Below are 57,671 nucleotides of genomic sequence, written 5' to 3' on the forward strand. Positions count from 1 at the left end.
CATCGAAGGCCCATCCCAAGGGTAAATACGTTGATTTTCTTGATTTTCATCCTCTTGCTGCGTACCAATCATCGCTTTCGCCGCATATTCCCATTCTGCTTCGGTAGGCAGACGGTATTCCGGTAAGATCAAACCAGATTCCATGTTAGCAATCGGATTCTTGCGATTTCTTGGTTTTCCTTTCGGGAATGCCACATTTTTATTTACGACTGCTGTTCTCCACGCAGCATAATCATTCGCTTGCTTCCAAGTCACACCTACCACAGGGTACATGCGGAAACCTGGGTGGCGGAAATAATGGGTTACATAGGGATCATTGAAGGCTAATTCGTCTAACCAAACCGTGGTATCAGGCAAGGCTGCAGTATACGCATTCAAGGTAGAATCACGCTTGATCGCATCTAAATACTCTAAATAATGCAAGTTGGAGATTTCCGTTTCATCCATGTAAAAGGATTGAATCGTAACGGTACGCTGACGGTTGTCATTGCGCTTCATCACGTCTTCCTCGCCACCACCTAGGGTAACGCGACCTCCTTCAATGAAGACCAAATTAGGTCCCACGATAGGTCCTTTGTAGGATTTATTGACTTGGAATCCCCCTTTTTTGTTGTTGTAGGCCAAACCCGTAACAGTGGATTTCTTACCCACTTTCAGGCTGTTCGGATTACCATTCTTTAGTCCGCTAGGGCAAGAGGTGAGCAAAAACACACAGCTAAGTACTCCTAGGATCAATCTTAATTTCGTACTCATTTATATTCCTTTAATATAGAATCAATTAACAAAGGTATTAATTACCCTAAAATATCCACTAAAATAGTATTTAATTCTTGAATACTACTCACCTTGTCGATTTGGAGAATCATTTTTCCTGCTTTTTCTCTTAATTGGCAAAGACCCTTTTTGTTATTAACGAAGGAAATAACCTTCACAATGAGGTTTTGGTCGAGTGGTCGAGCAGACTCCGATGAAACGAAATGGAACTTTAGATTATTGTTTTTCAAGAGGATTTTTTCAATTCCCAAAACCTGAGCCTTCCATCTGCACTTCACTAATTCAATCATATCTTGAACTTCGTTCGGTAAATCGCCAAAGCGGTCTTTGATCTCTTTAATAAAGCTGGCCAGCGTTTCTTCGTCCTCGATTTCGTCCAGACGAGTGTAAAGGGCGAGACGTTCGGAGATGCTTTGGACATATTCCTCAGGAATCAAAACGCGCAAATCGGTTTCGATTGTACAATCCACTTTGAGCATTTCTGCCACTTGCTCTAAATCGACTTCGAATAGTTTTCGGAACTCGTTTTCCTTCAATTCCTGTACCGCCTCATCCAGGATTTTGTGGTACATATCGTATCCCAAATCATTGATAAAGCCACTTTGCTCGGCACCTAGCAAATTTCCCGCACCCCGAATATCCAAGTCACGCATCGCCACTTTGATTCCATCTCCTAAATCGGAAAATTCCTCTAAGGCACTCAAACGCTTACGTGCATCGCTAGTTAAATTTGCTAAAGATGGCGTAGCTAAATAGCAATAGGCTTTTTTGTTGGATCGGCCTACGCGACCCCGCATTTGGTGGAGGTCTGAAAGTCCGAAATTATTGGCATTTAAAATGAAGATGGTATTCGCATTCGGAATGTCAAGTCCGGATTCGATAATGTTCGTCGCCACGAGTACGTCGTAGTGGCCTTCGATGAAGCCCATCATAATTTTCTCGAGCTGATCGCCTTCCATTTGGCCGTGTGCAACGGCGATTTTAGCATCTGGGACTAAACGCAAAATGCGGTTCGCAATACTTTCCAGTTCTCCAATGCGGTTGTAGACCACGAAGACTTGGCCCCCACGACTAATTTCCTCTCTTACTCCATCGCGCAAAATTTCGTCAGATAAGACGACTAAATTCGTTTCAACCGGCTGGCGATTAGGCGGAGGCGTGGCGATGATACTTAAATCGCGGGCTCCCATCAGAGAGAAATGAAGCGTTCTAGGAATAGGGGTGGCTGTCAAAGTCAACACATCCACATCCACGCGCATTTCTTTAAGGCGGTCTTTTACTTTCACCCCAAACTTCTGCTCTTCATCGATAATCATCAAGCCCAATTGCTTGAAATGCACGTCTTTGTTTACCAAACGGTGCGTTCCAATCAAAATATCGGTTTCTCCGCTCGCCACGCGGGCCAGGGTTTCGTTGATTTGTTTGGTTGATTTGAATCGGTTCACGTATTCCACTTTGCAGGGGAATGCGGCTAAACGATCGTGAAACGTGCGGTAATGTTGCATTGCTAACACAGTGGTGGGCACTAAAACGGCCACTTGCTTCGAATCCGCTACGGCCTTGAAGGCAGCGCGAATGGCGATTTCCGTCTTCCCAAAACCCACATCTCCACAAACCAACCGGTCCATTGGGTGCGGTTTCTCCATATCCGCTTTCACGTCAATGGTCGCTTTCGCTTGATCGGGTGTATCTTCATATAGAAAGGAAGATTCTAATTCGGCTTGTAAATAGGTATCTGGAGAAAAGGCAAAGCCTGGAGCGTTTTTGCGTTTGGCATAAAGGGAAATGAGCTCTTTGGCAATATCTTTTACCTGCTTCTTCACCCGAGATTTCTTGTTATCCCAATCAGGCGAACCTAATTTTGACATCGAGGGAGGGGCTCCTTCTTTTCCTGAGTACTTCGAGATTTTATGCAGTGAATGAATTGAAACCGATAAAACATCGTCGTCACGGTAAATCAAGCGAATCACTTCTTGCTCTCCGTTCGCGGTTTCTACCAAATTTAATCCGGCAAAACGACCAATCCCGTAATCGATGTGCGTGACAAAATCACCCACCTGTAGGGAACGTAATTCTTTTAAGGTCAGGGCCTTGTTCTTCGAGAACTTGTTCTTCTCCTTGTAGCGGTGGTAGCGTTCAAATAGTTGGTGGTCCGGGTAAAAGGCCACCTTAGTTTGTTCGTCCACAAAACCTTCGCGAAGGGAAATCTGCAAGGGTTTGAACTGAATACTCGTGTTGATTTCGTTAAAAATCACCTCGAGGCGTTCTAATTGCCGCGGGGATTCTGAACTGATGATATTGTGAAAACCGTGGGTTTGGTTGTCTAATAAAGTGGTGGCTAGACGCTCGAAGTCCTTTTGGAAAGCACCCGGATTCTTCGAAGGAAACACGATGGTTTCCGAATTCTTCAGGTGCGACCGCTTACCATATTCGATGCAGGCGAAGCCTTGCAAAGACTTTCTACTAGTTTTTGCAGTCTCCCAGCGTTCTTCAGGTTTGTTTAATAGATTGATGTCAGACGAGGAATTGACCTCATAGACCATCGACCCTTTTTCGAAATTTTCCGTTAACACATCGCTCAAGATGCTCAGGTCTTTGATCCAGATTTTCGTGTTTTCAGGCAAGAAAGTGAAGAAGGATTCCCGTGTTTCTTGGATCAGTTTCGTTTGCACATCAGGGATGAGGTGCATGGCCGAAACGGATTGGATGGAAAGCTGAGTTTCTGGGTGGAAGGTTCGAATGCTATCGACCTCATCGCCAAAGAAATCGAGGCGGTAAGGGTATTCCGCCGCATACGAAAAGACGTCTAAGATACCTCCACGTACAGAATATTGTCCCGCTTCGTAGACGAAATCCGTTCGTTCGAAATCGTATTCGTTCAGCGTTTCTGCCACGAAATTGCGATCGATTTTATCTCCTACCCGGATGGATAAGGTGTTTTTGACTAAAGACTTTCGGTTAATCACCTTCTCGGTCATCGCTGCGGGATAGGAAACGATGGCAAGGCTTTGGCCCGAATAATTACTTAATATATTCAGCACTTCCGCCCGTAATAACACGTTCGCGTTGTCCACTTCTTCCCATTCATAGGGCTTCTTGTGAGACATGGGAAAAAGGATCACGGCCGTGTCGCCTAACAAAGCCTGCAAGTCATTATAGACATATTGCGCTTCTTCTTTTTCCTCACAAAGAATTAGGAAGGGTTGCTTTTCTTTCAGCAGCGCTGACATTAAAACCGTGTCGAGTGAGCCGCATAGGCCTTTCAGGTGGAAGGATTCGCCCGGTTTGGACGTAGTTATCTTGTCAGAAATGCTTTGGACAATTCCGTCACTCTGGTAGATACTGAGAAATTCTTTGACGATCATACGTGCAAAAATTCCCTACAAAATTTACGTAGGGCTTGCAAAGGTAGGAAATTTTGTATCTTTGTGCATCTACAAAAAGGGGTGCCTCTAAAAAAGGCTGAGATTATACCCATTGAACCTGATGCGGGTAGTGCCGTCGAAGGGATTTTGTCGAGTTTTTAGCGCTGAAAACTCAGAAAAATCGTCAATGTAAGGGTTAAAAAGTTGAATCATAACAGGATTTGGCTCCTTTACCTGTTGCTAAACTTTCAAAAAAAATGAAAAAGGCAACAACGCTTATTATTACGCTTATTTTGTGTGTGCAAAGTGTATTTGCACAAAAAGTTCAGGGAATCGTTTTCGATCTGGAGACCAAAGCTCCTTTATGGGGTGCTTCCGTTTCTGTGAAAGGAAGTCAGAAAGGAAACGTAACAGATGCTAAAGGGCATTTTAATTTAACCGTCACTAAAGATGCAATCCTTACCGTGCGGTTTGTGGGCTATGATCCAGTAGAAATCACGGCAGATAAAGCCAGTCAAATCGCGCTGAAAAAATCCAATTTCTTGCAAGATGAAGTCGTAGTTCGCGCCACTCGTGCGGATGAAAATTCGGCGATGGCCTATTCGAATGTATCGGCTGCGGAACTAGGAAAAAGTAATCTGGGCCAGGATATGCCACAATTACTCAATTTTACACCATCAGTTGTTACCACTTCCGATGCTGGAGCGGGTATAGGCTATACGGGTATTCGAATTCGTGGTTCCGATGCTACACGGGTGAACGTAACGGTGAATGGTATTCCGATTAATGATTCGGAATCGCAGGGTACATTTTGGGTGAATATGCCGGACTTTGCGAGTTCAGTGAATTCGGTTCAAATCCAGCGTGGAGTGGGAACATCTACGAACGGAGCGGGTGCTTTTGGAGGTTCTGTGAATATGCAGACGAATACGTTTGAGCCTATGGCTTATGGCGAAGTGAATGCGTCTGGCGGATCTTTTGGAACACTAAAAACGACAATTAAAGCAGGTTCAGGTTTGTTAGGAGGAAAATTTACGATTGATGGCCGTTTATCGCGTATCGTTTCGGATGGTTTTATCGACCGGTCTTCTTCTAATTTGCTGTCTGCTTATTTCTCTGCGGGCTATTTTGGTGAAAAAAGTTTTATCCGTTTGAACTACTTTACCGGAAAAGAAAAGACCTATCAATCGTGGTATGGTACTCCCGAAAGTAGGATAAATGGATCCGTTTCTGAGATGCAGGCCTATATTGATCGGAACTATTTAAGTGCAGCAGAGGCAGATAATTTATTGAAAAGTGGTCGAACCTATAATTATTATACCTACGATAATCAGACAGATAATTATGCGCAGGATCACTACCAGTTAATGACGAATCACCGGTTGTCGGAGGTTTGGAACTTAGATTTGAATGCTCATTATACGTATGGTCGTGGGTATTATGAGGAGTTTAAACCTTCCGCAGATTTAACTAATTACGGTTTTTCAGGATTACTGGTTAAAAGTGTCGATGTCATTCGCCGAAAATGGTTAGATAATGATTTCTATGGTTCGACTTTCGCGTTGAATTATACCGGTTCGCAACAAATTAAATTCACTTTTGGTGGTGCTTGGAATCGCTATGTAGGACGTCATTTTGGGGTATTGCAGGATCCTTATCCGGGGAGAGAATGGTACCGTAGCCGTTCGCAAAAAACCGATTTAAACTTGTATGCGAAAGCCAACATTAATTTATCTGCTGCTTGGAATGCCTATGTAGATTTGCAGTACCGTACGGTAGGTTACCGGATGAATGGAACTGCTGATAAGTTTTTGGCCTTGGATGCGGACAATAACTATGCGTTCTTCAATCCTAAATTTGGATTAACACATCAAATTTCAGAACAAGCTAAAGTGTACGCCTCTGTGTCTGCTGGAAGTAAGGAGCCGAGTCGCCAGGATTTTGTGGACAATCCAGGAGCTGCTCCCCGCGCAGAATATTTGCAAGACTATGAGTTAGGGTACCAGCGTTCAGGCACGAAATATGCGTTTCAATTGAATGGCTATTTCATGAACTATCAAGATCAGCTTGTTTTGACGGGAGCGGTCAATTCCACTGGGGATGCCATCCGCAAGAATGTGGATGATAGTTATCGTTTAGGGGTTGAGGCATCCCTGAATTATCAAATCTCCAAGCGCCTGCTTTGGAATGGAAATGTGACGCTAAGCCAAAACCGTATCCGCCATTTCAAAGAGGAAATAGTCGATTATGACACCTATGATATGCCTGTCATACATCACGAAAATACGGACATTGCGTATTCACCCTCTCTAATTGCAGGAAATACGTTGACCTATGTGGTAGGCGCTTTCGAAGCGAGTTTATTGAGCAAATATGTGGGGAAACAATACTTGGATAATACGTCGAATGAGGGGCGTTCTTTAAAAGCTTATACGACTCAAGACATTCGCTTGAAATATACATTGAAGAAAGGTCCATCCTTCACGTTATTGCTGAATAATGTGTTGAACGAATTGTATTCATCGAATGGATACACGTATTCGTACCGATATGCGGGAGCGACGACCACGGAGAATTTCTATTATCCACAAGCTGGATTTAATTTCTTGCTGGGAGCGAGTATTCGATTCTAAATGAAAAAGCCTCAGACCGTAAAATCTGAGGCTTTTTTGTTAGTTCATTAAATCCCATTTCCAACCCCATTTCGCGAGGCGGTAACGGACAGAATACCAAAGTACGCCTAATCCATAGATGGAGCTGCGTTTGAAATTAATCGAAGAGGCTTCGTCAAAATACTTCGTAGGGCAAGTTACTTCACCCACTTCGAATCCTTTCCAGAAAAGCTGTAAGACCATTTGGTTATCGAAGATGAAATCATCGTCGCATTTCGTGAATTTCACGGCCTCCAAAGCTTCTTTCGAAAACGCCCGGTAACCGGTGTGGTATTCAGAAAGCTTTTGGTCGATCATGATATTCTGAAACAAAGTCAACAAGCGATTCGCGATGTATTTGTAAATCGGCATTCCGCCCTTTAGTGCTCCTTTTCCTAAAATGCGTGAAGCAAAAACGACTGGATACAAGCCATTACCTATGATTGAAATCATCGCCTTTAATAACATCGGCGTGTATTGGTAATCTGGGTGCAACATGATGACGATGTCACCCCCCAGCTCCAAAGCCTTCGTGTAGCAGGTCTTCTGATTACCCCCATAGCCTAGGTTTTTGTCGTGTCTGATCACGTGTTGTATACCCACGGATTTCGCCACTTCTACGGTATTGTCCGGGCTATGGTCATCGACTAAAATCACTTCATCCACCCAATCGTGGGGGATTTCGTGGTATGTTTTCTCTAGGGTTAGCGCGGCCTTGTAAGCGGGCATAACGACGATGACCTTTTTACCTTCGTACATAATTATTTCTAAGCTATTTTTGCGACCTTTGTGCGGCCAAAGTGTAAAATTAAATATTTATGAGCGAATCGCTATTTTTTCTTCTTTTTTCGGTAGGTGTAATAGCCGTGATGTTAATCGACCTGGGCGTATTTAAGAAAGATACGGTGGCGGAAGTTACCTTCAAGGAAGCGGGATTCTGGACCGGTATGTGGGTTTTATTAGCTATTGCCTTCTACATTTTCTTAGGCTTTAACGGGGCAATGGTTCATGGGATTTCAGATATGGCGAGTCTGAAAGCAGTGCAACAAGCGTATGCAAGTCACATTGATTTAGGGAGTGGTTCTTATTATGAGGCCTTAGCGGTTTTTCAAAATAATATGTCCTTGGAGTTTATCACAGGCTATTTAGTGGAATATTCTTTGTCTGCGGATAATGTTTTTGTGTTCATTTTGATCTTTAATTCTTTTGGAGTTCAAAAGCGTTACTACAAGAAAATCCTCGTTTGGGGAATCTTGGGAGCGATTATATTACGTCTCGTATTTATCTTTTTAGGTGCGGCCTTGTTGCAGAAATTCGACTGGATTATCTATGTTTTCGGCGCTTTCTTAGTGTACACGGGGGTGAAGATTTTATTTTCGAAACACGAGGAGGAAGAAATTGATACGGCGAATCACCCGGTTGTTCGTTTATTATCTCGCTTTTTCAACGTCTACAAACGGAATGTAATTGGGCGTTTTTTCGTTCGAATGAAGACTGGAAAGGTATTTATTACACCCATTTTCATTGTGGTGGTAGTCATTGCCTTTACTGATATTTTATTTGCGGTAGATTCGATTCCGGCTATTTTTTCCATATCAAAAGATCCCTATATCGTTTTCTTTTCGAACGTTTTCGCCGTAATGGGGCTTCGTTCACTCTTCTTCTTCCTCTCTAGTTTGATGGGCTTGTTCCGTTTCTTGCCTATGGGCTTGGGTGTTTTATTGAGCTTCGTAGGAGGAAAAATGTTAGCGCATTCGAAGCTAGAAGAATGGGGTTTTGGGACACTTTCTTCTTTAGGAGTGATCATCGGAATTTTGACGATCAGTATCTTGTTAAGCGTTTTATTTCCAGAGAAGAAAAAGGCTTAATGCCATTCGTTCACTAGTTTGCGGTATTGCAAAGGCGGCGTATTCATCCAGGCCTTGAACTGCTTATTAAAGTGGGAAATATTGCCAAAACCGCTCTCAAAGCACACCTCAATCATCGGTTTGTTCGTAGTCCGCAACAATGTGCAGGCGTGTTTCACCCGAAACTCTGTCACTAATTCGACAAAAGTCTTGTTGGTTACTTTTTTAAAGTAACGGCAGAAAGCCGTTTCCGTCATATTCGCTAAATGTGCCACCTCGTCTAGATGGACTTCTTGCGTATAATTAGCGATGACATAGGCATACACTCGGTTGATTCGTTCTAAATCCCCTGCTGCAATCGCATAATTCCCTTCTGTGGTATCAATCGCTTGTACATCTGCGGTGGAAATTCCGATGGTATGCAGGATTTGTAAGAAGGCCAAAAGCCGAGGAAACGGTGCCATCTCGCTCAGGGCTAACATTTCGCGGGCGATTTTATCCTGTGTGGGACCCACGATAGAGAAACCGGTTTTTGCTTTCTCGAATAGATTCTTCAAACCTTGACAGGCTTCGTTTGACAAGAATTCTTCGCCCAGAAAATCCTTTCTAAAGTGGATGACTAATGCTTGCGCCCCTTCTGGATCAGGATCTTCTAATAACCAATCTTTGCGGTGGTTTTGCCAGCAATGGGGTAGGTTTTCGCCTAGTAAAACGAGGTCGCCTGGTCTAAAATCAGTGATTTGGTTGCCAATAAAGCGCTTGCCTTCGCCAGCGATAATCAGGGTTAATTCTAATTCAGGATGAAAATGATAGGGTGCGTCAAAACGGGCTTGTTTCACGTGTTTGATTTGAAATCCGGAATGAAGGTGTTCGCGCTGTGCTTTCATTTAATTTTAGCCTATTTGTGAGCTTAGGATCGTAGAATGGTAAAATTGCATCTTTTTTGGCCAAAATAAAGGTAGCCCACCAAAATATTTTCCGAAATCTTTGCAAGAAAAAAAGATGTTAAACCAACCCTTTCCCGTTTCGCCGGAGCAAAGAGCCTATTTTGCCGCTAACGGCCATGCCTATATTCCGGGATTAATCTCAGCAGAAGAATTAAGGCCTTATCGCCAAGCGATTTTGGACTGGGCGGATGAATTTCGTGCCCAGCAAAAACCGATGGAGGAGCGTGATACGTATGGAAAGGCGTTTCTACAAATGATGAACCTTTGGGAAAGCTCGGAAACGGTCAAGGAATTTACCTTAGCGAAACGCTTCGCCTCCGTCGCAGCTCAATTATTAGGAGTTCAACATGTACGTTTGTACCACGATCAAGCCTTGTTCAAAGAACCCGGTGGAGGTCACACCCCTTGGCATCAGGATCAATATTATTGGCCATTGGATACCCCTAAAACGGTGACGATGTGGATGCCTTTGGTGGATATTGAAGAGGGAATGGGCATGCTCACTTTTGCGTCGAAATCTTCCGGTGCTGATCTGCCTAAGCTGGAGATTTCTGATGAATCTGAAGCCTTAATAGGCAACTATGTGGCTAAACAGGGCTATGAAATTGTGGCCCAAAAGTCCATGAAAGCCGGAGATGCCACCTTTCATTTAGGCTGGACCTTGCATAATGCCCCGGGAAATGAATCAACTAAAATGAGAGAAGTAATGACCGTCATCTACATGGACGCGGAGGCTCGGGTGATGGAGCCGCAAAACCAGAACCAAGAGGCAGATCGCCAGCGGTGGTTGCAAGGTTTAGCCCCTGGGTTGCCCGCAGCTTCTGCCCTAAATCCCCTTATCGGAGATTAGGACAGTCGCAAGCGTTTTTCTTAAATAGGGACCATTTTTTCTTGTAAAGCTTAGGTTGACGTTGACTCGCGCAAGAGCCAGCAAGCATCGCAACACAGAAAAGTAGGAGTAGATAACGCATTATTTTAATCGAGCTTTGAAGTAATTAATTGCTAATCCCCAGGCCTCTTCGGTAGCTGCCTTGTCAAAATTAGGATTAGAAGGGTTGGCAAAAGCGTGTTCCGCATCGAAGATTTTTGTTTGAATTCCTTTGCCTGCTGTTTTCATATTGGCTTCAAATTCCTTCACCACCGTCGGGTTGATAAATTGCTCCTTACCTGCAAATAGACCCAAAACATCCGTCTGCAATAATTTCAATTGCTCCACATCCTTCACGGGCATTCCGTAATACATGACACAAGCTTTGGCTTGCTTTCCGGCTAAAATGGAAGCCTTTAAAGATAAAGAACCACCAAAACACCAACCCACTGTCGCAATCTTCGCTTTAGGTCCTACATAGGCGATGGCACCTTTAATGATGGCTTCTAGGCGTGCCGGATTCGCACCTCCCATATATTTCGCCGCATCTTCCCGAGTGGTTGCTACTTTACCGTCGTACATATCGATCGCTAACACATTCACATTGCCTAATGTGCTATAGAAATGTTCTGCTTCTCTTTTAATGTGATCATTTAGGCCCCACCATTCTTGGAAAACGAATAAGGTGATATCAGATGGTTTGTCTGCAGGGATATAAAATCCTTTCGCCATTTGATCATCTGGGGTTTTGAATTCCACCATGACGCCACCAGCTTTACTCACGTGGTGGTAGGCTTTCGGAAGTGCGTGTGATTTAATAAAGGTTTTATTAGAGGCCAAAAGCTGCATTCCGTCTTTCTTAACGAAACAGCAAGAGGTCTGAGAGAAGGCAAAAAAGGAGGCGAAAACAAGCGCCAAGGATGCAATAATTCTTTTCATAGCTTGATTTGATAATTTTTTTTCTAAATGTAGCCGGAAATTTCTGTTTTGCCCTAACTTTGTCCCAAACCTATTTATTTTAAACATGAAAAATTCCTCGTTCGGAATCCTCCGAATCACCCTCATTTTTGCCTTATTGGTTTCAACGTTTGCAGCTTTTGCTCAAACAGCTAATCCCCTATCAGGTAAGAAAATTTTAGTTTTCTCGCTAACGAAAGGCTTCCGCCATTCGTCTATCAAGCCAGGCCAAATCGCCTTATTTAAGATGGCGAAAGAAAAAGGGTTTTCTGTTGATACAACAGAGAACGCTGCGAACTTCACAGAGAAAAATTTGAAGCAATACCGCATCGTTGTGTTTTTAAACACGACTTCTAACGTATTAAACGATGTGCAACAAATTGCATTTGAGCGCTACATTCAAGCAGGTGGGGCCTATTTAGGTATCCATGCGGCAACAGATACCGAATACGATTGGGCTTGGTATACAAAATTAGCCGGTGGCCAATTTGCCTCTCACCCTGGTCGTCCGAACGTCCAAAAAGGGAAGTTTACTGCAGTTGATCGCACACACATTTCGACGGCGCACATGCCTGAGACCTTTGATCGCACAGATGAATTTTATGATACGAAGAACTTCAATAAAGATGTTCACGTGTTAATTACCTTAGATGAGAAATCGTATACAGACGGTAAAATGGGTGATTTCCACCCAATGGCTTGGTACCACGAATACGATGGAGGCCGCGCATTTTATACGAACTGGGGACACACGCACGAGTCATTTGAAGAGCCGATTGTAGTACAACATTTATGGGGTGCCTTACAATGGTTAGCGTCCGGTCCTGCTCAAGATTATACCAAGAAATTACGTTCAGAATTGCCTCCAGAGGAGAATCGTTTCACGAAAGTGGTATTAGATCGCAATTTAGATGAGCCTACGGAATTAGCGGTGACAGATGCAGGGAAAATCTTTTTCGGAGAACGTAAAGGGAAATTAAAAATGTATGACCCTAAAAAAGGGAAGACGAAAGCCGTAGCTGATTTGGACGTATTCTCTAAATTCGAATATGGTTTAATGGGTGTGAATATCGACCCTGATTACAATAAAAACCACTGGATTTATTTATTCTATTCTCCACAAACGGGAAAAGCAGATACGGCACAACACCTTTCACGTTTTACCTATGATGACGTGAAAGATACGTTAATCATGAGTTCAGAAAAGGTACTTTTACGCGTTCCAGTGAAGCGTGACGGATGTTGCCATACGGGTGGTTCTATCGCTTGGGACAAATCAGGTAATTTATTCCTTTCTACAGGAGATGACACGAATCCATTTGACTCAAATGGGTATGGGCCTATGGATAACCGTCCGGGACGTTCGGGCTGGGATGCACGTGCTACTTCTTCTAACACGAATGATTTAAGAGGAAAGATTTTACGTATTAAACCCACTCCAGAAGGAGGTTATACAATCCCAGAGGGTAATTTATTCCCAGCGGGTATCTACCACGCTAAACCAGAAATCTATGTAATGGGTAACCGTAATCCTTACCGTATTTCGGTGGATAAGCGCACCGGTTTCTTGTATTGGGGTGAAGTAGGTCCGGATGCGGGTGAAGATTCGAAGAAATATGGTCCACGTGGACACGATGAAGTGAATCAAGCACGTCAGGCGGGCTATTTCGGTTGGCCATTGTTCGTAGCGGATAACCGTCCGTACAACCAACGTGATTTTGCAAAGGACAGCACTTGGGCTACGTATAATCCCAAAGCGCCTATCAATAACTCTCCTCACAACACAGGATTCTCACATTTGCCAGCGGCTCAAAAAGCGTTTATCTACTACCCATATGTAGATTCACCAGAATTTGGCCCTGTAATTTCTAAAGGTTCTCGTAACGCCATGGCTGGCCCAATCTATTACCGTGAAGATTTCCCAGCAACATCGAAGACGAAATTTCCGGCTTATTATGACGGTAAATTCTTCGCCTACGATTGGTCACGCGATATGATCTACACCGTTTCGATGAATGCGAAAGGAGATTTCGTTCAAATGGAGCGCTTCTTGCCTAACACGACTTTCTCACATCCAATGGATTTAGAGTTTGACAAAAACGGTACGATGTATGGTTTAGAGTATGGCCCAAACTGGTTTGCGGCTAGTGAAGAGGCAGCGCTATACAAGATTGAATACAACGCTGGCAACAGAACGCCTAAAGTGAAGGTGGCTGTAGATAAAGCGGTAGGTGCTTTACCTTTGAAAGCGAAGTTCTCTTCAGCAGGCACCGTTGATTTTGATGGCGATGCGATCAAATATACTTGGAATTTTGGTGATGGTGGTACTAGCACTGCAGCAAATCCACTACACGTTTTCGCGAAAGCAGGCGTTTACAATGTGAGATTGACGGTGAAAGATGCAGCCGGAAATTCAAATTCTGAGGTGATTAAAATCACAGCGGGTAATGAAGTACCAGCGGTAGACGTAGCGATTGAAGGTAACAAATCATTCTATTGGAATGACAAGCCGGTAACTTATAAGGTTTCAGTTCAGGATAAAGAGGATGGAAGCTTAGCGAATAAGAAAATTGCGGAAGACGATGTCATCATGCAAATCGATTATTTAGAAGGATTTGACAAGACGGTTATTGCGCAAGGTCACCAAGCGAATACGTCCTTCTCTACAGGTAAGCGTTTGATCGATTTATCAGATTGCAAGACATGTCATGCGATCGATAAGAAATCGGTAGGACCTTCTTATACAGACGTAAGTAAGAAATACCGTGCGAGCTCACAAAATATTGATGAGTTATCGAAGAAGATCATCTCTGGTGGTGGTGGAGTTTGGGGAGAGAATGCGATGGCAGCTCACCCACAAGTTTCAGTTGCGGATGCACGTGAGATGGTTAAATACATCTTAGGTTTAGCAGACAAGAAAAAAGCATCTAAGCCAGTGGCTGGTCAATATGTACCACAAGACAAAGGAAAGCCAGGAACGTTTATCTTCCGTGCGATGTATACTGACAAAGGAGCGGGTAAAATTGCGCCGGTAACAGGTTCTAAAGTCGTGACTTTACGCGATGCGAAGTTCCCTGCAGTAAGCGCAGATGCAACAGCTAAAACGATGAAGTTCAAAGTAGATGGAATCGGCGAAATCTTAGTAGCAACTGCTTCGGGTGGATATGCTCGTTACGATGCGATCGACTTAACGGGTATCAAGAACCTTTCTGTTATGGCTACTTATATGGCGGGTCAAACAGTAGGAGGTCAATTAGAACTTAGAACAGGTAGTGTAACAGGTCCATTGTTGGGTTCTGTTGAAGTAAACGCAACGAAGGCTTATAACTTCCCAATTAACGCGTCAGGTGTACACGATATCTACTTGGTATTTGTGAATGACAAAGTGAAAGAAGGAGCGCTATATGCGTTGATGAATTTGAACTTCCAGAATTAGTCAGGAAGTATTTAAACGAAAAAAGCCCCGAGCGATCGGGGCTTTTTTTATGCTCTTTCAGATAACTCGAGCCACCTCAGCTCTTTCTCTTCCAGCTTGTTCTTGATGTCCTCGATAGCTTTCGCCCAATCGGTTAACAATTGAAAGTCTTCGGAACCTTGGTTGAGTTTTTCGACGAAGGAATCTTTTTCGATTTCCAAAGCCGCCATTTCTTTTTCTAACTCTTCAAACTCCTTTTGTTCCTTGAAGCTAAGCTTAGGGCCTTTAGGTGCTGCGGCTACAGGAGCTGCTGTCGAAGGGGCCTTTACAGGACTTTGCTTAGCAGCTGGCTCATTTTCTTTGTTTTCTAAGGCCGTGCGGTAATCGGTATAGTTTCCGTTAAAGAAGTTCACTTCACCTTCGCCTTCCACTAGGATTAATTGATCGACTAGATTGTCCATGAAATAACGATCATGGGAAACTAAAAGTAGACAGCCTTGGAATTCGCTAAGGAAGTCTTCTAATAATTGTAAGGTGTCTAAGTCCAAATCATTGGTTGGCTCATCTAGAATCAAGAAATTCGGATTCTTTACCAGCACCCGCATTAATTGAAGGCGCTTCTTTTCGCCACCTGACAGCTTTTCTACCGGAGTATATTGCTGAGCAGTAGGGAAGAGGAATTTGCTCAAGAATTGGCTTGGGCTGAGCGATTCGTTCTTTCCGTAGGGGATTACTTCTGCGATTTCAGTGATCGTGTCGATGACGCGTTGTTCTGGGCGGAAATCGAAAGGGATCTGGGTGTAATAACCCACCACTAGCGTTTCGCCTGGATCGATTGTGCCCGAATCGGGTTGTTCTAATCCAGTTAAAAGTTGTAAGAACGTCGTTTTGCCGGCGCCGTTTTTGCCCACGATACCGATGCGGTCTTTTTTCTTAAAGGTGTAGGTGAAATCGTTGATGATCTTCTTGTCTCCCCAAGCCTTTTTCAGGTGGTTGATTTCGATGATCTTATTGCCAAGACGGGACATTTGGATGTTGAGTTCCAGTTTGCTGTCGTCTAGTTTTTTATTCGCTTTTTCTTCGGTTTCGTAGAAGGCATCGATGCGAGATTGGGATTTAGTTCCACGCGCTTTGGGTTGCTTACGCATCCACTCTAGCTCTTTGCGGTAGAGGTTTTTGGCTTTTGAAACGCTGCTGGCATCGGAGGCTTCGCGCTCGGCTTTTTTCTCTAGGAAATAGGCGTAATTTCCTTCGTAGGTATAGATGGAGCCATCGGCTAATTCCATCATCTTGTTGCAGACCTTGTCTAGGAAATAACGGTCGTGGGACACGACTAAAACCGTGACGTTAGGGCCGGACATAATTCCTTCTAGCCATTCGATGGTTTCGATGTCCAAATGGTTAGTCGGCTCATCCAGAATCATAATATCTGGACTCTCGATAAGTAGTTTAGCGAGGGAAAGACGTTTCTTTTGGCCTCCAGATAAGGTTGAAACCTTTTGGTCGCCATCTGGAATGCCTAAGCGGCTGATGATTTGTTTCGCACGTGCCTCATAATCCCAAGCATTATGGGCTTCCATTAAGGCGAAGGCGTCTTCGAGTTCTTTGGAATCGCCAGAAAGCATCGCTTTCTCGTAGGATTTGATGGCAACTGCGCTGGGTAAGTCGTCTGAGAACAGGTAATTAAGGACTTGTTCGTTTTCGGCGAAAATCGGATTCTGCGGCAGATAACCTACGCGAATTCCTTTGCGAATGGAGATTTTTCCCTCGTCTGGCGTTTGCATCCCCATCAGGGATTCCATCAAGGTGGTTTTACCCGTCCCGTTTTTTCCGATGAGGGCTACTTTTTCGCCTTTTTGGAGGCCAAAAAATAAACCTTTAAACACCCATCTTTCGCCTAGGTTGCGTGATATATTCTCCGCCGATAAATAATTCATTCGTTTGTTGTTGAGAATTCGATTAAGAATTCGATTCCATCTCTTCTTCTCTCATTTTACGCTTCAAGACGCGACCTGAAACGCCGATACTGATTTCGTACAAGCCTAAAAGTGGGAACGCCACTAAAAGCTGAGAAACCACATCCGGAGAAGGAGTGATGATCGCCGCCACGATAAAAATGACAATAAGGGCATGTCTGCGATATTCCCGCATGAAGGACGGGGTTAAAATGCCTACTTGAGATAGCACAAAGGCTATCATCGGTAATTGGAACGTGATTCCACAAGCCAATGTTAACATCGATAACAAGGAAATGTAATCGTTGATGTCAAATTGGTTTTGGATGCTCGGATCTAATTTAAAGTTCGCTAGGAAGTTAATGGCCATAGGTGCCACCACAAAATACCCGAAAGCAACCCCACTAAAAAACAATACAGAAACCCAAAATACCGCCCCACGAGCCGCTTTCAATTCCTTGCTCTTTAGGCCTGGTTTAATGAAGCGCCACAATTCGTGGAACATGTAGGGGAACGCAAATAAAAGACCTACAATGATCGACTGTGTTAGGGCCATCATGAATTGACCTGAAACCTCTCTACTTTGAAGAATAAAATCAGCCTTCTGCATGCATAAACTAGGCATGTTGAAGAGGTCAGCGGCTTGACACAGGATTTGGTTCGTATAAAAATCCGTTTTCGTCGGTCCTAAAATGATCGAACTGAAAATGAATTCACGGAAGAACCAAGCGGCCACTGCGAAGATAAAAAAGGAAGCAACAGATCGCAGAATATGCCATCTTAATTCCTCTAAATGACCTAGGAAGGACATCTCTGTGCCATCCGATGCGTCATCGTCGTCGAAATCGTCAAAATCTTGATCTGTTGCCATGTGTTATTATAGGTATAATGGGAATTGCTTCACCCACTCATTTACTTCTCCTTTGATTGATTTCAATACTGCCTCATTATCGTGGTTCATCAAGGCCTTGTCGACCATCTCCACGATTTGAGCCATATCCGTTTCTTTCAAACCACGCGTCGTCATCGCCGCCGTTCCCACACGCATACCTGAGGTAACGAATGGAGACTTGTCGTCGAATGGAACCATGTTCTTGTTAATCGTGATATCCGCTTGAATCAACGTATTCTCCGCTAATTTACCGCTCAATCCTTTCGGACGTAGGTCAATTAACATCAAGTGATTATCTGTACCGCCTGAGATGATATCGTATCCTTTCGCTAAAAAGGCCTTCGCCATCGCTTGCGCATTCGACTGCACTTGCTTCGCATACGCCTCAAACGTAGGAGTTAATGCCTCGCCAAAAGCAATCGCTTTCGCCGCAATCACGTGCTCTAACGGACCACCTTGCGTTCCAGGGAACACGGCGCCATCTAAACACGCAGACATCATTTTCAATTCACCTTTTAGCGTCTTGAAGCCAAATGGATTCTCAAAATCATTTCCCATCATGATCAAACCACCACGCGGTCCACGAAGCGTTTTGTGCGTCGTAGTCGTGATAATGTGGCAATGTTGAACGGGGTTATTCAATAAACCCTTCGCGATTAACGCAGATGGGTGTGAAATATCAGCTAATAAAATCGCTCCTACTTGGTCAGCGATTGCGCGAAGACGTGCATAATCCCAATCACGAGAATAAGCAGACGCTCCGCAAATGATCAATCTTGGTTTCTCTTTTAATGCAGTTGCTTCTACTTTGTCCCAATCGATCAATCCCGTTTCTTTTTCTACACCGTAGAAGAATGCTTGGAAATATTTACCCGAGAAATTCACCGGAGAACCGTGTGAAAGGTGACCGCCGTGAGACAAGTCAAATCCTAGGATTTTATCGCCTGGGTTTAAGAACGATAAGAATACCGCCGCATTCGCTTGAGCTCCAGAGTGAGGTTGAACGTTTGCCCAAGTCGCTCCGAATAATTTCTTCGCACGCTCAATTGCTAACGTTTCCACTTCATCCACTACTTCACAGCCACCATAATAACGCTTTCCGGGTAGACCTTCCGCGTATTTATTCGTTAAAACACTTCCCTGTGCTTCCATCACCTGTGGCGATGTGAAGTTTTCAGAGGCGATTAATTCAATGCCAAATTCTTGGCGATGTGCCTCCTGGTTAATCAGGTCAAAAATTTCTTTGTCTCGTTGTGTAGGGAAAGTGGATGCCATAAAAAAGAATGGGTTCTGGATTACAATTTGAAAGGTCAAAAGTACGTTTTTTTCTCCGAATTGAAAAACGAAAAGAGCCTATAATAAGACAAATATCACGCATGTTTCTGCGCTTTTTTCTTAATTTTGACATTGCATTTTGAGACAAACATGAAATTAAAATTTATCGCCTTTCTTTTGTTCGCTTTCTTGGCTATTCCAGCCCTTGCTCAGAAGATTACCCCCGCTAAATGGTCTTGGTCCATCAAGCCCGCAAACCCGAAAGTGGGGGAGCAGGCAGAAGTTATTTTTAAGGTCGCGATTGAAAAGGATTGGTATTTGTATTCCTCCGATTTTGACAAAGATCTAGGCCCCACAGTAACGACCGTTACCTTTAAGCCAGGTGCTGGTTACCAAACAGTGGGTGAATTGAAAGCCATCAATCCGCATGCGAAAAACGATACGGAGATTTGGAATGGAACGTATACGTATTTCACCGGCCAAGCCGAATTCCGCCAAAAAATCAAAATCACCGCCTCGGATTATACAATCGAGGGTTCCTACGATTCACAATCTTGCTCGAATGTTTCCGGACTTTGCGTTCCTATCAAAGGTCCATTTAGTCTGAAAGGAAAGGCTGAGAAGGTAGTTTCGGCTGACACGGCTGCTGCTCCCGTTATTGAGCCGGAGACTGTGGATTCAGTAGTGACAAAACCTGCAGTAGTGGCCACGCCTACAGAAGCTCCAGAAGACGACTCTCTTTTCGCCTTCTTCTGGATTGCCCTAGGCGCCGGATTCTTGGCCCTATTAACTCCTTGCGTTTATCCTTTAATCCCGATGACCGTAAGTTTCTTCACGAAGCAAAAGGGCGGTAAAGGATTAGCCTTTTTATATGGAGGATTTATCGTGTTGATTTACGTGTTTTTCGGAACGCTTTTAGCCTTCTTCGCGGGTGCAAGTTTTGCGAACTTCCTGAGCACGCATTGGATCCCGAATATGATCTTCTTTACCATATTTATCTTATTCGGTATTTCGTTCTTAGGTGCGTTTGAAATTGTATTGCCATCGAATCTAGTGAACACCGTAGATGCGAAGTCGGATAAAGGCGGATTCATCGGCGTGTTCTTTATGGCTTTCACCTTAGTATTAGTGTCCTTTTCTTGTACAGGGCCTCTTGCTGGATCGATCTTGATTGCAGCCTCTCAAGGCGCTTTCTTAAAACCGATTATCGGGATGTTAGGATTTTCATTAGCTTTCGCCATTCCGTTTACGCTCTTCGCCATATTCCCAGGATTCATGCAGAAATTGCCGAAGTCTGGCAATTGGATGAACGAGGTGAAAGTGGTGTTAGGCTTCTTAGAAATCGCGCTTGCGTTTAAATTCTTAAGCGTAGCAGATCAGGTATACCACTGGCATCTGTTGGATCGGGAGATCTTCTTAGCGATTTGGATTGCGATCTTTACGGCCTTGACCTTGTATTTATTTGGCAAGATTTCCTTGCCACATGATGGCCCATCGAAGAATTTGTCGGTTCCACGTACTTTGTTTGCGACGGCGGTATTAGCCTTTGTCATTTACTTGGTTCCGGGGATGTTTGGAGCGCCGTTAAAAGGGCTTTCGGGCTGGTTGCCACCGATGAATTCACAAGATTTTAAGGGTTCGCAAGCAGCGGAACCTACCGCACAAAAAAGCGACGTTTTATACAGTGATTTCTTAGAATTGCCTTTAGGCCTGGATGGTTATTTTGATTTCGAGCAGGCGAAAGCGGCTGCGTTGAAAGCAAACAAACCCTTGTTTATTGACTTCACGGGACATGGTTGTGTGAATTGCCGGAAGATGGAGGAATACGTTTGGTCGGATCCTTCCGTTTTACAGCGACTAAAAAACGATTATGTGGTGGTGGCTTTGTATTGCGATGACAAGACTGAATTGCCGGCAGACAAGTGGTATACGTCTAAAGTGGATGGACAGGAGAAGAAGACTTTAGGAGACCAAAACCTCGACTTCCAAATCTCCCGCTTCAACTCAAACGCGCAACCGCATTATGTTTTGCTAGACCCACGCAAAGACGATAAGCCAATGGTTCAGCCAGTAGCTTTCGATGCGAATGTTTTTCACTTTGTTAGCTTCTTAGACGAAGGTAAATCCATCTATCAATCTGCGAAATAATGTCTTGGGCAGCCTATTCTGGTGTAATGATCGCCACGGGATTGAAGTTTATTGCAGGGCCTATCACGGGTTTTAGCCTTGGTTTAACTTGGTATGAGACTGTGCTATTTACGTGGTTAGGCGCGATGGCTACGGTAACGATTATTATCACTGCGGGTAAAGCCATTTTAGGATTGGTTGCTAAGTACCGCAGTTCAAAACCCAAACTATTCTCGAAACGTATTCGCTATGCGGTGGATATTTGGCAACGCTTTGGAATCAAAGGAATTGCGGCGTTAACACCATTGATTTTTACTCCGATAGGGGGAAGTTTACTAGCGCTTTCGTTCAAAGTGCCGACTGCAAGAATATTGTTCTTTATGGGGATCTCCTCGCTGATCTGGTCGCTCATCTATGTAGCGGGTATTTATCAACTGACTTTTTTAAGGGATATGTTGGTGCATTAGTCCTAGTGGGACCACCTTCTCGGCCACAAAAAAAGCCGGATAAACCGGCTTCTTTAAAATCTATGTGATCAGGAATTAGTTTCCTTGATTAATCGCTTTTCCTTTGAATAATTTCTCGCGGATTGCATTCGCTTTCACTTCTAGTTCTGGCTTTGCATCGTATTTCAATTGAGATTGAACTGCTGCGCTGTCTGGGTGAACACCGTACACATACTCATCGCCTTTGCGCACGTCTTTTTGTTTGATTGTGTTGTTTTTTTGGTAATCACAAGAAGTCGCTACCGCTAAAATGGCTACTAAAGAAAGTAAATTCGTTAATTTCATAAGGCTGTGTCAATAATTATTTGCAAAAATAAGGAATAGGTCATCGTTCGCCTAACTTTCCTCAATTTTTTTAATTTGATCCGCTAAAAAGTTCATTAATTCCTGGATATAGGGCTTGCTGAAATTGAATTCGATGCCGGCTGTGGCATAAATTGTTTTCATCGGTTGCGTATATCCCAGTGAAAGCGCCGCGATGTATTGCTCGAGGGCTTTTTTCGGATTTTGGCAATAATTTCGCCAAACCGCCAGCGCCCCTAATTGCGCAATCGCATACTCAATGTAATAGAAAGGCACTTCGAACAGGTGCAATTGTTTTTGCCAAATATTCGACCGCACCTCCGCTAATCCTGTCCAATCCGTCACCGTATCGGAGAATTTTGAAACGATTTCGTTCCACTTCTCCTCGCGTTGTGCGACCGTATGTGCCGGGTTTTCGTATACCCAATGCTGGAAAGCATCAATCGTCGCCACCCATGGAAGTGTTTCTAAGATGTCTTCAAGGTGCTTGATTTTGGCACGTTTCGCCTCTTCGGGATTCGTAAAATAATGTCCCCAAAGGTCCATCGTCATCAATTCCATACTCATCGAAGCCAGCTCAGCCACTTCAGATGGGAAATTACGGAAGGAATTTAGGGCTAGGTCTTTGGTCAAAATACTGTGCACCGCATGCCCGCCTTCGTGCAATAAAGTCACCACATCACGCACCGTGCCCGCCGCGTTCATAAAGATGAACGGGTAGCCCGTCTCCTCTAAGGGATAGTTATAGCCGCCAGGATTCTTCCCTTTGCGTGAGTCTAAATCGAAACGATCCAATGTCACCATTTCTTTTAGGCAGTTACCTAAGAACGGATCCATCTCGTCGAAAACACCGATCGTTTTGGTTAATAATTCTTCTCCTGTCTCGAATGGTTTCAAAGGTCCGCGACCTAATGGATCTACCGCCTTATCAAAAGGTTTCAATGCATCCAGCCCCATCTCCTCCTTGCGCTTCGCCGCCGCTTCATTTAATAAAGGGACAACTGTTTCGGCTACCGCGTCGTGGAATTCAAAACATTCCGCTGGACCGTAATCAAAACGACCTAAGCTGGCAAAAGCATAGTCGCGGTAGTTTTCAAAACCCGCATTCAAAGCCAATTGATGACGTTTCTCAATAAGCGAAGTATACAAATCATTTAACTCATTTTTGATCGACAAACGTTTTTGAACCATCGTTTGGTACACTTCTTCGCGTTCTGCGCGATCTGTAGATTCCAACAATGCCCCCGCTTGTTGCAAGGTTTTTTCTTCGCCTTTAATCGTCACCATCAAGGCTCCAGTTAAGGCCCCATAATTGGTTTCTAAATTCTGTAATTCTGTGAACAAGGGAATATTTTCCTCGCGGAAGATTTCGATCGCCTTTTTCATGCCGCGCAACATCACGGGGAATCCCGTTTCCGTTAGTTCGTTCACGAACGGACTTTCGATTACTTTCTTGTTCCACGCATCGTCGAAAACAGAGGCATTCGGCATAATTTCGTTCACAAACTGCGCGTAGCTCGTTTGCAACGTCTCGTTTTGGTTATCGCAAGACATTTTGATGTATCGCCAAGCGAAATTTTCCGATAAGTAGGATTCTAATTCAGAGCGGTTCGCACAAAAATCCCGTAAATCAGCAATGCTGGAGATTTCCGTCGCACTCAATTGCTCAAAATAAGGCAATACCGATTCCCACGTACTTAACTGAAAATCTGCCGGTAAAAATGTTCTCTGTTTCATATTAATCTAAGTCAATCACCACGCCAGCGCTTAATGGATGCGCCACGCAAGTTAAAATATAGCCCTTCGCGATCTCGCCTGGGGTTAAGCCGTCTTCCTCGTCCATGCCCACTTTCCCGCTTTGGCATAGACCCATACAAGCCGTACACATGCCTGCTTGGCAAGAATAGGGGATGTCTAAGTCAGCCTCCAACGCCGCCTCTAGAATGGTTTCGCTCGGTTGAACCGTAATTTTATGTTCTTTTCCTTCGTAAATCAAGGTCACTTCTTGCGTTTGCAATGAGCCATCCTCTTCGGCCTGTTCCATCTCCTCACTAGCCACCACCCCAAAAGATTCCTGGTGAATCTGACCCGCTGGCACATCAAACATGGCTAAAGATGATTGTACCTCCGACATCATTCCTTGCGGTCCGCAAAGATAATAATGCGCAGACGCGATGTCCAAGCCTAATTCCTGCTTCAAGTAATAGACAATAGAAGCCTGGTTAATTCTACCTTTCAATCCCGGCCAATTGGCTGCCGGTTGAGAGATGACGTGCAATACTTTAAAGCGATTGGCGTGCAAGGATTCCAATGTATCCAAGACCTTTTTGAAGATAATTTGATCCTCATGACGAGAACCGTAAATCAAATGGATTTTAGACAAAGGTTCGCCGTGCAGAATCGTTTTGATCATCGACAATAAGGGCGTGATTCCTGACCCGGCGCCCACGAAGACATAATTTTTCGAAGCAGAGGCCTCCGCTTCCAGGGTAAAATTCCCCATCGGCTCCAATACCTCTAGGCTATCGCCCTCTTTCAAAGTGTCGCATAGAAAGTTCGATACTAAGCCTCCTTCGATGCGTTTTACCGTGATGGCAGGTGACATATCGGTCTTCGAGGAAGAGGATAAACTATAACTTCTGCGGACTTTTTTGCCCTCGATTTCGGGGATGACGGTTAAAAACTGACCCGATAGATAATGCAAGGCATCATGAATGGGTTGCCAAAAATGGATCGTCTTCGTATCGATCGTCTCTTCCGTAATTTCTTTAATTTTTAAATGCATATTAATCGCTGCTAACGGGTTTAATCCAGGCTACGGCACTTGGGCGACTCTCATTGTGCAGTCGATCGAAGGCCGTTACCGTAAATCCATAACCCGGTTTAAGGTCATCTTGTTCCAAAATTAATTCAGTTGCCTTCCCTTTGTACACGATATTGCGTGGGTCCTCCAGGTATTTTTTATCTTGTTTAGGGATTCGGTAGACCACATAATAGGCCACCGGATCTTTATCATCTGATTCCTCGCCGGCTTGCCACTTTAGTTTTTTATTGGCTAAAAACACCTGAGTAGGCGCATGCGGGGCAATACTATCGAGCCAGGGCGTAGTAGGCAGTAAAGCCGTATGGGCAAAATAATTCGAGCGTAATGTGTCTCGAAAGGCCTTCATATTTTTTGTCAAAGAGGTCGAACTGTAAAAAATAAGCCCTTGACCTTGAGGCATACTGCGGCTAATCTCCACCTGCTTTTTCATCTCCTTGTTAGACCACACATCCCCTAAATGATACGAAGCCATCCCAAAATACACTGGTCTTCCATACGAATGTGCATTCCACCAATCCGCCAAAGGCTTAAAAGGCGCCACCCGATGCGCCGTGTCCCAATACAATTGCGGCGCGATATAGTCTAACCAGCCTTGTTTCAACCAATGATCTGTATCCGCATACAAGTCGTCATACGATTGCAAGCCTTTCACCGTAGGCGATCCATTCACCGGATCAGCTGTTTTATGTCGCCAAATCCCGAATGGGCTAATGCCAAACTTGATCTTTGGATTGGTTTTGCGAATCGTCTCCGAGATTTCCTGAATAAGTGCGCTGGTATTGCGACGTCTCCAGTCTGCCTTCGATTCCCCTGCAAGCCGGTACTTGAGGTAGGTATCTTCATCATTCAAGGTAGATTTAGGGTCCGGATAGGGATAGAAGTAATCGTCAAAGTGAATCCCATCCACGTCGTAATTCAAAATTATATTTCGTACCAATCCGGCGATATAATGGCGCGCCGCCGGAATCCCAAAATCAAACAATAATTGCCCATTGTAGGTCAGCAACCATTCCGGATGCTTTCTGGCCACGTGTTCTGAACTCAAAAGGGAACGCGATGACATGGAGGCGCGATTCAAGTTCAACCACGCGTGAAATTCCATTCCCCTGGCATGAGTTTGATCGATCATAAACTCCAAAGGATCATAATAGGGACTAGGCGCCTGTCCCTGTTTGCCAGAAAGGTATGTCGTCCAAGGTTCGGCGCTTTTCGCGTAGAGTGCGTCGGAAGCTGTTCTTATTTGCACAAAAAGTGCGTTGATTCCCGTTTTCTGGTGAGAATTCAAAAGATCGATAAATTCGGTTTTTTGCTTAGCTCCGTCGTAATTGCGCGGGCTGGGCCAGTCGATGTTTTGGACGGTTGCCACCCAAACTCCCCTTAACTCACGTTTAGGTCCCTGAGCTTGCAGGCCGCTGAAAAGAAGACTAAAAAATAGGAGGAAAATTAGGCGCATCATTCGGGATGCAATTTACCTAAAAATGGGCAATTAGGCTTTGTCGATTGAAAATAAATAGCCCACACCCTTCAATGTTTTGATGTAATATTCCGGGATTTTCTCTCGCAATTTACGGATATGTACATCCACGGTGCGTTCCACAACGAATACATCTGATCCCCAAACCTTCTCCAATAACTCATCGCGATTGAAAACCTTGTTCGGGTTTTTCGCTAAGAAGGAAAGTAATTCAAATTCTTTCTTGGGCAAAATTAACGCACGACCCTGGAATGTCGCAGCATATTGCACGCGATCGATAACAAGATCTCCAATGGAAATCACATCATTTTTTGATTCTGGAACCGCTACTTCGCGTGTTAACAAGGCATTAATACGGCTGATTAAGGCACGTAATTTGATGGGTTTTACCACATAATCCGTGGCTCCGCTTTCAAAAGCGGCTATTTCAGTATACTCTTCTCCGCGCGCCGTTAGGAATAGGATGAGTGTATTTTTGAATTCGGGATTTGATTTGATTTGGCGGGCTGCCTCTATACCATCCATTTCTGGCATCATCACATCCATGATAATCAAATGGGGTTGGAAAGATTTAGCGGCAGCGATGGCCTCTTTTCCATTCGTGGCTTTTGCTAAAAGAAAGTTTTCTTTTAGTAAATTGTATTCCAATAACTCCAAAATGTCTGCATCATCATCTACGAGTAGAATTTTGTATGCGGGTGAAGCTGTTGCCATAGTTTTGAACGGATTACCACACAAATATAGAAAGTTGTATGTTATGGAATTGTTAATTTATTAGATATGTCAAATAACACCGCTTACTCGTCCCGTTTATCTAGCGCCCTCTTGTCGATGGCCTTGATTATTGCGGCGGCCTACGTATTACAGGACCTCTTGATTTTGCTTTCTTTTGCTCTGGTCTTGTCCCTCTTACTTCTGCCTGCGAGTAAATTTATGGAGGCCAAAGGTTTTCCCCGGGCCCTCGCCATCTTCATCGCCATTTTATTGACTTTTGCACTGATCTCTTCCTTACTTTTCGTGGCCGGAATGCAAATTATGGAATTCTCTTCTGAGCTTCCCCTCTTTGCGAAAAAGGCTGAAAAGTGGATTTCCAGTTTGCAGTCCTTTATTTCTGCGAATTTCAATATCTCGCGCCGGAAGCAAATGTTAGAGCTGAGTAATGAGCTCATGTCCTTGATGAAGAATTCAGGGGTCATTATCAGTACGACGTTTTCGACGGCCTTGCACGCTATTACGGCCTTGATTTTAGTTCCCGTCTTTACTTTTTTCTTCTTGTTCTACCGTGATTTTTTCGAAAGCTTTTTGCAGAAAGTTTTCCCTAAAACGGAGGGGCAGGTTCTGACGAAAGTGATGGAAAAAACAGGCTCGGTGGTCCAAGGGTATTTAGTGGGATTACTCGTGGTGATGCTGATTGTAGGCGTGCTGAATTCGGTCGGATTTTGGTGGATTGGGGTAGAATATCCTGTGTTTTTCGGATTCTTAACAGGAATACTTTTATTGATTCCATACATCGGCATTTGGATGGGTGCTTTGTTGCCCATTTTATTGAGTCTAGTGACTTTGAGTCCATCGCATGCGTTAGCCGTGGTGGCATGGGTAGCAGCTGCTCAGTTTATTGAAGCGAATTTCATAACGCCACTCGTGGTGGGATCGAAAGTAAGTATGAACCCGATGGTCGCGATGCTCGCTTTGTTATGCGGCGAATTGCTGTGGGGAATTCCAGGTTTAATTTTGGCCTTACCATTAACAGCTGTCATGAAAGTAATATTCGATTCGATTCCTAATTTAGAACCTTACGGTTTCTTATTAGGAGAAGCACCAGCGCGAACTACTAAAAGTACTAAAGAGACAAAAGCTCCTTAAACCGAATCGATTGACGGCGAGAAATTTCGATTTTCTCTGCCTTATCTCCCTTTAAGGTTACTTGTAGTCCACCGGAAAACCAAGGTTCAATCTTCTCAATGAAGTTCAGGTTGACGATGTGTTTGCGGTTGCAACGGAAGAATAATTTCGGATCTAAGCGTTCCTCTAAGGAATTGAGGGATTTTAAGACGAGAGGTTTTTGGTCGTCAAAAAACAAGCGCACATAATTCCCCATCGATTCACACAAGCGTACGCGATCCAAGCGCACGAACCAGCATTTCTCCCCGTCTTTCACGAATATCTGGTCGTTGCCTCCTAACACGTGATTGGCTGTAACCGATTTTTCCGTGGAAGCTGGACGTTGAAAACGGGATTCTAATTTCTGAATACTCTCACTTAAACGCGCTAATTCAATCGGCTTTAACACATAGTCCAAAGCGTTCACCTCAAATGCCTTCAGCGCATACTCATCAAAAGCTGTCGTGAAGATAATTTCCGGCAGAAAACCATCCCATTCCTCTAACCATTCAAAACCCGTTTTGCCAGGCATTTGGATGTCTAAAAAGGCCACATCGGGTTGTAATTCTTCGATGAGTTGACTAGCCTCTTCCGTATTCGCTGCTTCACCGACCACCTCGATGGATGGGAAATTTTCTAATAAACGTTTCAGTTCATTTCTGGCAAGGCGTTCGTCGTCGACAATGATGGCTCTCATAAGGATTTAGGCTATTGTTTCAGCAAGGTACGGAATCGTGACGGAAGCAAGTATGCGATTTTTGTCCAAAGGTTTTAAGTCAATATGAGCGGTCTCCCCAAACAATAAGGTGAGTCGATTTTGGGAATTGATCAAGCCGATGCCGGTGGATTCCCCACGGCTTTTTAAATGCCCTGGATTGATGACCTGTAATTGGATTTGATCACCGATAACCTCACCCTTGATTTCGATCAAGCCTTCCTTCGAAGAATGGGCAATCCCATGCTTGATGGCATTTTCTACCAAGGTCTGCAACAACATGGGAGGGATTTGGGCTTGATTTATTTCCTTCGCTACCTCCACTTTCCAGGTCAGGCGCTCTTCATAGCGGATCTTTTCGAGGTTCAAGTAGTCGATAATTGTGTCCAATTCCTCTGCGATAGAGATTGTCTTTTTGCGCTCAGTGAGCAGGGAGCTGCGGAGTAGTTTGGAGAGCTGGTTGATCCCCTTTTTGGCCTTCGACGGGTCCTCTGTGATTAATGCGCGAATGCTATTGAGGGCGTTGAAAACGAAATGGGGGTTCATCTGAGCGCGCAAGACCTTGCCCTCTGTTTCCTGAATCGCGCGTTCTAGTTGATTATTTTCCCGCTCCATCACGAGCTGTTTTTTCGAATATTGGAAGAAGAAATAGATCAACATCCAAATCGCCAGCGGCTTCATAAAATTGAAGAGGTATTGGGTGATGATGAAAGGGCTAATTTGGACTTCAAAATTCTCCCCTAATAAGTATTGATCGATGGGCAAATTCAACGCGACCAAGCAGCTGGCCATCACACACAGGGCGATGAAGTGGTTGCGCAACATCGAAAAAAGAGGCAAATCTTGCCAGGCAAAATGCTTCGCGATACGTTTGTATTGGTGGGTGAGTAAAATGGCTAACGAGATGTTGGCCATGGACGCATATAACCAGGCCCAATGCCAGCCATATTGGTTCGTGTACAATACCGCCTCATTGAGAATCCAAGCGATCCAGCCGCCGCATTGAAATGCCCAATACATACGTTCTCGTAACATATTACATGGATTCTGGTAAGCCAGCTAAATGAATAACGCAATTACCTTTCACTAGCCTGAATTCCTGTGCGGCATAATCGTATTGCAAGTGATAAAGGCACAGGTTTTGGTGTGCGTAATGGTCCATATGGTGGAGCGGCGCATTAAATAAATGCGTCAAAAGCACTCGCATCGCACGACCGTGCATCGCGATTAAAATAGCCTTTTCTTCAGGTCTAGAAAGTAGCAGATCGACCACCGGTTTTTGGCGTTCTAAAACTTCTACTGGACTTTCGCCTTCCTCGGATTGCACGTGAACATTTCCCTCACGCCAAGTCTTCGTTAAGTTTTTGTAGTATAAATCGTCCTCCGTATTGGGTGATTTCCCTTCTTTATTGCCCCAAGAAATTTCGTTTAAACCTTCATGTTGTTCCCATGGAAGTCCTTTATCGATGAATCCTTTCACCGATTGATGGGTTCTGCGAAGTGCCGAAGTGTAGATTTTGTCGATGGGAAGATCTTGGTAATGCGCAAAAAATGCCTCAGCCTGCTTTTGGCCTAATTCATTTAAATCCGCATCAATCCCACTTCCCTGCACGACCCCCTTGCGATTGTATTCCGTTTCGCCGTGGCGAATCAGGTAAATATCTTTCACTAAATCAGGCCGAGCTTGCATATTAATCGTATTTTATTCCGAATTTTAGCCAAAATTACGAAATATATGTTTAATACTTCCATCTCCATAGACACATTGAATTCGATGTCGAAGGGAAATATGATCGAGCATTTGGGTATTGAGTTTACAGAAATTCAGCCTGGATTTATTAAAGCCAAAATGCCAGTCGATCACCGAACAAAACAGCCCTTGGGTTTGTTACATGGAGGAGCTTCGGTGGTTTTAGCGGAAACGCTAGGAAGTGTGGCGGTCGTTTTGGCCGTGAAAGATCCGAAGGCGGAAACAGGTGTGGGAGTGGAGATCAATGCGAACCATTTGAAATCTGCGAGAGGTGGTTTTGTGATTGGGACGTGTATTCCATTGCGCATTGGTCGAAAGATTCATGTATACGAAATTAAGATTCACGACGAGGAAGAAAATTTGATTTGTGCCAGCCGTTTAACGGTAGCGATTATACCATTATAATGAAACAAGGGATAGTTTGGGAAGAGGGGATTGCAAAAGGAGCAGCAGTTGCGGCTTGGCGCCTCCCGCAAGGTGAGGAGGCCTTTCTATTGCAGGATTTTTCTGGAGGAACCACACTGGAAGATGGCTGGAATTTAGCGGATTTAGCTGCCGGTTTCTTAGCCGCTCCATTTATTGGATTACCCTATTTTCTGCAAGCGGATTCGGTAAGCTCTTTTCCGCTGCAACCAGCTGAAAGTACCAAACCTTTTGTGGCACCCGCTGAAAATCCGGCTAAGAAAAGCGAATTTATGGCCTGGGTTTCAGAGGCTATTGTGGCCATCAAGCAAGGGCCTTTGCAGAAAGTGGTTTTGTCTAGAACAGACCAACAAGATTTGCCGGCCGATTTTAACGTGATGGCAGCGCTCGAAGAATTAGGCGCTGCTTACCCTAATGCCTTTGTGTGTGCTTTGTCTATTCCTGCCTTAGGTGGAGTTTGGATGTGTGCCACTCCTGAAATATTAGTGGAACAAAATGCAGCCGGAATTTTCCGCACGATTTCCTTAGCAGGGACGCAATCGGGGGTCGATGCAGAAGGGTTTGCCATTTCGCCTTCCCAGGCGCGTTGGTCCCAAAAGGAAATCGAAGAACAGGCCTTCGTCAGTCGCTACATTATCGATTGTTTCAAGAAGATCCGTCTGAGAGAATATACAGAAGTAGGTCCTAAGACCATTTCTACTGGAAATTTATTGCACCTGAAAACGGAATACATCGTCGATACAAAAGCGATGGATTTTCCGCAGTTGCCCGGTTTGATGCTGGGCTTATTACATCCTACATCTGCTGTTTGCGGTACGCCTAAACAGGAGGCCGTTGATTTTATCTCCAAGACCGAAAGTCATGACCGCTCGATGTATTCGGGCTATATAGGTCCAGTGAACCTTGGGAATGCCACGCACTTATTTGTGAATTTACGTACGGTGGAAATCAGAGGTAAGAAAGCCGTTTTCTATGCCGGATGCGGCATCACGGAAGATTCTATTCCCGAAAAGGAATGGCAAGAAACCCAAATGAAATGCCAAACCTTGCAGCGGGTATTAATGCAGTAATTCGGATGAGGGAGCCGGAGCAATTTTGCCGGTAATCATCACTTTGACCGTATCGATTCTAGCATCAGTCGTCGTTAAGATTTGGAATTGGAACGGCGCTAACGTAATCAGCTCATTTTCTTGTGGAATATCTTCATACAAGCTGATTAACATTCCACCTAAGGTTTCGTAATCACCCTCCGGTAAATTCCACTCGTATTTTTCATTCAAATAATCGATCTCGTGACGGCCAGAAAGCACGAAAGTCGTCTCATCGATTTGCTTCTCAATCCAGTCTTCGGAATCATCATATTCATCTTGAATCTCCCCAAATATCTGTTCCATCACATCCTCCATACTCACTAATCCACTCGTAGAACCGAATTCATCCACCACTAAAGCAAGTGACTTTCTTTCTTTCGAGAACTTGATCATTAAATCATTCGCCGGCATTGCTTCTGGAACAATTGGAATACTGGTCAGAATGGATTGCAAGTCTTTAGGCTTTTTGAATAGGGCCAAAGAATGGCAGTAGCCGACGACCTCCTCCAAGGTTTCTTTATAAACCAAAACTTTTGAGTGCCCACTTTCTAGGAATACTTCTTTTAGTTTCTCAATTCCATCTTCGATATCAATCGCTGTAATCTCCGTTCTAGGGATCATACAATCACGTACTTTCACCTGCTTAAACTCCAGTGCATTGTGGAAGATTTTGTGGTCCACTTCTGCTTCTTGTTCGGTGGAAATTTTGCGGTTTAGGTTTTGGAGGTAATGGTTTAAATCCGTTAGCCCAAAGGCCGGTTTTTCTTCCGAATAACTCAATCGAAGGACTTTGGTAATAAACCATTTAGAAAGCCCTACCGTCACCCAAACTAAGGGAAACATCAAGGTGTAAATCACCCAAATGGGAATGGCTAAAAACTCTAAAATGGCATCTGGGTTAATCAAGAAGACGCTTTTAGGGGTAAACTCCGAGGTCATCAAGATAAGAACGGTCGCTACGATTGTGGCAATTAATCGGGCCAAAATCTCATTGATAGACAAGAAATGTAACACGATGTGGTGCAGAAATTCTTCCATAAAAATACCGTAGGCCACTAGGGATAAGGTATTTCCGATGAGCATCGTGCCGATGAAGCGGGAAGGATGCTGGTTGAAATTTGCAATAATTTTAGCGCTCAAAATATCTTGCTTTGCCTTGAGCTCAAAGTACAATTTGTTCGAGGAGACAAAGGCCATTTCGACACCAGAAAAGAAGGCAGAGAAAACCATCGAGGCGATGATGCCAATGATTTGGGCATTATCCAAACTGATATTACTTGGTTCCATCTTTTTCTTTTTTGATCCGTTCGTTCTTGGCGAATTGGTAATAGAATAAACAGCCTACCCCATACATTAACCAACCATAATGGTAGAAAATCTCTCCCCAAAACTGTCCCTTCACCTCCGCAGGTGTGGGGCTATTTAAATCGATAATCCAAATGAGGATGAATCCGATAGCCGCTGCTAAACTTAAGATCTCTTTCTTTCCCATATTAAGCCGTGGTTGCGGGTTTTAAACGGCGATAGGTCGCAATAAATAATCCGATGAAAATCAAGATAGAACCGATCCACACTAAATTAATATAAGGTTTTTCTAAGGCTTTCACGACGATTAATTCTTGTTGGGTGGTATTCCACGCAAAGCCAAACTCCTGGGCCTGCGGATTAATGCCTGTAAACTTAATCTTAATACCAGTTTCCTCACTCTCGAAGGCAGGCATTGCAACCATACCGCCTTTAATGACGAAGATAGGGCTCAAAGTGAACTGCTGCGAGTTTTTGCCTAATACCTGGAAGTTCGCTTGAACCGCCGCGTCATTCGCGCCTAATTCTACCCCATCCACATTCGTTACTCGATTCACTTCCTTCAAGATGGCAACGAAGTCATTGATGAAAAGGGTGTCTCCAGTGGTAACCGTTTGGGCTTCTGTCTGAGACCATTGTTTTTCAGAACCTGCTTCAGCTGCTAAACGCGGATCAAGAGAAACGTAAGTGTAAATATCGTGGTTCCATGCGTGTTTTACGTCTGGAGAAATCGCCGTACCCATTTTCGGATTCACTTGCCATCTCGGGAAGAGCGAAACCGCTTTTCCTTCCTCGTTTTTAAATTCTAATTCGTAATAGGTGTTCTCTGGTTCTACGGTCACGGTGTCGCCTTTGCTCGCAATTTTTACGCCATCGCGTTCGATGTTTTTCAAAGCTACCGCGTGGAAGTCCCCTTCAATAATCTCAAAATCATTCTTGTTGAAATAACCTTTGTGTCCGCGCACCTCGATGCGACGTCCTTTGTAGGTTACCAAATAGTCCTGCATTTGGGCTCCTTGACCTAGCCAAAGTGGTAAGTTTTCCTTGTTTTCCTTGTTATTGTCTTTGGTGAATTCCTCCACTTTCGTACTGATGGCGAAACCTGAGCGGTTCAAAGAAACCACTTTGGAATAACCCGCGGAGAATAAAATACCGATTAACATAATCGCTAATCCAACGTGTGCCAGGGCTCCACCTACTAAAGAGAATTTCTCGCGAAGCAGGAACCACAAGATTTTGAAGTTCGCCAAAACCGCGAATAAACTACTCCATAATAATGCGATGTACGAGAACGTATAAATCTTACCAATGTTAATGAAGACCACGCTCAATAAAGTCGCTGCTAAAGCGGGACTTACAAGAGGTTTGAAAGTCGTGCTTTGTTTGATTTTTCCCCACCACACATATTGTCCGATGCCACTCAAGATGGCCACCGCTAAGAAAATCCAGATTTGGATCTTGCTGTAGTGTTCTGCTTGGTCTGCCGGTAAGGCGATGTTTGATAGAATGCCAAAAGCCTCAGCAATCTTATTATAAACGGGAATCGAAGTGGTGAACGTTAATTGGAAGGCAGATAAACCTAAAACGGCTGCACCGACAAAAACCCAAAACTCGCGGTTATACGTCCCTAATTCTTTTTGGTCCTTAGGCAAATCCTTCCAACGGTAGATTGACATCCCGATCGCCACTAAAAGGAAGGTTCCCATATACAACAAGAGTTGTCCAGATAGGCCTAAATCCGTAAAGGAGTGCACAGAGGCATTTCCAAGAATTCCAGAACGGTTCAAGAAAGTCGAATACAAGACTAAAATGAAGGTCGCAATCACTAAAATAATCGATGTCTTTAATGCCGAACTCGACGTCTTGTGCGCAATCATCGTGTGGATAGCACCTAATAATACTAACCAAGGCACAAATGACGCATTCTCTACCGGATCCCAGTTCCAATACCCTCCAAAGTTCAAGGTCTCATAAGCCCAATAAGCGCCCATCATAATGCCTATTCCTAAAACACCCGCACTAAAGAGTGCCCATGGCAATGCCGGCATCACCCATTCAGTCAATTTCTTCTTCCACAAACCCGCAATCAAATACGCGAACGGAACTAATGTCAAGGCAAAACCCAAGAACAAGGTAGGCGGGTGAATCACCATCCAATAGTTTTGAAGTAAAGGATTCAATCCGCGGCCATCTTTGGGAATAAAATTAGGCTGCATGCTCCAAACCGGAAGATCCGGCTGCGCTTCACGCAACAACAAGAAAGGAGACGAACCTACTTTCAAATCAATCCAAGGGATAATAACCCCTAAAATCATCGAAGTCAAAAACGTCTGAACCAGCGCAAAAACTGTCATCACAGGAGACTCCCATTTCGGGTTTTTGATCATTAACAAAAGCCCTAAAACCGCTTGCCAAAAGATCCACAATAAAAACGACCCCTCTTGTCCCTCCCAATAACAGGAGATCATGAACATTGTAGGTAATTGCAACGAGGAGTGCGTAAACGCGTAATGGTATTCGAAATAATGGTTGTAGATGATCACGAAAAGACTCGCCGCCACCACGATCACTGAGATAAAATGTAGCCCGAATAAAACGCGCGCCGTCATTTTCCAATCATTTTCAATCTCATTAGCGGCTTGCGTAGATTTAAAATACGCAAAAGTCGCTAATAGCGCTGTTACGAAGGAAATAATAACAAATAAATGTCCGACCGAACCGATGGTTTCGTGTATCATATTAATTTTTTGCGGCTACTGAGGCGCTTGAGTCTGCTGAAATTTTACCCTCTTGGTACTTAGAAGGGCATTTTAATAAAATTTTATCGCAATAGAAGACCTTGTCTGAATGCATACTTCCTACTAAAACGATCTTCTCTGATTTTTCAAAATCTTGAGGTTTAGGCGCTGCATAAATCACTTGGTTTTCGCGACCTAAACTATCTTGCACTAAAAACTCTAAACGATTCGCATCTAAGGCAGGGTTGTAGTTTAAGCCCACGATTTGGCCCGCTGCATCTTTTCTTAATGTTCCCACCACGTGTACTTTCTGATTCGGATCCTGCTGCGAAATACGTTCCGCCTCATCAAAACCCACATAGGTACTTGCATCGCCCGTAGTGATCAAAATGATACCGATAGCAACCGCAATTAGGATTAATCCAATGATGTGTGTCTTTTTCATTTGCTGCGTTTTTCTAATTCAGTGACTTTTCTCTCCAAACGGAATAAATAGGCAAATAACCCAATCAATACAACGCTAACCACCGCGATGACTACATAGATTTTTCCATCAGCACGAAATTGATCTGCCATCTCGATATCGCTCGCTTGAGCGCTAGCCGTAAAACTTAACGTAATACTTACTAAGAGTAAAAGGAATGCTTTCATTATAACTCGTTTTGTTGTTCAATGTTTTTAATGCGAATACGCAATTGCGCAATCCAAAAGCCTAATAACGTCCACCCAATAATGGCTGGATAGAAGACCATTCGCATGCGGTTATCTAAGTCCATTTTGGAAAAAGCAGGATTCCCCCCATTTCCTGGATGCAACGAATCGGTCATGCGAGGCAAAATCCAAATCAAGACCATAAAGATCACATACGCGAAAATGTTGTAAACCGACGAAATGCGGGCTTTCTGCATCTCATCTGGCATTGACGAGCGCACTAACGAATAAGCCAGGTAGATCAATAAGCCGATCGCTACCGAATTCAATTTAGGGTCGTTTGTCCACCAATCTCCCCACGTAAACTTCGCCCACACACTTCCCGTAATCAAACCTAAAATGGCAAAAACCATCCCCACTTCCACATAGGTGCTCGAAATGAGATCTGATTTAAGATCTGATTTGCGCAAGTATTGTATCGAATGATAAACAGACGTTCCTAACAGGAAAATCATGGTAAACCACATCGTCACGTGGAAATACAGGTTGCGGATTGTCTCGTTCAAGATCGGTTGGCGCGGCACTTGTCCGTTAAAACCGGCATAGACGGTGTAGATCAATAAAATGATCGACAAAATCTTCCAATACTGGCGTTTTAATGTTTCCATATATACGGGAAAAGGATCCCAGAAAATACAATAACGATGATATCTAAAGCCCCCAAAATGGCGATTTCATCCCAGTTTTCTGAGAGTGAAATGCCGTCAAGGGCACTTTTGGACAATTTTAATAATAACAAAAGCAACGGAATAATGAGCGGGAAGCTCATCACCGCCATTAAAGTGGCTGAATTTTCTCCCTGTGCCGCGATTCCAGCCACTAAAGAAAGAGTAGATGCAAACCCAATCGCGCCCAAAATCAGGGAAACAAGGTACAGTGGCATATTTCCCACCGGATTACCCATGACCCAGGAGTAAAAGAAAATCCCGATCAAGGATACGCCTAGCATCACTAAAGTGTTGTAGATGATTTTGCTAAAAATGACCGATTCAGGCTTTGCAAACGTATAATAGAAGATATTTCGGTTCGCTGATTCCTGCGTAAAACTCTTGCCCACCGCATTCACGGCAGAGAACAACAGGATGATCCAAAACAGCGTATTCCACATAATCGGATGTATCGATTGTTGCTTTGCTTTAAAGGATAAGTAACAGATGAAAATGGTCGCGGCTAAGTACAGCACTAGACCATGGATCGCATACTTGTTGCGCCACTCTAATTGCATTTCTTTGCGAATCAACACGAAAATTTCTGTTAATGCCATGAACCTGCAATTTACGACAGAAAAAACTATTTGTATCATTTTTTAGCTCAGAAATACTTAGTACATTTGTGTCTAATTTTGAATTATTCTAAATAGTGAGCATGGCAAATTTGGCCGACTTGAAGATTGGTGAAAAGGGGGAGATTGTTGGCTTCACGGACGAGTTGCTTTCTTTAAAGCTATTGGAAATGGGATGTTTGCCAGGAACTGAAGTCATATTGACTCATTTGGCACCTTTCGGCGACCCTATCGCCATTCGCGTTTCTGGTTCATATACTCTGTCTATGCGGAGAGAAGAAGCGGAAACGATGCTGATTAAACGAACATAAATTTTGGCAAAAACACCTAAAATAGCGCTGATTGGTAATCCCAATGCAGGAAAATCCTCTCTATTCAATTCCCTAACCGGGTTGAATCAGAAGACGGGTAATTTTCCGGGGGTGACGATGGAGAAGCTGACGGGAATTTGGGAATTAGAACCCAAACGTCCGGTGGAAATTTTAGATTTGCCAGGTATCTATAGTATATATCCAAAGTCGATCGACGAGGAATTAGTCATCAATATCCTTGGCGATCCCACGCATCCAGATTTTCCGGATATGGCCATCGTGGTGGCGGATGCCTCTAATTTAAAGCGCAATTTGTTGTTGTTTTCGCAGGTTCGTGACCTAGGTATACCCACGGTTTTGGCCTTGAATATGATCGACGTTGCGGAGAACGAGGGCTATGTGATTAACTCAATCAAGTTAGCACGTGAACTGAATGTCGAAGTGGCGGAGGTGAATGCTAAAAAAGGGATCGGGTTAAATGGCCTGAAATTAGCCGTCATTAAATCATTAGCTAATCGCTATGCCTCGAATGACGCGCTTCCTTTGCCCGTTTCGGATGAAGTGATTCAGGATGTGCAAGCTCAGTTTGGAGAGGGAGAGATTTACCGTTCTTTATTATGGTTGATGGAGCATGATCGGATGAAAATGTTCTCTAAACAACAACGCGAGAACTTGGATGCTATTCAAAAAAAGCATCAATTTTCGTCTAAAAAATACCAGTCCGAAGAAACAGTCAAACGGTACGAGCAAATTACGGAGGTGGTGGATCGTTGTGTGATTAATTTAAATCGCCAATGGGATGCAGCTCCAGTGCGTACATGGACGGATCGTTTAGATAAATTCTTTTTACACCCGGTAGGAGGCTATGTATTTTTCTTAGCTATTCTTTTCGTGATGTTCCAGGCCATTTTCACTTGGGCCACCTATCCGATGGACGCCATCGATGGGGGAGTCGCGATGTTAAATGACTGGTTGAAAGGAGTATTGCCGGATTCGGCTTTGACCGCCTTGTTAACCGATGGGTTGATTGCAGGTATTGGTGGGGTGTTAATTTTCATTCCGCAAATCGCCTTCTTGTTTTTATTTATCTCTCTTCTCGAGGAAACGGGTTATATGTCGCGTGTGATGTTCATTATGGACAAGTTAATGCGTCGTTTTGGTTTAAATGGCAAGTCTGTAGTGCCTTTGATCTCTGGTGTTGCTTGTGCGGTGCCTGCCATCATGAGTACCCGTTCGATTGGCTCTTGGAAAGATCGATTAATTACGATTTTGGTCACGCCTTTGATGTCCTGTTCCGCACGATTACCCATCTATACGGTGTTAATTGCCTTGGTGGTTCCGGAGAATAAAGCCTTATTTGGTTTGTTTAATTTACAAGGAGTGGCTTTGTTTGGGCTTTATTTATTGGGTTTCTTTATGGCATTGGTTTCGGCTTGGGTTATGAAAGTGATTTTGAAGGCCAAAGAGAAAAGTTATTTCATCATGGAATTGCCTACCTATAAGGGGCCGCGTTTCAAACATGTGGCTTTGACCATTTGGAATTCGGTGAATGCCTTTGTTTTTGAGGCGGGTAAAATTATCGTGGCTATTTCCATTGTGTTATGGGTGTTAGCGAGTTATGGTCCCGGGGATAAGATTGCACAATCAGAAGCTCGGGTTCGTCAGGAAAATCCAACCTTGCAAGGAGTCAAATTGCAGAATAAGATCTCTGCTGAGAAATTGGAAAATTCGTATGCAGGGCATTTTGGGCATTTTGTGGAGCCGGTTATTCGTCCTTTAGGCTATGATTGGAAAATTGGAATTGCATTGATCACTTCATTTGCTGCTCGCGAAGTATTCGTAGGAACGATGTCGACCATCTATAGTATGGGAGGCGAAGTGGATGATGAAAATGCAACGATTAAAAATCGGATGCGTGCGGAAATCAATCCAGCCACCGGTAAGCCGATGTACGATGCAGCCTTAGGATTCTCCTTATTGATATTCTATGCTTTCGCGATGCAATGTATGAGCACACTCGCTACGACTTACCGGGAGACCAAATCGTGGAAATATCCGTTAATTCAGTTTGGCTATATGACGGCTTTGGCCTACTTATCAGCCTTTGCCGTCTACCAATTATTATCCTAGAAAGAGAAAGGAATTGAAGTTGACGCCAGGTTACTCACCCCTTTCGCAAGCAATTTTCCTTCTGCATTATGTAGCTTCGCTTCTACGTTCGCAATTTTCTTGCCTACCCGGTGAATCTCAGTCGTTACGGTGATTACTTCGTTTGCCTTCGCTCCATATAAAAAGTCGATGTACAAATTGATCGTCACATAGAGGTGATCGATTTTCGCTGTAATCAACGTCATTCCCATCATCTCATCTAACATCGCTGAAATCACACCTCCGTGGATTACCCCAGCATGATTCAATTGATCTGGGCGGACAATGAATTCTGCGGTTAATTTCCCTGCTTCTGCTTTAACTAACGTGCCATCCAGCCATTTCCCGATGGGCGCCGGATTGCCGTCAGCAATTTTTTTATGTAGATTTTGATTGAGGTAGGCTAATACTTGTTCGTTTGGTTCCATTGTATATACTTAGGCGGTTTGATAATTTAAGATCGTGTCCAGGTAGATGTTCTTCCAAACATTGCTACGCCTACAAAACCACGAATGTCTAGTGTTTTGTTCCCGTCTTTGATTTTAAGAATGCAATCGTAGGTCTTTCCAGAATTAGGATCGTAAATAGTTCCATTTTCCCATGCAGATCCTGTGAATTTGAAGTTTTTCAAGATGACCGCTCCTAAAAGCTCCCGACTGCGTAATTTTTCATCTGGGTTTTTGCCATCTTTTCTTCCGGTTGTTTTACCCCACGAAATCTTTCCAAAGTACTGGTCTCCTTGTTTGAAAATGATGATTTTCCCGTCTTTTTCTTGTGAAAGCCACTCACCTAAAATGGCATCAGAAGCTGTATTGGCGAAAATAGAAACAGACACAAATAAAAATGTAATCAAGGATAAGCTAAACTTTTTCATTCGATTGAATAGTTGAGGTGAAGAAGAAAACTAAACTGGAGTCAAAAATACTAAACTATTCTTGACCCTAAAAGTTTATTTTTTGAAGCAGAAAACATCGGAAAATTGTCGCTCTCAAATGGAATGCTTATTTTTGTAGATATTTGGCACAAAACCGTACCAATCCATTAATAAACTATATGAATTATCATTTAAATCAAATTCCAGACCGCACGGCTAAACCACGTCAAAAAGGGTTAACGATGGTGATGGATAAAGGACTAAGTCTGCGTCAAGTAGAAGATTTCTTAGAGACTGGCGCTGATTACACCGATATCGTAAAATTAGGTTGGGCTACCTCCTTTGTAACGCCTAATTTGAAAGATAAATTAGCCTTGTATAAGTCGGCAGGAATTCCGGTTTATTTTGGAGGAACCTTATTTGAAGCCTTTTACATCCGTGGTCAATTTGATGATTACCGTCGTGTTTTAGATGAATACGGAATGGAATATGCCGAAGTTTCGGATGGTTCGATCGAGATGGAATCAGATATCAAATGTGAATTAATTCGTACGTTAGCGTCTCAAGTGACTGTACTTTCTGAGGTGGGTTCTAAAGATGAGGCAAAAATTATTCCTCCTTATAAGTGGATTAAATTAATGCGCATGGAATTAGAAGCTGGTGCTTGGAAGGTAATCGGTGAGGCGCGTGAAGGAGGAAATGTGGGTTTATTCCGGTCCTCTGGTGAAGTTCGTCAAGGCTTAGTAGAAGAGATTTTAACGGAGATTCCAGAAGAGAAAATCATCTGGGAGGCGCCGCAAAAGTCGCAACAAGTTTGGTTCGTGAAACTAGTAGGAGCGAACGTAAACGTAGGAAATATTGCACCACAGGAAGTTATTTCTTTAGAAACGATTCGTTTAGGATTACGTGGCGATACGTTTGACCACTTCTTAACGAAATAGTTCGGATGCTGCAGCTTTTATTAGATCTTTTAAAGGATCCTTTGACCTTTTTGTCGGAATTTATTGCCGCTCACGGTGCATTGACCTATGGTCTTTTGTTTCTGATTGTATTTGTGGAAACGGGACTGGTGGTGATGCCTTTCTTACCTGGCGATTCCTTATTGTTTTCGGTGGGTTTATTAGCCGCTGCCAGTGGCGAATTGTCGCTTGGGACCGTGATTCCTCTTTTAATTAGCGCCGCACTTTTAGGGGATCAAGTGAATTATTTTATTGGTAAATACTTTAGCAATCTCATTCGAGAACGCGAACAGGTTTTATTCCTGAAGCGGAAGCACATAGAAGAGACAGAGGCGTTTTATGCCAAATATGGCCCTAAAACAGTTATACTAGCTCGCTTTATCCCGATTGTTCGTACCGTAGCGCCTTTTGTGGCAGGCGCGGGACGCATGTCTTATCCGGTCTATTTATTGTACGGCTTTTTAGGGGCGACCCTCTGGGTAAGCAGTATTTCTGCAGCTGGTTATTTCTTGGGCGAGAATGAGTTTGTGAAGGCAAATTTTGAGAAAGTTGTTTTAGGAATCGTTGGAGTTTCTGTTCTGCCTATTGTTTGGGGATTGATTTCAAAACGCAAATAAGATGGCTATCTCGCACTTATATGGTCTGATTGGTTATCCACTAGTTCATTCTTTTTCCAAAGCGTATTTTACCGAAAAATTCGAAAAGCTGGGTCTTTCAGAAACACACGCTTACGAACAATTTCCTATTCCAAGCATTGACGAGTTCAAAGCCATTCTAGCGGCGAATCCGAATCTGAAAGGGCTGAATGTGACCATTCCTTACAAGCAATTGGTGATGCCTTTGCTCGATGAGATCGATCTAGCTGCGGCCCAAATAGGCGCCGTCAATACGATCAAAATTGCCGCTGACGGTTATACCCGTGGTTATAATACCGATTATTGGGGTTTTCGTACGACGGTGGAGTTTTGGGACAAATTCAAAAACTTCGGGTCTCTAAAGGCCTGTGTTTTAGGTCAAGGAGGCGCAGCGAAGGCAATCATCGTAGCCTTAGAGGATATGGGGTTCGAGGTCATCAAGGTTTCTCGTCAAGCTTCGGATGAAACGATCACTTACGAACAAATGCCTGAGTTGATGGAAGAAATCGGTTTGATCGTGAATACGACGCCGTTAGGAATGTTTCCGAAGGTGGATGATAAACCGCCTATCCCCTACGAATTGCTGAACAAGCAACATTATTTGTACGATATCGTCTACAACCCATTAGAGACTGCTTTTTTGAAAGCGGGTCTTGAACATAAAGTGGGAGGCATCTATGCCGGATTGGAGATGTTACAGGGACAGGCCGATAAGGCTTGGGAAATTTGGCAAAAAAACTAAGCTAAATAAACGCCTCTTTTCGCAGAATCACTTAAGATCACTTGGACGTGCTCAGAGAGCGTCGTAGAAAGTTCGTATCCTTTGTAATCCGCAGAAATAGGGAAACGCTTGTAGTTTCGATCTACGATGACGGCTACTTGAATGCGTTTTACGTGCATGCTCAAGAATGGCGCTAAGCTATAAGAGAAGGTGCGACCTGTGTTCAGAACATCATCTACTACGATGATTACTTTGTTCTCTAAGGCATCTGTTCCACCTTCGAATTTTACTGGGCGCTCGTACGGATGTTCTTTATTCAAATCAATTTTAACCGGAATAGCGTTGATTTTTGAGATGCTTTTGATCTCTTCGCATAATAGTTCGGCGAAAGCGAAGCCCTCACCTACAATTCCCGCTATAACAATTTCGGACTCTTCGAAGTTATTCTCATAGATTTGAAAGGCAATTCTACGGATTTTTTGGAGGAGGGCAGGGCCATCAAGAACTTGTTTGGCTGACATAGGGATTGCTTTAATTCAAATAGTACGCTTTAAAATTACCAAAATTATCCAATTTTCGTACCTTTACGGCTTAATTAGCGTTTAAAAATCATTTCATATGTCTAAAATGTACGGGGCTCAACAGCGCCAAATGCAAGCACCTTCGAATCCATTAGCAATTAAAACGAAGAAATTTGCATTAGAAAAAAACAAGTTTGTGGGTTTATGCATGCGTCAGCTTTTCTCTAACCAATGGAAGTTTGCATTTATTCCTTTGGCTCTTGTATTAGGGAATGTGGCCTTGAACTTAACGGGGACGTATAAAAACTACTGGATCTACATTTTCATTGCCATCGCTGTGATTGGATATATTCTTTTTTGGTTAATTCAGTTTACTGGAATCACGCAATTAGCGCAATACAAGCAATTGTTTGATAAATACCGCTACGAAATCGATAGTCGCCAAATCTTCATGAAGCTTTCTGACAAAGAAGGAGGAATGATCAAATGGGATATGATTTTGGGCGCTTACAAAGACAAGGACGCCTACGTTCTTGAGATGGGTAAATACCAATTCCTACACTTGCCATTCAGCGTGTTTAATAACGATAATGACAAGAAATTACTCGATAAGATTTTGCGCGACAAGGGGTATTTAAATTCCTAAGATGGGGCGCATTCTAGCGATTGATTTTGGTTTAAAACGGACGGGCATCGCAGTGACAGATCCTTTGCAGATTATTGCAAACGGTTTAGACACGGTTCCTACCCATACCCTGTTAGCATTTTTGCAAACCTATTTCGCGAAAGAAACGGTCGACCAAGTAGTGATTGGAATGCCTAAAAATCTTGACAACACTGATACGGATTCCACCGCCGGGGTTCGCATTTTTATCAAAAGCTTTCGCAAGAAATTTCCCTTGATTCCTTTGGAAGAACACGATGAACGCTTCACGTCTAAGCTAGCCATGCAGGCGATGATAGCTGGAGGAATGTCGAAGAAGGATAGAAGAGAGAAAGGAACCGTCGATCGGGTCTCGGCCACGATCATATTGCAATCCTATTTAGAATCTAAATCATAAAAAAAGCGGCCCTTGGAAGAGCCGCTTTTTTATTTCGTTACCACCTTTGCAAAACGGTGGTAGAATGGAGTCTTACTTTGATCCGTTTTCGGTTTGTATTTTCCGGTAATGATAGGAACATACATCACGCGGCGACGGGATTTTTCACCCACGTTAGGAGAAACCTCCACGCGGTGCCATAAGCGGCCATCATGTATGGTTAAATCACCACGTTCGATTTCGAATGCCGCTTCTCTTGGATCTGGTTTGTGATCGATGAATTGCTTCTTCCCGAACAATAATTTCAACACCCCTTGTGTATGTGTGCCTGGAAGTACACGTAGACCGCCATTCGAAGAAGGGCAATTGTCTAAGTGAATTCCCACGTTTAACATCGGAAGGATTTTTTGTCCTAAGAATAAATCACGTGGGCTATCGGTATGCCAGCCCATTTGGCTGAACTTCGAATTAGGTTCATTAATGTAATGATTGAAAACCAATCCATCTTTTTCGTCCTCACTGATTCTACCTTCGTATGGAGCTAACAATTCGATGAGTAACTGCAAGCGTGGATCTCTGATTAATTCAGCTAACACAGGGCTAAACTGATTCGTAAAGCACATGCGCTGAATCATCGGATTTCCTTCGTGGTCTTTACCAAACTTTAAAGGAATTCCTTTTACCTTTTCAATGCCTTCTGCTAGCCATTGCTTTTCAATTTTCGCTAATTCCGAAATGAAAAGTTCCGCTGTTTCAGGCTCAATAAACTTCTTAAATTGAATTACTCCATACTTCTTGAAGTATTCTTTCTGCTCTTCCGTTAGTTTTTCTCCTAACGTGAAGGTTTTGTATTCAAATTTCGCAGATGGTTTTCTCATAAGGTAATGGTAATGAATTCGGGATGCAATTTACGGCAATCTGTACGAATAATAGTTATTGTGTTCTTGATTTCTGATGAAAATCAAGTTTTTGGTATATAAAAGCGTTAAAAAATGCCGAACTTTGCAGCTTGAATTTAAGATTTAATCATGAAAAAAATCCTATTTATCGCTTTGCTTAGTTTGGCAAGCCTTTCTGCCTTTTCTCAACAAACGAATAAAAAAGGATCCTATTATATCACGTGGGGCTATAATCGTTCTTCTTATGCGAATTCGGATATTCGTTTTGTAGGGCCGGGATATGATTTTACCTTATTAGATGCTCAGGCATTGGATTTCCCTACACCACTTAGCGAGTTTAAGACCTATGTAGATCCCGGTTTGTTGTCCATTCCACAGTTTAATTTCCATGCAGGGTATTTCATTAAGGATAATCTTTCCATCAGCATCGGTTGGGATCATATGAAATACGTAATGACAGATGGCCAAACGGTGAAAGTGAATGGCTTTATCAATCCGCAGACTTCTACTCCGGCGATTGCGGTAGATCCAGCTTATGTAGGCACATTCAATCAAACACCCTTAGTATTAGATCCGAACAAGTTCGTTCACTTAGAACACACAGATGGCTATAATTATGCTTCTGTAGAACTGGAACACTATAATCCGGTATACCAAAGTCCTAAGAGTCGTTTTGCGATCGATTGGATGCAAGGTGTGGGTGTGGGCGCACTGGTTCCACGTTCAGATGTGCATGTTTTCGGGGTAGGCCAAAACAACTTCTGGAACCTAGCAGGGGGCGGAGCTTCTTTGAAGACAGGGTTGAAGTTTAATTTCTCAAAATTATTGTTCTTTGAAACGACGATCAAAACCGGAGCAACGAAGTTGTGGGATATCCATACGACAGGTCGCTCGGTAGATCACGCGGAACAATCCATCTATTTTCTTGAATTTTACGGGGCTTTAGGTTTTACTATAAAAGGTTCTTCTAAATAATTTTTTAGACTAGGCTAAAAAATACTATCTTCGTGTATGTTCACACGAATCCTACTGCTATTGTTCATTTCGGTAAGCGCTTTGGCGCAAAGTGAAGGACGTATAGAAACAGATCGCCCAGACCAGACGGAATGCCCCTTCATTGTGAAAAAGGGGTATATACAAGCAGAATTAGGCTTCAATCGATCTACATCGGAATACCTTTTCCCTACCTCTTTATTGAAATATGGCTTAAGTAAGCGATTCGAATTGCGCTACGTCTCTGTTTTAGGGCAGGAACCAGGAAAAGAAACGCGTTTTCAAACCGAAGCGATTGGATTAAAATGGGCCTTATTTCAGCCTTCTGGAATTCAGCATTCAAGTTGGAAACCACGAACCTCAGTCATAGTACATTATAATTGGGATCACCAAAACCGTGATTTTTCGGAGAAAAACCTACGGGGCCATTCGATAGGAGATGTCGTATTTACCATGCAGAATGATTTCAATGAGCACTATGGAATAGGCTATAACATAGGAACAGAAATGCATTCGAACGGCTCTTTTGAAGGCATTTACCGGGTAGCTCCTAACATGTTGATTGGTAAGAAGGGCTATGCCTATGTGGAGGTTTTTGGGCGATTTCCTGCGTCAGAATTTGCGGACCATTCTTATGATGCCGGTTTTGCTTATTATGTGAATGAGGATGTGAAATTAGATGTTTCTGCCGGCCAAAGTTTTTTGCATCCCGAAGATCATTATATCGCTGTCGGACTATCTTTTCGCTTTCGAGTTATTCGATAATGCGGTCGTTGGACTAGGATTTCTTAAATTGCAGCAATGAGACGGATTTTCTTTTTCTTCGGGGTCTTTTTACTCTGCTTCACGGACTTGTGTGCTCAGGCCACCTTGCTCTTGGGTGAGAAAGCCATTACGCTGGAAGAGAATTTCTCTTTATCCTTTGTGCTCAAATCCACGAATGCCAGCGTTGAAACTCCTACCTATAAATTCCCTGAACTTCCGGGCCTTCGAAAGTTAGGTGTTTCACGTTCGAAAGCTACCGATATTCAAAACGGTGAGCCGGTTTATTCTTTCACGTTTTCTCAATATTATCAAGCTTCCGCCACAGGAACCTTACTGATTCCATCGGCTGAAATCATTGTGAATCAGCAATCGTTAAAGATGGATGGATTTGCCCTGCAAGTCAGTGCCTCAGAACAAAAAGAGGAGGTGATAGAGGAAACTAAAGCCCAAATTGAAGAACTTTTCAAAGGACAAAACTCTGTTTTTCTAGCCCTTACCTCTACTCAGACTCAACCCTTCGTTGGTCAAGGATTTACCCTGAAATTCTCTTTGTTTATCCCGGACGATAATTCAACTCGCTATAGTTTTGACCGAAATGACATTCAAATACCTGCCCTGATTCAAAAATTGAGGCCTAAAAATTGCTGGGAAGAGAGTTTTGGACTACAAGAAGTGAAAGTTTCGAAGGTGGTTTACAAGAATAAAAAATATACGGAGTATCGCTTTTTTCAATCTTCCTATTTTGCTCTAGATGCGAAGAAGATCATCATTCCATCCTTAAGTCTTCAGCTGCTTAAAAATACAGAGAAGGTTGTTTTCAGTTCAAAACCCATCGTTATTTCCCCCAAGGAATTGCCTAATCATCCTTTGAAAGGGAAGGTACCCGTGGGGGATTTTCGCCTTGTCGAAAGCTTAACAAGAAATCAAGTGCAGACGGGTGACTCTGTCGTCTATGTGTCCAGTGTCATAGGAGATGGAAATAGTATTCTTTGGGATGCTAAATTAGTGGAGTCAGATTACTTCCTGAATTTCTCTCCTTTAGGGACTCAAAGTTCCGTTTATCCGTATGGCGACAAAATGTTAGGCAATAAAACGGAGAAAATACTGATTATTCCATCGCAACCGGGTAAATTTGCATTGAAATCCTATTTTAATTGGATCTACTTTAACACCCGGACTGCTACATATGATACCTTGCGTTCAGAAGCGATTTTGACCGTGAGTGGTCAACCCTCGGATCGCGAGTTGAATACGCAGTCGGAAACGATGTTGTTGTACCGAGGATTAGAGAAATTAGCCGCTGAGAGGGTGATTGGCTATCGATGGATTGATTGGAAACAGATTTTTAATGCTTTTTTAGGGCTGGTTTTACTCTGGCTTGTCATTTTGATAATTAAGGCCAAAAGAAAATAGTATGGGCAGTATATACGGTAAAATATTTCAAATTAGTACGTTCGGAGAGTCACACGGTGCTGCGGTAGGTGTGGTCGTAACGGGTTGTCCAGCGGGAGTTAATTTCGATATGGAATTCATTCAATCGGAATTAGATCGCCGCAAACCGGGTCAATCGCGTATTACAACGCAACGTAAAGAAGCGGATTCAGTGGAAGTAGTTTCCGGCGTTTTTGAAGGAAAAACGACAGGTACACCTATTGCGATGCTCGTTTGGAATGGAGACCAACGCTCGAAAGATTATTCACACATTGCAGATCAATTCCGCCCTTCCCATGCCGATTTTACCTACCAAGAAAAGTATGGAGTTCGCGATTACCGTGGAGGCGGCCGTAGCTCGGCAAGAGAAACGGTGGCGCGGGTGGCTGCAGGGGCTTTGGCCAAATTAGTATTAAAACAATTAGGCGTAAAAATTACCGCCTACGTTTCTCAAGTGGGAACTTTAAAATTAACAACGCCCGTAGAGCAACTGGATTTAGCAGTTGCAGAAACAAACGCTGTGCGTTGCCCTGATACTGCATTAGCAGAAGAAATGTTCACTTACATCGACGATATCCGCAAGCAAGGGGATTCGGTAGGGGGCGTCGTTTCTGCTTATATTACAGGCTGCCCGGTGGGTTTAGGCGAACCTGTTTTCGATAAATTGCACGCGGAATTAGGCAAAGCGATGTTAAGCATCAATGCCGTAAAAGGCTTTGAATATGGTTCTGGATTTGATGGAGTTGAACTTCGCGGATCTCAGCACAACGATATTATTGTCAAAGACGAAGCAGGCAAAGTAAGTACAGTAACGAATCATTCAGGTGGAATTCAAGGGGGTATCTCTAATGGAGAGCCTATCTATTTTCGAGTTGGATTCAAGCCAGTGGCTACGATTATGCAAGATCAGGATAGTTTGAACAATTCTGGAGAAAAAATTGTTGTATCAGGCAAAGGTCGTCACGATCCTTGTGTGGTGCCACGCGCCGTACCTATCGTGGAGGCAATGTCAGCGATTGTATTGTTAGATTTCTATTTACGTAATCGCTTGACAAAATTATCAGACGTTTTATGATTCCAAACGAGGATGAATATTATATGAGCCTCGCGCTGAAACAAGCGGAGCGGGCTTTAGAAGACGAAGAAATTCCAGTAGGTGCAGTCGTAGTTTGCCAAGGTAAAATTGTGGCAAAGGCCTACAACCAAACGGAAATTTTGACCGATGTAACGGCTCATGCAGAGATGATTGCGATTACCTCTGCCGCCCAAACGATTGGCGCCAAATATTTGAAAGATTGCACGCTTTATGTGACTTTGGAACCTTGTCTAATGTGCGCAGGGGCCATTTATTGGTCGCAATTAGGGCGTTTAGTGTACGGTGCTTCAGAAGAGAAGCGCGGTTTTGAAAAACTAGGAACAGGCATTTTACACCCGAAGACAGAGATTGTTGGAGGGGTTTTGGCAACCGAATCAGAACAACTATTAAAGGAGTTCTTTTCGATGCGACGCTAAATTAAATGGTAGGTGGTAAATGGTGAATGGTCAATGAAACGCCTCCATCATCCACCATTTACCATTCACCATTTACCATTTATAACACCATTTAAATTATACTACATATGTCATTTACATTAGCCCCTTTGCCGTATGCAAATAATGCGTTAGAACCGCATTTCGATGCATTAACGATGGAAATTCACCACGATCGTCACCATAACGCTTACGTGACGAATTTGAACGCAGCGGTAGCTGGAACGGAGTTAGAAGGAAAGTCTTTAGAAGAATTATTCACTTCTATCTCTACCTTATCTCCTGCGGTTCGTAACAACGGTGGTGGTCACTTTAACCACGATTTATTCTGGAATATCTTATCGCCAAACGGCGGTGGTGCTCCTGTGGGTACTTTAGCGAAAGCAATCGATGCAAAATTTGGTTCTTTTGATGCCTTCAAAGAAGAGTTCAAGAAAGCAGGTTTAACGCGTTTCGGTTCAGGCTGGGCGTGGTTAGTTGCTCAAAAAGATGGTTCGGTAGCGGTTTCAAGCACGCCTAACCAAGACAATCCATTAATGGATGTAGCTGACGTAAAAGGCTTCCCCGTAATCGGATTAGATGTTTGGGAGCACGCTTACTATTTGAAATTCCAAAACAAGCGTCCAGATTACATCGACGCTTTCTGGAGTGTAGTTGATTGGAACAAAGCGGAAGCGCGTTACCAAGCAGCTCAGAAATAATTGATTAGGACGGGGGAATGAAAATTCTCCCGTTTTTTTCGGCTTTCTTTTGCAATATTGGAAGCTTTGCGTATTTTTGCAGTCCCAAATGGCGGTTGTAGCTCACTCGGTTAGAGCACTGGTTTGTGGTACCAGGGGTAGTGGGTTCGAATCCCATCATCCGCCCAAAATGCCTCAGTAGAAATACTGGGGCATTTTTTGTTAATTTTCTGTACATTTGTTTAGAAAATCATCGCATGAATCCAGTATTTCTAAAACGTTTTCTAGTCGTATTATATGCAGCCGGATTATTCGGAATGCATTTACCTGCTACAGCTGCCTTATTTACCTCTTTGGTGCCCTTGACACTTTGGTTTACGGCCTTTATCTGTGTGGTTTATTTTCCCAAGCCTTCGTTTCAAGCGTATGTATTTTTAGGGCTATTAGCCATTGCAGCTTGGTATTTAGAGGTGCAGGGAGTGAGGACCGGTCAAATTTTCGGAGTCTACAGCTATGGGAAAACACTAGGTTTCCAATTAATCAAGGTGCCCATCACGATCGGTTTGAATTGGTTAGTTTTGGTTCTTGCGACAAGTGCATTAGTGGAAGAGTGGAATATCGCGGGGAAAATAAGTAAAGCGGCGATAGGAGCAGGTTTGATGACTGCCTTGGATTTCTTGATAGAGCCAGTAGCGGTGCATTTTGATTTTTGGACTTGGGCTGGGGTTCAGGTGCCTGCACAAAACTTTGTGGCTTGGTGGTTTGCCTCTTTTGTTTTTCATTTAGCCTATCAAAATACCCCCTTCCCATCCAAATCAAGCCTATTTAGATTAATTGCTGCGCTACAATTTTTATTCTTTTTAGGGCATTGGCTACTTTTACAATTTAATTTCTAAACATTTTCTGAACTCGGGTGTTACGATGAAGATGAATGTATATTCAATTAAGGATTTAGAGAATTTCAGTGGTATCAAGGCCCATACCATCCGTATTTGGGAGCAGCGTTACCATTTGCTTAATCCAGTTCGAACGGAGACAGGTATTCGTACCTATTCTGACATCGATTTAAAGCGTATTTTAAATATTGCGACCCTTCAAAACAAGGGTGGAATCAAAATTTCCAAGATCGCCGAATTAACGGAATCTGAAATTTCAGAGAAAATCCTTCAGCTTTCAGGTGGCGAATTAGATTATCCGGAGCATATTCAAGCCATTACGGTGGCTATGATGGACTTGGATGAGTACCGTTTCCAAGTATTGGCGAAAACGATAACGGACGCATATGGTTTTGAGAACTTTATGCTGAAGGTGATTTATCCGTTTTTAACCCGATTAGGCACTTTATGGCTTTCCGGTTCGGTAGGGCCCGCTCAGGAGCACTTTATTACCCATTTAATTCGTCAAAAAATCATTGCCGCCATAGACTCTCAAATGGCGAAACCTAAACCGGATGCAAAGAAGTTCTTGTTGTATCTTCCAGAAGGGGAATTACATGAAATTGGTTTGCTTTTTGCGAGTTATTTAATTCGTGCCCGCCAGCATTCTGCGGTCTATTTAGGTCAATCGCTTCCTTTTGATGAATTGTGTTTGGCCTACGAAATACATCAACCAGATTATGTATTCAGTGTATTTACGACTGAACCGTCTCAGGATATTTTACCCGCTTATGTCGCTGAATTAGACAAGATGCTTCCTGATGCGAAAATTATGTTGACTGGATACAACGTGTTGCATTCTGCAGAACCAGTTCCGGCGCGCATTCAGCTGATTGGTGATTTCACTACCTTAATCGAGGTAATTGAATCCTAACTGAAGTTAGGATCTAGCTTCGTTGCATCTTCCACAAATTGCTTTACTTGCTGCTCCTGGTCTTTAGGGCAAATCATTAATACATTTCCGTGTTCCGCTACGATATAATTCGATAAGCCGTGAATGACCACTAATTTATCTTTAGGGGCTTTGATGATGCAATCTTTGGTTTCATAAAGCATCACGTTCGCATCCACCGCATTTTGGAGTTCATCCTTTTCGTTAATCTCGTGCAAGGATTTCCAAGTGCCTAAGTCCGACCAGCCTATATCGGCTAAAATAACTTTCACATCGCGCGCTTTTTCCATTACTCCATTATCCATCGAGATGCTTTTGCAAACCGCATATACTTTGCGAATGAATTCAGGCTCTTCTTCGGTATAATAGAAGGCACGTCCTTCTTCGAACTGTTCCGCAAGGCGTGAAAGGTGCTTAGTTAATTCGTGCTTGAAAGTAGGAATGGAGAAAACGAAAAGGCCAGCGTTCCATACGTAGTCCCCGCTCTCTAAAAATGCCTCGGCTAATTCTAAATTGGGTTTCTCCGTGAAGGTCTTTACGGTTTTTGCCGTTTCCGCTGATTCTTGGTATTGGATGTATCCGTAACCCGTGTCTGGGCGCGTAGGTACAATTCCTAACGTAACTAATACCGGTTCTTTGGCCGCTTCTAGCGCTTCATTAACCCGTGCTTTAAAGGCCTCCTCTTTTAAAATGACATGATCTGCAGGAGCTACGATCATCTTTGCTTTTGGATGCTTTTTACTGATCTTGTAGGCCGCATAAGCGATGCAAGGAGCTGTATTTTTGCGATTAGGCTCTTTTAGGATTTGATCCGGGCTCAAGAAAGGTAATTGCTCTTGCACGATACCTGCGAATTCCTCGCTGGTAACCACGTACATATTTTCTGGAGCTACAATTCCCTCAAAGCGTTCAGCGGTTTGCTGAAGCATGGTTTTTCCCACGCCTAAAACGTCGTGAAATTGTTTCGGATAATTACTTCTGGAGATGGGCCAAAACCGGGTTCCGATTCCTCCCGCCATAATGACAAGGCAATTAGGCATAGTGTTATTTTTGGCTAAGAAACGTTTGTACTCGTTGCACAGCGTTTTCTCTAATATTTTGGTAAAATAAATTAATGTCAGCCTTGTGCCAGTTTTTCAACTTCACAAAAGCGCGACCAGGAACATACGGGGTATTCGTCCACAAGACTCCCAAATGGTTTTGGGCATCTGCAAACTCTTTTACATATTTAAATCCATAGGATACACCACCGATATTCTTTTCTTTCGAGGCAAAATTCTCATCCGTAGACCACGTTAATGGATTAACGGAAGCTAATTCAGTCACCGTACCTGGATGCCAAGGGGGTAAATAACCTTGCAAAAAGGACGTGTAGGCTACGAAACATCCCGTTTGAGTAGGGGAAGTACAAACGGGAATGTTTGTGAAGGTATTTTTAGGAGTCGCGATTCCGATGATATAAGCTGCCACCAGTTGCTTTCCTAATTCTTTCCCGTCAAAATACTCTTTCATCAAACGCGTAGCGTGTACCGTACCTTGGCTGTGGCTAGCGATGATAATCGGTCTCCCTTTGTTTTCATGTGCTAAATAATAGTCGAAGGCTCTTTTCACATCGGAATAGGCTAAGTCCAAGGCAGCTTCTTTATCTTCTTTATACTGGGTGACAAAAGCTTGGTAATGTGCCTGGCGGTAACGGGGTGCGAAAATTCGCCCGGCAGCATTAAAGGCAGTAGCTTGATTCAAAATCGTTGAACTGTCCGTGCGCGTATTCAAGGCTTGATCTGTCATCGAAGCATTCCAAACATATTCGTTTTCTGGTTTATAGGTAAATATGGTGGGGTGAATGAAGAAGACATCGGCTTTGGCAGTCGCCTGTTCATCTTTTAATGAGGACTTGCGTGGTACTAAATCCGCCGCGTCATAGCGAGAAGGTAAAGCTGACCAAGCGGCTGGGTCTGCATAATCCATAGGCGCCGGTTGGGGAGCGTCTTTCCATCTGGTGCTCAGTACATAAGGCGTTTGACTTGCGCAAGCGCTGAGGAAAATGACACACAAAAAGACAAGAGCTCTCATAGGCTTAATTTATATGCAAAGCTAGTAGTTTAATCCTCCTTTTTAAAATAAAATGATTGAGCGGTAATACGAGATTATAAACGATTAAATTATTTTCCGAAAAATTAGTAATTTTTTAATACTAACATAGTGGTGAATAATGAAATCTTCTTTATTTTTGTTGTAATTCGAGTATCCAAAACAAATTGTGTCATTAAAAACACCCATTATGAAAAAAATTATACAACAGATTTTACCTAGCCTAGCGCTTATTCTGTTCTTAAGTGCAAGCACTTTTGCTCAGACTAAAATTGGTGGTAAGGTAACGGATGCAGATTCTAAAGAGCCATTAATTGGTGTTAGTATCGGCGTAAAAGGAGCAGTAACTGGAACCATTTCAGATGCGAAAGGTAACTTCTCTCTATCAACGAACAAAGCTGGAGCATTAACAATCGTCGTTTCGATGGTAGGTTATGAGCGCCAAGAAATTCCGGTAAAAGGAAATAAAACAGATTTTCAAATTGCTTTAAAAGAGCAGGCTACTCTAGGACAAGATGTGGTTGTTTCTGCCTCTCGTGTGGAAGAAAGCGTTATGCAATCTCCCGTTTCAGTAGAACGTATGGACATACGTGCGATTCGTGAAACACCTGCTGCTTCTTTCTATGATGCTTTACGCAACATTAAAGGAGTTGAGGTGAGTTCACAATCGGTATCTTTCTCGTCTATCGGTATGCGTGGATTTAATAGCAACGGTAACGTACGTGTGGTTCAAATGATCGACGGTATGGATAACCAAGCACCAGGTTTGAACTTCTCTGTAGGTAATATCGTAGGTATTTCTGAATTGGATTTACAATCAGTAGACTTATTGCCAGGAGCAGCTTCTGCTTTATATGGTCCTAATGCTATGAACGGTATCATCTTAATGGATTCGAAATCACCTTTCTTATTCCAAGGATTATCTGCTCAAGTGAAAACAGGAGCGATGTATGCGAGCAATCGTACGGAAACGACTACTCCATATGGAGATATCTCGATTCGTTTTGCTAAAGCATTCAACAACAAAGTTGCTTTCAAATTAAACTTCAACCAATTGACAGCTGATGACTGGCAGTCAACGGATACACGTGACCAATCTTTATTGAACGGTACGGTATTAGGAGCTGGTTCTCGTGGAACTAATTTAGCTTACAATGGTGTGAGTGTATATGGTGATGAGACAAACGTGAATATGTTGACTTCATTAAAGCCATTATTAGGGGTTCCTACGAATCCTTTGACTGCAGGTATCAATCAGATCTCTGCTGCTACAGGTGGTTTATTAACTCCATCTGCGATCTTAGGATACATTGTTCCTAACGTAGCGATCTCTCGTGAAGGTTATGCTGAGCGTGATTTATCCTCTTATGCAAACCGTAATATCAAATTTAACGCCGCTTTACACTACCGTTTTAACGATAAAGTAGAGTTGATCTTACAAGGATCATATGGTCAAGGTACTACGATGTACACAGGAGCAGATCGTTATTCGATCAAGAATTTCTCCATGGGACAATACAAGGCAGAATTAAAAGGTTCTAACTTCTTTGTTCGTGCCTATACAACTCAAGAGAATTCAGGAGATGCGTATGCAACAGGTACTTTAGGTCAATTAGTAAACGAAGCAGCTAAGCCATCCACAGCTTGGTATCCTCAATACTTCTCGACTTTTGCAGGTTTGGCATTGACAAACTTTGGAACCGTATTACAAACGAACTTATTGAAAGGTGTAGCGCCAGCTTCAGCGGTAGGTTTAGCCGTAGCTAGTACACAATCATCATTCCCTTACTACCATGGAACAGCACGTGCAGCTTCTGATGCAGGTCGTTTAGTGCCAGGAACAGCAGCGTTTAACGCGGCGGTAGATGCAATCAAGGCTAAGCCACTTCCTCAAGGAGCTAAGTTTACAGATAAGTCTGCTTTATACCACTTAGAGGGTATGTATAACTTAACTGAGAAATTGAATAACAAAGTAGAATTGATCGTAGGTGCGAACTTCCGTCAATATGCCTTGAACTCAGAAGGAACTTTATTTGCATTGCAAGATGATGGTAGCGAGTTCTCTATCAACGAATACGGTGCATACGCACAAGCATCTAAGAAATTATTTGCTGATCACTTGAAAGTAACGGGTTCTCTTCGTTATGACAAGAACGAAAACTTTGAAGGT

At 43.3% G+C, this 57,671-nt stretch carries 54 protein-coding genes, 1 tRNA gene and 1 riboswitch (2 of these 56 cut by a window edge); of the genes, 26 read left to right on the forward strand and 29 right to left on the reverse strand.

The annotated features are described in order from the left end of the window. Window positions 1-753 carry the 5' portion of a gliding motility lipoprotein GldJ gene (gldJ, locus tag G9X62_RS01305; protein WP_223131021.1) on the reverse strand. 447 nt of this gene lie to the left of the window's left edge, so the window shows 753 of its 1,200 coding nt (coding positions 1-753); the start codon lies at window positions 751-753; the stop codon falls past the left edge of the window. Window positions 754-794: 41 nt separating this feature from the next. Beyond that, the gene (gene mfd / locus G9X62_RS01310) at window positions 795-4,139 is read right to left on the reverse strand and encodes a transcription-repair coupling factor (protein ID WP_223131022.1); all 3,345 of its coding nucleotides are present in this window, start codon (window positions 4,137-4,139) and stop codon (window positions 795-797) included. A 67-nt stretch (window positions 4,140-4,206) separates the two neighbouring features. Continuing rightward, window positions 4,207-4,301, forward strand: a riboswitch (TPP riboswitch). A gap of 95 nt (window positions 4,302-4,396) precedes the next feature. Between mfd and G9X62_RS01315 the strand changes: the two genes are divergently transcribed. After that, entirely contained in the window at window positions 4,397-6,772 is a 2,376-nt protein-coding gene (locus G9X62_RS01315) for a TonB-dependent receptor (RefSeq protein WP_223131023.1), read from the forward strand. A gap of 39 nt (window positions 6,773-6,811) precedes the next feature. Here the strand turns inward: G9X62_RS01315 and G9X62_RS01320 are convergent, their stop codons facing one another. Beyond that, a complete protein-coding gene (locus tag G9X62_RS01320) occupies window positions 6,812-7,549 on the reverse strand; it encodes a glycosyltransferase family 2 protein (RefSeq protein ID WP_223131024.1) in 738 nt (245 codons plus the stop codon). A gap of 53 nt (window positions 7,550-7,602) precedes the next feature. On the opposite strand from G9X62_RS01320, the gene G9X62_RS01325 reads away from it, so the two are divergent. After that, complete coding sequence (locus G9X62_RS01325; protein ID WP_223131789.1) at window positions 7,603-8,658, forward strand: TerC/Alx family metal homeostasis membrane protein; 1,056 nt, start codon at window positions 7,603-7,605, stop codon at window positions 8,656-8,658. On the opposite strand, the gene G9X62_RS01330 is transcribed toward G9X62_RS01325, so the two are convergent. Beyond that, entirely contained in the window at window positions 8,655-9,524 is an 870-nt protein-coding gene (locus tag G9X62_RS01330) for an AraC family transcriptional regulator (RefSeq protein ID WP_223131025.1), read from the reverse strand. The two genes, G9X62_RS01325 and G9X62_RS01330, sit on opposite strands and share 4 nt — an antisense overlap. 115 nt (window positions 9,525-9,639) lie before the next feature. Between G9X62_RS01330 and G9X62_RS01335 the strand changes: the two genes are divergently transcribed. Next, window positions 9,640-10,434 (forward strand): phytanoyl-CoA dioxygenase family protein, encoded by a 795-nt coding sequence (locus G9X62_RS01335; protein WP_223131026.1) that lies wholly within the window; start codon window positions 9,640-9,642, stop codon window positions 10,432-10,434. A gap of 120 nt (window positions 10,435-10,554) precedes the next feature. Here G9X62_RS01335 and G9X62_RS01340 read toward each other — a convergent pair whose 3' ends face one another. Continuing rightward, a complete protein-coding gene (locus G9X62_RS01340) occupies window positions 10,555-11,391 on the reverse strand; it encodes a dienelactone hydrolase family protein (RefSeq protein ID WP_223131027.1) in 837 nt (278 codons plus the stop codon). 85 nt (window positions 11,392-11,476) lie between these two features. Here G9X62_RS01340 and G9X62_RS01345 point away from each other — a divergent pair, with 85 nt between their 5' ends. After that, window positions 11,477-14,845 (forward strand): ThuA domain-containing protein, encoded by a 3,369-nt coding sequence (locus tag G9X62_RS01345; protein ID WP_223131028.1) that lies wholly within the window; start codon window positions 11,477-11,479, stop codon window positions 14,843-14,845. A 47-nt stretch (window positions 14,846-14,892) separates the two neighbouring features. Here the strand turns inward: G9X62_RS01345 and G9X62_RS01350 are convergent, their stop codons facing one another. From G9X62_RS01350 to glyA, 3 genes are read right to left on the reverse strand one after another with little or no spacing between them, the layout of a single operon-like run. Beyond that, complete coding sequence (locus G9X62_RS01350; protein ID WP_223131029.1) at window positions 14,893-16,761, reverse strand: ABC-F family ATP-binding cassette domain-containing protein; 1,869 nt, start codon at window positions 16,759-16,761, stop codon at window positions 14,893-14,895. A 22-nt stretch (window positions 16,762-16,783) separates the two neighbouring features. Beyond that, window positions 16,784-17,650 (reverse strand): twin-arginine translocase subunit TatC, encoded by an 867-nt coding sequence (tatC, locus tag G9X62_RS01355; protein WP_223131030.1) that lies wholly within the window; start codon window positions 17,648-17,650, stop codon window positions 16,784-16,786. A gap of 6 nt (window positions 17,651-17,656) precedes the next feature. Continuing rightward, a complete protein-coding gene (gene glyA / locus G9X62_RS01360) occupies window positions 17,657-18,946 on the reverse strand; it encodes a serine hydroxymethyltransferase (RefSeq protein ID WP_223131031.1) in 1,290 nt (429 codons plus the stop codon). A gap of 150 nt (window positions 18,947-19,096) precedes the next feature. Here glyA and G9X62_RS01365 point away from each other — a divergent pair, with 150 nt between their 5' ends. Further along, on the forward strand, window positions 19,097-21,094 hold the full coding sequence (locus tag G9X62_RS01365; RefSeq protein WP_223131032.1) for a protein-disulfide reductase DsbD family protein: 1,998 nt from the start codon (window positions 19,097-19,099) through the stop codon (window positions 21,092-21,094). After that, the gene (locus G9X62_RS01370) at window positions 21,094-21,540 is read left to right on the forward strand and encodes a hypothetical protein (RefSeq protein ID WP_223131033.1); all 447 of its coding nucleotides are present in this window, start codon (window positions 21,094-21,096) and stop codon (window positions 21,538-21,540) included. Before G9X62_RS01365 ends, G9X62_RS01370 begins: the two co-directional genes overlap by 1 nt. 75 nt (window positions 21,541-21,615) lie before the next feature. Here the strand turns inward: G9X62_RS01370 and G9X62_RS01375 are convergent, their stop codons facing one another. The 5 genes from G9X62_RS01375 to G9X62_RS01395 are packed head-to-tail and all read right to left on the reverse strand — an operon-like array spanning window position 21,616 to window position 26,894. Next, on the reverse strand, window positions 21,616-21,864 hold the full coding sequence (locus G9X62_RS01375; protein WP_223131034.1) for a hypothetical protein: 249 nt from the start codon (window positions 21,862-21,864) through the stop codon (window positions 21,616-21,618). 51 nt (window positions 21,865-21,915) lie between these two features. Next, window positions 21,916-23,619 carry a M3 family oligoendopeptidase gene (locus G9X62_RS01380; protein WP_223131035.1) on the reverse strand — a complete coding sequence of 568 codons (1,704 nt, stop codon included), beginning with the start codon at window positions 23,617-23,619 and terminating at the stop codon, window positions 21,916-21,918. Window position 23,620: 1 nt separating this feature from the next. Continuing rightward, on the reverse strand, window positions 23,621-24,667 hold the full coding sequence (locus tag G9X62_RS01385; RefSeq protein ID WP_223131036.1) for a ferredoxin--NADP reductase: 1,047 nt from the start codon (window positions 24,665-24,667) through the stop codon (window positions 23,621-23,623). A gap of 1 nt (window position 24,668) precedes the next feature. Further along, the gene (locus G9X62_RS01390) at window positions 24,669-26,162 is read right to left on the reverse strand and encodes a glycoside hydrolase family 10 protein (protein WP_223131037.1); all 1,494 of its coding nucleotides are present in this window, start codon (window positions 26,160-26,162) and stop codon (window positions 24,669-24,671) included. Between the two features lie 30 nt (window positions 26,163-26,192). After that, a complete protein-coding gene (locus G9X62_RS01395) occupies window positions 26,193-26,894 on the reverse strand; it encodes a response regulator transcription factor (protein WP_223131038.1) in 702 nt (233 codons plus the stop codon). Window positions 26,895-26,960: 66 nt separating this feature from the next. Here G9X62_RS01395 and G9X62_RS01400 point away from each other — a divergent pair, with 66 nt between their 5' ends. Continuing rightward, on the forward strand, window positions 26,961-28,043 hold the full coding sequence (locus tag G9X62_RS01400; protein ID WP_223131039.1) for an AI-2E family transporter: 1,083 nt from the start codon (window positions 26,961-26,963) through the stop codon (window positions 28,041-28,043). On the opposite strand, the gene G9X62_RS01405 is transcribed toward G9X62_RS01400, so the two are convergent. Genes G9X62_RS01405 through G9X62_RS01415 form a run of 3 tightly spaced genes read right to left on the reverse strand, consistent with a single transcriptional unit; the run spans window position 28,021 to window position 30,466 of the window. Beyond that, complete coding sequence (locus tag G9X62_RS01405) at window positions 28,021-28,758, reverse strand: LytR/AlgR family response regulator transcription factor (protein ID WP_223131040.1); 738 nt, start codon at window positions 28,756-28,758, stop codon at window positions 28,021-28,023. The two genes, G9X62_RS01400 and G9X62_RS01405, sit on opposite strands and share 23 nt — an antisense overlap. 6 nt (window positions 28,759-28,764) lie before the next feature. Continuing rightward, window positions 28,765-29,811, reverse strand: a complete 1,047-nt coding sequence (locus tag G9X62_RS01410) for a sensor histidine kinase (protein ID WP_223131041.1) — start codon at window positions 29,809-29,811, stop codon at window positions 28,765-28,767. Between the two features lies 1 nt (window position 29,812). Then, window positions 29,813-30,466, reverse strand: coding sequence for a histidine phosphatase family protein (locus G9X62_RS01415; RefSeq protein ID WP_223131042.1), 654 nt, complete (start codon window positions 30,464-30,466; stop codon window positions 29,813-29,815). Window positions 30,467-30,511: 45 nt separating this feature from the next. Here G9X62_RS01415 and G9X62_RS01420 point away from each other — a divergent pair, with 45 nt between their 5' ends. Both G9X62_RS01420 and G9X62_RS01425 read left to right on the forward strand, forming a co-directional pair. After that, window positions 30,512-30,931 (forward strand): hotdog fold thioesterase, encoded by a 420-nt coding sequence (locus G9X62_RS01420; protein ID WP_223131043.1) that lies wholly within the window; start codon window positions 30,512-30,514, stop codon window positions 30,929-30,931. Next, entirely contained in the window at window positions 30,931-32,019 is a 1,089-nt protein-coding gene (locus tag G9X62_RS01425) for a chorismate-binding protein (RefSeq protein ID WP_223131044.1), read from the forward strand. Before G9X62_RS01420 ends, G9X62_RS01425 begins: the two co-directional genes overlap by 1 nt. Here G9X62_RS01425 and G9X62_RS01430 read toward each other — a convergent pair. From G9X62_RS01430 to G9X62_RS01460, 7 genes are read right to left on the reverse strand one after another with little or no spacing between them, the layout of a single operon-like run. Beyond that, the gene (locus G9X62_RS01430; RefSeq protein WP_261345528.1) at window positions 32,008-33,327 is read right to left on the reverse strand and encodes a hemolysin family protein; all 1,320 of its coding nucleotides are present in this window, start codon (window positions 33,325-33,327) and stop codon (window positions 32,008-32,010) included. The genes G9X62_RS01425 and G9X62_RS01430 overlap by 12 nt on opposite strands. Then, window positions 33,314-33,532: a hypothetical protein gene (locus tag G9X62_RS01435; RefSeq protein WP_223131045.1), complete on the reverse strand. Its 219-nt coding sequence runs from the start codon at window positions 33,530-33,532 to the stop codon at window positions 33,314-33,316. Before G9X62_RS01435 ends, G9X62_RS01430 begins: the two co-directional genes overlap by 14 nt. A gap of 1 nt (window position 33,533) precedes the next feature. Further along, the gene (gene ccsA / locus G9X62_RS01440) at window positions 33,534-36,083 is read right to left on the reverse strand and encodes a cytochrome c biogenesis protein CcsA (RefSeq protein WP_223131046.1); all 2,550 of its coding nucleotides are present in this window, start codon (window positions 36,081-36,083) and stop codon (window positions 33,534-33,536) included. A 1-nt stretch (window position 36,084) separates the two neighbouring features. Then, window positions 36,085-36,528 (reverse strand): cytochrome c maturation protein CcmE domain-containing protein, encoded by a 444-nt coding sequence (locus G9X62_RS01445; protein WP_130894831.1) that lies wholly within the window; start codon window positions 36,526-36,528, stop codon window positions 36,085-36,087. Further along, complete coding sequence (locus tag G9X62_RS01450; protein WP_223131047.1) at window positions 36,525-36,734, reverse strand: CcmD family protein; 210 nt, start codon at window positions 36,732-36,734, stop codon at window positions 36,525-36,527. Before G9X62_RS01450 ends, G9X62_RS01445 begins: the two co-directional genes overlap by 4 nt. Beyond that, on the reverse strand, window positions 36,734-37,402 hold the full coding sequence (ccsA, locus tag G9X62_RS01455; RefSeq protein ID WP_223131048.1) for a cytochrome c biogenesis protein: 669 nt from the start codon (window positions 37,400-37,402) through the stop codon (window positions 36,734-36,736). The genes G9X62_RS01450 and ccsA (G9X62_RS01455) overlap by 1 nt, the downstream gene beginning before the upstream one ends. Next, the gene (locus tag G9X62_RS01460; RefSeq protein WP_223131049.1) at window positions 37,390-38,058 is read right to left on the reverse strand and encodes a heme exporter protein CcmB; all 669 of its coding nucleotides are present in this window, start codon (window positions 38,056-38,058) and stop codon (window positions 37,390-37,392) included. Before G9X62_RS01460 ends, ccsA (G9X62_RS01455) begins: the two co-directional genes overlap by 13 nt. Before the next feature lie 101 nt (window positions 38,059-38,159). Between G9X62_RS01460 and G9X62_RS01465 the strand changes: the two genes are divergently transcribed. Beyond that, window positions 38,160-38,387: a FeoA family protein gene (locus G9X62_RS01465; RefSeq protein WP_377979026.1), complete on the forward strand. Its 228-nt coding sequence runs from the start codon at window positions 38,160-38,162 to the stop codon at window positions 38,385-38,387. Between the two features lie 3 nt (window positions 38,388-38,390). Further along, entirely contained in the window at window positions 38,391-40,517 is a 2,127-nt protein-coding gene (feoB, locus tag G9X62_RS01470) for a ferrous iron transport protein B (RefSeq protein WP_223131051.1), read from the forward strand. Here the strand turns inward: feoB and G9X62_RS01475 are convergent. Continuing rightward, on the reverse strand, window positions 40,514-40,963 hold the full coding sequence (locus G9X62_RS01475; protein ID WP_223131052.1) for a PaaI family thioesterase: 450 nt from the start codon (window positions 40,961-40,963) through the stop codon (window positions 40,514-40,516). The genes feoB and G9X62_RS01475 overlap by 4 nt on opposite strands. A gap of 26 nt (window positions 40,964-40,989) precedes the next feature. Then, window positions 40,990-41,409 (reverse strand): DUF2147 domain-containing protein, encoded by a 420-nt coding sequence (locus G9X62_RS01480; protein ID WP_223131053.1) that lies wholly within the window; start codon window positions 41,407-41,409, stop codon window positions 40,990-40,992. Window positions 41,410-41,588: 179 nt separating this feature from the next. On the opposite strand from G9X62_RS01480, the gene G9X62_RS01485 reads away from it, so the two are divergent. Genes G9X62_RS01485 through G9X62_RS01495 form a run of 3 tightly spaced genes read left to right on the forward strand, consistent with a single transcriptional unit; the run spans window position 41,589 to window position 43,745 of the window. Continuing rightward, window positions 41,589-42,350, forward strand: coding sequence for a phosphosulfolactate synthase (locus G9X62_RS01485; RefSeq protein ID WP_223131054.1), 762 nt, complete (start codon window positions 41,589-41,591; stop codon window positions 42,348-42,350). A gap of 5 nt (window positions 42,351-42,355) precedes the next feature. After that, window positions 42,356-42,985: a VTT domain-containing protein gene (locus G9X62_RS01490; RefSeq protein ID WP_223131055.1), complete on the forward strand. Its 630-nt coding sequence runs from the start codon at window positions 42,356-42,358 to the stop codon at window positions 42,983-42,985. 1 nt (window position 42,986) lies between these two features. Further along, the gene (locus tag G9X62_RS01495; protein ID WP_223131056.1) at window positions 42,987-43,745 is read left to right on the forward strand and encodes a shikimate dehydrogenase family protein; all 759 of its coding nucleotides are present in this window, start codon (window positions 42,987-42,989) and stop codon (window positions 43,743-43,745) included. Here G9X62_RS01495 and G9X62_RS01500 read toward each other — a convergent pair. Next, on the reverse strand, window positions 43,742-44,245 hold the full coding sequence (locus G9X62_RS01500; RefSeq protein ID WP_223131057.1) for a phosphoribosyltransferase family protein: 504 nt from the start codon (window positions 44,243-44,245) through the stop codon (window positions 43,742-43,744). The genes G9X62_RS01495 and G9X62_RS01500 overlap by 4 nt on opposite strands. A gap of 97 nt (window positions 44,246-44,342) precedes the next feature. Between G9X62_RS01500 and G9X62_RS01505 the strand changes: the two genes are divergently transcribed. Beyond that, complete coding sequence (locus tag G9X62_RS01505; protein WP_261345529.1) at window positions 44,343-44,891, forward strand: YcxB family protein; 549 nt, start codon at window positions 44,343-44,345, stop codon at window positions 44,889-44,891. Between the two features lies 1 nt (window position 44,892). Continuing rightward, the gene (gene ruvX, locus G9X62_RS01510; protein ID WP_223131058.1) at window positions 44,893-45,306 is read left to right on the forward strand and encodes a Holliday junction resolvase RuvX; all 414 of its coding nucleotides are present in this window, start codon (window positions 44,893-44,895) and stop codon (window positions 45,304-45,306) included. A gap of 29 nt (window positions 45,307-45,335) precedes the next feature. Here the strand turns inward: ruvX and G9X62_RS01515 are convergent, their stop codons facing one another. Beyond that, window positions 45,336-46,163: a phytanoyl-CoA dioxygenase family protein gene (locus tag G9X62_RS01515; protein ID WP_223131059.1), complete on the reverse strand. Its 828-nt coding sequence runs from the start codon at window positions 46,161-46,163 to the stop codon at window positions 45,336-45,338. Between the two features lie 150 nt (window positions 46,164-46,313). On the opposite strand from G9X62_RS01515, the gene G9X62_RS01520 reads away from it, so the two are divergent. From G9X62_RS01520 to G9X62_RS01560, 9 genes are all read left to right on the forward strand, one after another. Further along, the gene (locus G9X62_RS01520) at window positions 46,314-47,159 is read left to right on the forward strand and encodes a hypothetical protein (RefSeq protein WP_223131060.1); all 846 of its coding nucleotides are present in this window, start codon (window positions 46,314-46,316) and stop codon (window positions 47,157-47,159) included. A 36-nt stretch (window positions 47,160-47,195) separates the two neighbouring features. Continuing rightward, complete coding sequence (locus G9X62_RS01525) at window positions 47,196-47,942, forward strand: transporter (protein WP_223131061.1); 747 nt, start codon at window positions 47,196-47,198, stop codon at window positions 47,940-47,942. Between the two features lie 36 nt (window positions 47,943-47,978). After that, window positions 47,979-49,355 carry a BatD family protein gene (locus tag G9X62_RS01530; protein WP_223131062.1) on the forward strand — a complete coding sequence of 459 codons (1,377 nt, stop codon included), beginning with the start codon at window positions 47,979-47,981 and terminating at the stop codon, window positions 49,353-49,355. A gap of 1 nt (window position 49,356) precedes the next feature. Then, complete coding sequence (gene aroC, locus G9X62_RS01535; RefSeq protein WP_223131063.1) at window positions 49,357-50,448, forward strand: chorismate synthase; 1,092 nt, start codon at window positions 49,357-49,359, stop codon at window positions 50,446-50,448. Next, window positions 50,445-50,885, forward strand: coding sequence for a nucleoside deaminase (locus G9X62_RS01540; protein ID WP_223131064.1), 441 nt, complete (start codon window positions 50,445-50,447; stop codon window positions 50,883-50,885). Before aroC ends, G9X62_RS01540 begins: the two co-directional genes overlap by 4 nt. A 107-nt stretch (window positions 50,886-50,992) precedes the next feature. Next, window positions 50,993-51,604 (forward strand): superoxide dismutase, encoded by a 612-nt coding sequence (locus tag G9X62_RS01545; RefSeq protein ID WP_130922756.1) that lies wholly within the window; start codon window positions 50,993-50,995, stop codon window positions 51,602-51,604. A gap of 91 nt (window positions 51,605-51,695) precedes the next feature. Continuing rightward, window positions 51,696-51,769 (forward strand) — tRNA-His (locus G9X62_RS01550). A 71-nt stretch (window positions 51,770-51,840) separates the two neighbouring features. After that, window positions 51,841-52,479, forward strand: a complete 639-nt coding sequence (locus tag G9X62_RS01555; protein ID WP_223131065.1) for a carotenoid biosynthesis protein — start codon at window positions 51,841-51,843, stop codon at window positions 52,477-52,479. A 25-nt stretch (window positions 52,480-52,504) separates the two neighbouring features. Next, window positions 52,505-53,392: a MerR family transcriptional regulator gene (locus G9X62_RS01560; RefSeq protein ID WP_261345530.1), complete on the forward strand. Its 888-nt coding sequence runs from the start codon at window positions 52,505-52,507 to the stop codon at window positions 53,390-53,392. On the opposite strand, the gene G9X62_RS01565 is transcribed toward G9X62_RS01560, so the two are convergent. Continuing rightward, a complete protein-coding gene (locus tag G9X62_RS01565) occupies window positions 53,389-54,450 on the reverse strand; it encodes a mannose-1-phosphate guanylyltransferase (protein ID WP_261345531.1) in 1,062 nt (353 codons plus the stop codon). The genes G9X62_RS01560 and G9X62_RS01565 overlap by 4 nt on opposite strands. 4 nt (window positions 54,451-54,454) lie before the next feature. Further along, window positions 54,455-55,378 (reverse strand): DUF3089 domain-containing protein, encoded by a 924-nt coding sequence (locus tag G9X62_RS01570; protein ID WP_261345532.1) that lies wholly within the window; start codon window positions 55,376-55,378, stop codon window positions 54,455-54,457. Between the two features lie 313 nt (window positions 55,379-55,691). On the opposite strand from G9X62_RS01570, the gene G9X62_RS01575 reads away from it, so the two are divergent. Next, window positions 55,692-57,671, forward strand: partial view of a TonB-dependent receptor gene (locus G9X62_RS01575; RefSeq protein WP_223131067.1) — the 5' portion only. 903 nt of this gene lie beyond the right edge of the window; only the first 1,980 of its 2,883 coding nucleotides appear in the window; it begins with the start codon at window positions 55,692-55,694; its stop codon lies off the right edge, out of view.

The organism is Aquirufa lenticrescens, assembly GCF_019916085.1.
GTDB classification, from domain to species: Bacteria; Bacteroidota; Bacteroidia; order Cytophagales; family Spirosomataceae; genus Aquirufa; species Aquirufa lenticrescens.

Coding starts and splice junctions, on each gene's coding strand:
- mfd (WP_223131022.1), bottom strand. CDS start 4,139: ATGATCGTCAAAGAATTTCTCAGTATCTACCAGAGTGACGGAATTGTC.
- G9X62_RS01315 (WP_223131023.1), top strand. CDS start 4,397: ATGAAAAAGGCAACAACGCTTATTATTACGCTTATTTTGTGTGTGCAA.
- G9X62_RS01320 (WP_223131024.1), bottom strand. CDS start 7,549: ATGTACGAAGGTAAAAAGGTCATCGTCGTTATGCCCGCTTACAAGGCC.
- G9X62_RS01330 (WP_223131025.1), bottom strand. CDS start 9,524: ATGAAAGCACAGCGCGAACACCTTCATTCCGGATTTCAAATCAAACAC.
- G9X62_RS01335 (WP_223131026.1), top strand. CDS start 9,640: ATGTTAAACCAACCCTTTCCCGTTTCGCCGGAGCAAAGAGCCTATTTT.
- G9X62_RS01340 (WP_223131027.1), bottom strand. CDS start 11,391: ATGAAAAGAATTATTGCATCCTTGGCGCTTGTTTTCGCCTCCTTTTTT.
- G9X62_RS01345 (WP_223131028.1), top strand. CDS start 11,477: ATGAAAAATTCCTCGTTCGGAATCCTCCGAATCACCCTCATTTTTGCC.
- G9X62_RS01350 (WP_223131029.1), bottom strand. CDS start 16,761: ATGAATTATTTATCGGCGGAGAATATATCACGCAACCTAGGCGAAAGA.
- tatC (WP_223131030.1), bottom strand. CDS start 17,650: ATGGCAACAGATCAAGATTTTGACGATTTCGACGACGATGACGCATCG.
- glyA (WP_223131031.1), bottom strand. CDS start 18,946: ATGGCATCCACTTTCCCTACACAACGAGACAAAGAAATTTTTGACCTG.
- G9X62_RS01365 (WP_223131032.1), top strand. CDS start 19,097: ATGAAATTAAAATTTATCGCCTTTCTTTTGTTCGCTTTCTTGGCTATT.
- G9X62_RS01370 (WP_223131033.1), top strand. CDS start 21,094: ATGTCTTGGGCAGCCTATTCTGGTGTAATGATCGCCACGGGATTGAAG.
- G9X62_RS01375 (WP_223131034.1), bottom strand. CDS start 21,864: ATGAAATTAACGAATTTACTTTCTTTAGTAGCCATTTTAGCGGTAGCG.
- G9X62_RS01380 (WP_223131035.1), bottom strand. CDS start 23,619: ATGAAACAGAGAACATTTTTACCGGCAGATTTTCAGTTAAGTACGTGG.
- G9X62_RS01385 (WP_223131036.1), bottom strand. CDS start 24,667: ATGCATTTAAAAATTAAAGAAATTACGGAAGAGACGATCGATACGAAG.
- G9X62_RS01390 (WP_223131037.1), bottom strand. CDS start 26,162: ATGATGCGCCTAATTTTCCTCCTATTTTTTAGTCTTCTTTTCAGCGGC.
- G9X62_RS01395 (WP_223131038.1), bottom strand. CDS start 26,894: ATGGCAACAGCTTCACCCGCATACAAAATTCTACTCGTAGATGATGAT.
- G9X62_RS01400 (WP_223131039.1), top strand. CDS start 26,961: ATGTCAAATAACACCGCTTACTCGTCCCGTTTATCTAGCGCCCTCTTG.
- G9X62_RS01405 (WP_223131040.1), bottom strand. CDS start 28,758: ATGAGAGCCATCATTGTCGACGACGAACGCCTTGCCAGAAATGAACTG.
- G9X62_RS01410 (WP_223131041.1), bottom strand. CDS start 29,811: ATGTTACGAGAACGTATGTATTGGGCATTTCAATGCGGCGGCTGGATC.
- G9X62_RS01415 (WP_223131042.1), bottom strand. CDS start 30,466: ATGCAAGCTCGGCCTGATTTAGTGAAAGATATTTACCTGATTCGCCAC.
- G9X62_RS01420 (WP_223131043.1), top strand. CDS start 30,512: ATGTTTAATACTTCCATCTCCATAGACACATTGAATTCGATGTCGAAG.
- G9X62_RS01425 (WP_223131044.1), top strand. CDS start 30,931: ATGAAACAAGGGATAGTTTGGGAAGAGGGGATTGCAAAAGGAGCAGCA.
- G9X62_RS01430 (WP_261345528.1), bottom strand. CDS start 33,327: ATGGAACCAAGTAATATCAGTTTGGATAATGCCCAAATCATTGGCATC.
- G9X62_RS01435 (WP_223131045.1), bottom strand. CDS start 33,532: ATGGGAAAGAAAGAGATCTTAAGTTTAGCAGCGGCTATCGGATTCATC.
- ccsA (WP_223131046.1), bottom strand. CDS start 36,083: ATGATACACGAAACCATCGGTTCGGTCGGACATTTATTTGTTATTATT.
- G9X62_RS01445 (WP_130894831.1), bottom strand. CDS start 36,528: ATGAAAAAGACACACATCATTGGATTAATCCTAATTGCGGTTGCTATC.
- G9X62_RS01450 (WP_223131047.1), bottom strand. CDS start 36,734: ATGAAAGCATTCCTTTTACTCTTAGTAAGTATTACGTTAAGTTTTACG.
- ccsA (WP_223131048.1), bottom strand. CDS start 37,402: ATGGAAACATTAAAACGCCAGTATTGGAAGATTTTGTCGATCATTTTA.
- G9X62_RS01460 (WP_223131049.1), bottom strand. CDS start 38,058: ATGGCATTAACAGAAATTTTCGTGTTGATTCGCAAAGAAATGCAATTA.
- G9X62_RS01465 (WP_377979026.1), top strand. CDS start 38,160: ATGGCAAATTTGGCCGACTTGAAGATTGGTGAAAAGGGGGAGATTGTT.
- G9X62_RS01475 (WP_223131052.1), bottom strand. CDS start 40,963: ATGGAACCAAACGAACAAGTATTAGCCTACCTCAATCAAAATCTACAT.
- G9X62_RS01480 (WP_223131053.1), bottom strand. CDS start 41,409: ATGAAAAAGTTTAGCTTATCCTTGATTACATTTTTATTTGTGTCTGTT.
- G9X62_RS01485 (WP_223131054.1), top strand. CDS start 41,589: ATGAATTATCATTTAAATCAAATTCCAGACCGCACGGCTAAACCACGT.
- G9X62_RS01490 (WP_223131055.1), top strand. CDS start 42,356: ATGCTGCAGCTTTTATTAGATCTTTTAAAGGATCCTTTGACCTTTTTG.
- G9X62_RS01495 (WP_223131056.1), top strand. CDS start 42,987: ATGGCTATCTCGCACTTATATGGTCTGATTGGTTATCCACTAGTTCAT.
- G9X62_RS01500 (WP_223131057.1), bottom strand. CDS start 44,245: ATGTCAGCCAAACAAGTTCTTGATGGCCCTGCCCTCCTCCAAAAAATC.
- G9X62_RS01505 (WP_261345529.1), top strand. CDS start 44,343: ATGTCTAAAATGTACGGGGCTCAACAGCGCCAAATGCAAGCACCTTCG.
- ruvX (WP_223131058.1), top strand. CDS start 44,893: ATGGGGCGCATTCTAGCGATTGATTTTGGTTTAAAACGGACGGGCATC.
- G9X62_RS01515 (WP_223131059.1), bottom strand. CDS start 46,163: ATGAGAAAACCATCTGCGAAATTTGAATACAAAACCTTCACGTTAGGA.
- G9X62_RS01520 (WP_223131060.1), top strand. CDS start 46,314: ATGAAAAAAATCCTATTTATCGCTTTGCTTAGTTTGGCAAGCCTTTCT.
- G9X62_RS01525 (WP_223131061.1), top strand. CDS start 47,196: ATGTTCACACGAATCCTACTGCTATTGTTCATTTCGGTAAGCGCTTTG.
- G9X62_RS01530 (WP_223131062.1), top strand. CDS start 47,979: ATGAGACGGATTTTCTTTTTCTTCGGGGTCTTTTTACTCTGCTTCACG.
- aroC (WP_223131063.1), top strand. CDS start 49,357: ATGGGCAGTATATACGGTAAAATATTTCAAATTAGTACGTTCGGAGAG.
- G9X62_RS01540 (WP_223131064.1), top strand. CDS start 50,445: ATGATTCCAAACGAGGATGAATATTATATGAGCCTCGCGCTGAAACAA.
- G9X62_RS01545 (WP_130922756.1), top strand. CDS start 50,993: ATGTCATTTACATTAGCCCCTTTGCCGTATGCAAATAATGCGTTAGAA.
- G9X62_RS01555 (WP_223131065.1), top strand. CDS start 51,841: ATGAATCCAGTATTTCTAAAACGTTTTCTAGTCGTATTATATGCAGCC.
- G9X62_RS01560 (WP_261345530.1), top strand. CDS start 52,505: ATGAAGATGAATGTATATTCAATTAAGGATTTAGAGAATTTCAGTGGT.
- G9X62_RS01565 (WP_261345531.1), bottom strand. CDS start 54,450: ATGCCTAATTGCCTTGTCATTATGGCGGGAGGAATCGGAACCCGGTTT.
- G9X62_RS01570 (WP_261345532.1), bottom strand. CDS start 55,378: ATGGATTATGCAGACCCAGCCGCTTGGTCAGCTTTACCTTCTCGCTAT.